The organism is Phycicoccus ginsengisoli (assembly GCF_054779295.1).
On the sequence record NZ_BAAGYN010000001.1, the window covers coordinates 1 to 56,098 of the forward strand.

General features: G+C 73.7%; 52 protein-coding genes (1 of these 52 cut by a window edge). 25 read left to right on the forward strand and 27 right to left on the reverse strand.

The annotated features are described in order from the left end of the window. Positions 1-152: 152 nt before the first annotated feature. The 3 genes from ACYVDO_RS00005 to ACYVDO_RS00015 are packed head-to-tail and all read right to left on the reverse strand — an operon-like array spanning position 153 to position 2,478. Entirely contained in the window at positions 153-590 is a 438-nt protein-coding gene (locus ACYVDO_RS00005; RefSeq protein ID WP_460931751.1) for a hypothetical protein, read from the reverse strand. Further along, on the reverse strand, positions 587-1,651 hold the full coding sequence (locus ACYVDO_RS00010; RefSeq protein WP_460932659.1) for a lysylphosphatidylglycerol synthase transmembrane domain-containing protein: 1,065 nt from the start codon (positions 1,649-1,651) through the stop codon (positions 587-589). The genes ACYVDO_RS00005 and ACYVDO_RS00010 overlap by 4 nt, the downstream gene beginning before the upstream one ends. 5 nt (positions 1,652-1,656) lie before the next feature. Next, complete coding sequence (locus ACYVDO_RS00015; RefSeq protein ID WP_460931753.1) at positions 1,657-2,478, reverse strand: PIG-L deacetylase family protein; 822 nt, start codon at positions 2,476-2,478, stop codon at positions 1,657-1,659. A gap of 34 nt (positions 2,479-2,512) precedes the next feature. On the opposite strand from ACYVDO_RS00015, the gene ACYVDO_RS00020 reads away from it, so the two are divergent. Both ACYVDO_RS00020 and ACYVDO_RS00025 read left to right on the forward strand, forming a co-directional pair. Continuing rightward, on the forward strand, positions 2,513-3,670 hold the full coding sequence (locus tag ACYVDO_RS00020; protein ID WP_460931755.1) for a glycosyltransferase: 1,158 nt from the start codon (positions 2,513-2,515) through the stop codon (positions 3,668-3,670). Further along, positions 3,667-4,362 (forward strand): NUDIX hydrolase, encoded by a 696-nt coding sequence (locus tag ACYVDO_RS00025; RefSeq protein ID WP_460931757.1) that lies wholly within the window; start codon positions 3,667-3,669, stop codon positions 4,360-4,362. The genes ACYVDO_RS00020 and ACYVDO_RS00025 overlap by 4 nt, the downstream gene beginning before the upstream one ends. A 60-nt stretch (positions 4,363-4,422) precedes the next feature. On the opposite strand, the gene ACYVDO_RS00030 is transcribed toward ACYVDO_RS00025, so the two are convergent. Next, a complete protein-coding gene (locus ACYVDO_RS00030; protein WP_460931759.1) occupies positions 4,423-5,169 on the reverse strand; it encodes a hypothetical protein in 747 nt (248 codons plus the stop codon). Between the two features lie 176 nt (positions 5,170-5,345). Here ACYVDO_RS00030 and ACYVDO_RS00035 point away from each other — a divergent pair, with 176 nt between their 5' ends. Both ACYVDO_RS00035 and ACYVDO_RS00040 read left to right on the forward strand, forming a co-directional pair. After that, positions 5,346-6,464 (forward strand): sensor histidine kinase, encoded by a 1,119-nt coding sequence (locus ACYVDO_RS00035; RefSeq protein WP_460931761.1) that lies wholly within the window; start codon positions 5,346-5,348, stop codon positions 6,462-6,464. Next, positions 6,461-7,117, forward strand: a complete 657-nt coding sequence (locus ACYVDO_RS00040) for a response regulator (RefSeq protein WP_460931763.1) — start codon at positions 6,461-6,463, stop codon at positions 7,115-7,117. The genes ACYVDO_RS00035 and ACYVDO_RS00040 overlap by 4 nt, the downstream gene beginning before the upstream one ends. Positions 7,118-7,215: 98 nt before the next feature. Here ACYVDO_RS00040 and ACYVDO_RS00045 read toward each other — a convergent pair whose 3' ends face one another. Next, a complete protein-coding gene (locus ACYVDO_RS00045) occupies positions 7,216-7,734 on the reverse strand; it encodes a hypothetical protein (RefSeq protein WP_460931764.1) in 519 nt (172 codons plus the stop codon). A gap of 5 nt (positions 7,735-7,739) precedes the next feature. Beyond that, complete coding sequence (locus ACYVDO_RS00050; RefSeq protein WP_460931766.1) at positions 7,740-9,134, reverse strand: PspC domain-containing protein; 1,395 nt, start codon at positions 9,132-9,134, stop codon at positions 7,740-7,742. A gap of 125 nt (positions 9,135-9,259) precedes the next feature. Here ACYVDO_RS00050 and ACYVDO_RS00055 point away from each other — a divergent pair, with 125 nt between their 5' ends. The 3 genes from ACYVDO_RS00055 to ACYVDO_RS00065 all read left to right on the forward strand — a co-directional run bounded on the left by ACYVDO_RS00055 (position 9,260) and on the right by ACYVDO_RS00065 (position 11,692). Beyond that, complete coding sequence (locus ACYVDO_RS00055; protein WP_460931768.1) at positions 9,260-10,600, forward strand: ATP-binding protein; 1,341 nt, start codon at positions 9,260-9,262, stop codon at positions 10,598-10,600. Then, positions 10,587-11,264, forward strand: coding sequence for a LuxR C-terminal-related transcriptional regulator (locus ACYVDO_RS00060; protein WP_460931770.1), 678 nt, complete (start codon positions 10,587-10,589; stop codon positions 11,262-11,264). The genes ACYVDO_RS00055 and ACYVDO_RS00060 overlap by 14 nt, the downstream gene beginning before the upstream one ends. Before the next feature lie 65 nt (positions 11,265-11,329). Beyond that, positions 11,330-11,692 (forward strand): hypothetical protein, encoded by a 363-nt coding sequence (locus tag ACYVDO_RS00065; RefSeq protein WP_460931772.1) that lies wholly within the window; start codon positions 11,330-11,332, stop codon positions 11,690-11,692. A gap of 70 nt (positions 11,693-11,762) precedes the next feature. Here the strand turns inward: ACYVDO_RS00065 and ACYVDO_RS00070 are convergent, their stop codons facing one another. The 3 genes from ACYVDO_RS00070 to ACYVDO_RS00080 are packed head-to-tail and all read right to left on the reverse strand — an operon-like array spanning position 11,763 to position 15,179. Then, a complete protein-coding gene (locus tag ACYVDO_RS00070; RefSeq protein WP_460931774.1) occupies positions 11,763-12,944 on the reverse strand; it encodes a DNA polymerase IV in 1,182 nt (393 codons plus the stop codon). A gap of 59 nt (positions 12,945-13,003) precedes the next feature. Next, on the reverse strand, positions 13,004-13,987 hold the full coding sequence (locus ACYVDO_RS00075) for a quinone oxidoreductase family protein (protein ID WP_460931775.1): 984 nt from the start codon (positions 13,985-13,987) through the stop codon (positions 13,004-13,006). A gap of 10 nt (positions 13,988-13,997) precedes the next feature. Then, positions 13,998-15,179, reverse strand: coding sequence for a hypothetical protein (locus ACYVDO_RS00080; RefSeq protein WP_460931777.1), 1,182 nt, complete (start codon positions 15,177-15,179; stop codon positions 13,998-14,000). 159 nt (positions 15,180-15,338) lie between these two features. Between ACYVDO_RS00080 and ACYVDO_RS00085 the strand changes: the two genes are divergently transcribed. Beyond that, positions 15,339-16,031: a response regulator transcription factor gene (locus ACYVDO_RS00085; RefSeq protein WP_460931779.1), complete on the forward strand. Its 693-nt coding sequence runs from the start codon at positions 15,339-15,341 to the stop codon at positions 16,029-16,031. Continuing rightward, entirely contained in the window at positions 16,028-17,413 is a 1,386-nt protein-coding gene (locus tag ACYVDO_RS00090) for a sensor histidine kinase (protein WP_460931781.1), read from the forward strand. Before ACYVDO_RS00085 ends, ACYVDO_RS00090 begins: the two co-directional genes overlap by 4 nt. On the opposite strand, the gene ACYVDO_RS00095 is transcribed toward ACYVDO_RS00090, so the two are convergent. Together ACYVDO_RS00095 and ACYVDO_RS00100 are read right to left on the reverse strand one after the other, a co-directional pair. Next, positions 17,389-17,958: a GNAT family N-acetyltransferase gene (locus tag ACYVDO_RS00095; protein WP_460931783.1), complete on the reverse strand. Its 570-nt coding sequence runs from the start codon at positions 17,956-17,958 to the stop codon at positions 17,389-17,391. The genes ACYVDO_RS00090 and ACYVDO_RS00095 overlap by 25 nt on opposite strands. 7 nt (positions 17,959-17,965) lie before the next feature. Beyond that, positions 17,966-18,841 carry a uracil-DNA glycosylase gene (locus ACYVDO_RS00100; protein WP_460931785.1) on the reverse strand — a complete coding sequence of 292 codons (876 nt, stop codon included), beginning with the start codon at positions 18,839-18,841 and terminating at the stop codon, positions 17,966-17,968. A gap of 72 nt (positions 18,842-18,913) precedes the next feature. Here ACYVDO_RS00100 and ACYVDO_RS00105 point away from each other — a divergent pair, with 72 nt between their 5' ends. Both ACYVDO_RS00105 and pcrA read left to right on the forward strand, forming a co-directional pair. After that, complete coding sequence (locus tag ACYVDO_RS00105) at positions 18,914-20,245, forward strand: FUSC family protein (protein ID WP_460931787.1); 1,332 nt, start codon at positions 18,914-18,916, stop codon at positions 20,243-20,245. A 113-nt stretch (positions 20,246-20,358) separates the two neighbouring features. Continuing rightward, positions 20,359-22,857 carry a DNA helicase PcrA gene (gene pcrA, locus ACYVDO_RS00110; RefSeq protein ID WP_460931789.1) on the forward strand — a complete coding sequence of 833 codons (2,499 nt, stop codon included), beginning with the start codon at positions 20,359-20,361 and terminating at the stop codon, positions 22,855-22,857. 223 nt (positions 22,858-23,080) lie between these two features. On the opposite strand, the gene ACYVDO_RS00115 is transcribed toward pcrA, so the two are convergent. Together ACYVDO_RS00115 and ACYVDO_RS00120 are read right to left on the reverse strand one after the other, a co-directional pair. Then, positions 23,081-23,770: a M23 family metallopeptidase gene (locus ACYVDO_RS00115; protein ID WP_460931791.1), complete on the reverse strand. Its 690-nt coding sequence runs from the start codon at positions 23,768-23,770 to the stop codon at positions 23,081-23,083. Between the two features lie 211 nt (positions 23,771-23,981). Then, the gene (locus ACYVDO_RS00120) at positions 23,982-24,968 is read right to left on the reverse strand and encodes a lipase family alpha/beta hydrolase (RefSeq protein WP_460931793.1); all 987 of its coding nucleotides are present in this window, start codon (positions 24,966-24,968) and stop codon (positions 23,982-23,984) included. Positions 24,969-25,118: 150 nt separating this feature from the next. Between ACYVDO_RS00120 and ACYVDO_RS00125 the strand changes: the two genes are divergently transcribed. Then, positions 25,119-25,520 carry a cobalamin B12-binding domain-containing protein gene (locus ACYVDO_RS00125; RefSeq protein ID WP_460931795.1) on the forward strand — a complete coding sequence of 134 codons (402 nt, stop codon included), beginning with the start codon at positions 25,119-25,121 and terminating at the stop codon, positions 25,518-25,520. Between the two features lie 193 nt (positions 25,521-25,713). Here the strand turns inward: ACYVDO_RS00125 and ACYVDO_RS00130 are convergent, their stop codons facing one another. Both ACYVDO_RS00130 and ACYVDO_RS00135 read right to left on the reverse strand, forming a co-directional pair. After that, complete coding sequence (locus ACYVDO_RS00130) at positions 25,714-26,295, reverse strand: hypothetical protein (protein ID WP_460931797.1); 582 nt, start codon at positions 26,293-26,295, stop codon at positions 25,714-25,716. A 158-nt stretch (positions 26,296-26,453) separates the two neighbouring features. After that, positions 26,454-28,376, reverse strand: a complete 1,923-nt coding sequence (locus tag ACYVDO_RS00135) for an alpha/beta fold hydrolase (RefSeq protein ID WP_460931799.1) — start codon at positions 28,374-28,376, stop codon at positions 26,454-26,456. 376 nt (positions 28,377-28,752) lie between these two features. Between ACYVDO_RS00135 and ACYVDO_RS00140 the strand changes: the two genes are divergently transcribed. Next, on the forward strand, positions 28,753-30,792 hold the full coding sequence (locus ACYVDO_RS00140) for a M4 family metallopeptidase (RefSeq protein ID WP_460931801.1): 2,040 nt from the start codon (positions 28,753-28,755) through the stop codon (positions 30,790-30,792). Between the two features lie 170 nt (positions 30,793-30,962). Here the strand turns inward: ACYVDO_RS00140 and ACYVDO_RS00145 are convergent, their stop codons facing one another. Continuing rightward, the gene (locus ACYVDO_RS00145; RefSeq protein WP_460931803.1) at positions 30,963-31,088 is read right to left on the reverse strand and encodes a hypothetical protein; all 126 of its coding nucleotides are present in this window, start codon (positions 31,086-31,088) and stop codon (positions 30,963-30,965) included. A 22-nt stretch (positions 31,089-31,110) separates the two neighbouring features. On the opposite strand from ACYVDO_RS00145, the gene ACYVDO_RS00150 reads away from it, so the two are divergent. The 3 genes from ACYVDO_RS00150 to sucD all read left to right on the forward strand — a co-directional run bounded on the left by ACYVDO_RS00150 (position 31,111) and on the right by sucD (position 34,194). Continuing rightward, a complete protein-coding gene (locus ACYVDO_RS00150) occupies positions 31,111-31,959 on the forward strand; it encodes a DUF3048 domain-containing protein (RefSeq protein WP_460931805.1) in 849 nt (282 codons plus the stop codon). Between the two features lie 138 nt (positions 31,960-32,097). Further along, positions 32,098-33,282, forward strand: a complete 1,185-nt coding sequence (gene sucC / locus ACYVDO_RS00155; protein ID WP_460931807.1) for an ADP-forming succinate--CoA ligase subunit beta — start codon at positions 32,098-32,100, stop codon at positions 33,280-33,282. A gap of 18 nt (positions 33,283-33,300) precedes the next feature. Further along, complete coding sequence (sucD, locus tag ACYVDO_RS00160) at positions 33,301-34,194, forward strand: succinate--CoA ligase subunit alpha (RefSeq protein ID WP_460931809.1); 894 nt, start codon at positions 33,301-33,303, stop codon at positions 34,192-34,194. Between the two features lie 132 nt (positions 34,195-34,326). Here the strand turns inward: sucD and ACYVDO_RS00165 are convergent, their stop codons facing one another. Together ACYVDO_RS00165 and ACYVDO_RS00170 are read right to left on the reverse strand one after the other, a co-directional pair. Beyond that, positions 34,327-35,751: a hypothetical protein gene (locus ACYVDO_RS00165; protein WP_460931811.1), complete on the reverse strand. Its 1,425-nt coding sequence runs from the start codon at positions 35,749-35,751 to the stop codon at positions 34,327-34,329. Then, the gene (locus ACYVDO_RS00170) at positions 35,744-36,286 is read right to left on the reverse strand and encodes an RNA polymerase sigma factor (RefSeq protein WP_460931813.1); all 543 of its coding nucleotides are present in this window, start codon (positions 36,284-36,286) and stop codon (positions 35,744-35,746) included. Before ACYVDO_RS00170 ends, ACYVDO_RS00165 begins: the two co-directional genes overlap by 8 nt. Positions 36,287-36,403: 117 nt before the next feature. Between ACYVDO_RS00170 and ACYVDO_RS00175 the strand changes: the two genes are divergently transcribed. Continuing rightward, entirely contained in the window at positions 36,404-37,636 is a 1,233-nt protein-coding gene (locus ACYVDO_RS00175; RefSeq protein WP_460931815.1) for a cell division protein PerM, read from the forward strand. Between the two features lie 45 nt (positions 37,637-37,681). On the opposite strand, the gene ACYVDO_RS00180 is transcribed toward ACYVDO_RS00175, so the two are convergent. After that, positions 37,682-38,416, reverse strand: coding sequence for a GntR family transcriptional regulator (locus ACYVDO_RS00180; protein ID WP_460931817.1), 735 nt, complete (start codon positions 38,414-38,416; stop codon positions 37,682-37,684). A 153-nt stretch (positions 38,417-38,569) separates the two neighbouring features. Between ACYVDO_RS00180 and ACYVDO_RS00185 the strand changes: the two genes are divergently transcribed. Continuing rightward, a complete protein-coding gene (locus tag ACYVDO_RS00185) occupies positions 38,570-40,930 on the forward strand; it encodes a beta-N-acetylglucosaminidase domain-containing protein (protein WP_460931819.1) in 2,361 nt (786 codons plus the stop codon). A gap of 162 nt (positions 40,931-41,092) precedes the next feature. Next, complete coding sequence (locus ACYVDO_RS00190; RefSeq protein ID WP_460931820.1) at positions 41,093-42,079, forward strand: LLM class F420-dependent oxidoreductase; 987 nt, start codon at positions 41,093-41,095, stop codon at positions 42,077-42,079. Between the two features lie 19 nt (positions 42,080-42,098). On the opposite strand, the gene ACYVDO_RS00195 is transcribed toward ACYVDO_RS00190, so the two are convergent. Further along, positions 42,099-42,581 (reverse strand): ester cyclase, encoded by a 483-nt coding sequence (locus ACYVDO_RS00195; RefSeq protein ID WP_460931822.1) that lies wholly within the window; start codon positions 42,579-42,581, stop codon positions 42,099-42,101. Positions 42,582-42,664: 83 nt separating this feature from the next. On the opposite strand from ACYVDO_RS00195, the gene ACYVDO_RS00200 reads away from it, so the two are divergent. The 3 genes from ACYVDO_RS00200 to purH are packed head-to-tail and all read left to right on the forward strand — an operon-like array spanning position 42,665 to position 45,582. Continuing rightward, positions 42,665-43,273: a TetR/AcrR family transcriptional regulator gene (locus tag ACYVDO_RS00200; protein ID WP_460931824.1), complete on the forward strand. Its 609-nt coding sequence runs from the start codon at positions 42,665-42,667 to the stop codon at positions 43,271-43,273. Between the two features lie 60 nt (positions 43,274-43,333). Then, positions 43,334-43,960: a phosphoribosylglycinamide formyltransferase gene (gene purN / locus ACYVDO_RS00205; RefSeq protein WP_460931826.1), complete on the forward strand. Its 627-nt coding sequence runs from the start codon at positions 43,334-43,336 to the stop codon at positions 43,958-43,960. Next, a complete protein-coding gene (gene purH / locus ACYVDO_RS00210; protein WP_460931827.1) occupies positions 43,957-45,582 on the forward strand; it encodes a bifunctional phosphoribosylaminoimidazolecarboxamide formyltransferase/IMP cyclohydrolase in 1,626 nt (541 codons plus the stop codon). Before purN ends, purH begins: the two co-directional genes overlap by 4 nt. Before the next feature lie 160 nt (positions 45,583-45,742). Here the strand turns inward: purH and bar are convergent, their stop codons facing one another. The 5 genes from bar to ACYVDO_RS00235 form a co-directional block, all read right to left on the reverse strand. Next, the gene (gene bar, locus ACYVDO_RS00215; protein ID WP_460931829.1) at positions 45,743-46,885 is read right to left on the reverse strand and encodes a barbiturase; all 1,143 of its coding nucleotides are present in this window, start codon (positions 46,883-46,885) and stop codon (positions 45,743-45,745) included. A 101-nt stretch (positions 46,886-46,986) separates the two neighbouring features. Then, entirely contained in the window at positions 46,987-47,949 is a 963-nt protein-coding gene (locus ACYVDO_RS00220) for a carbamate kinase (protein ID WP_460931831.1), read from the reverse strand. Positions 47,950-48,075: 126 nt separating this feature from the next. Further along, entirely contained in the window at positions 48,076-48,801 is a 726-nt protein-coding gene (locus tag ACYVDO_RS00225; protein ID WP_460931833.1) for an HAAS signaling domain-containing protein, read from the reverse strand. Further along, positions 48,791-49,141 carry a PadR family transcriptional regulator gene (locus tag ACYVDO_RS00230; RefSeq protein WP_460931835.1) on the reverse strand — a complete coding sequence of 117 codons (351 nt, stop codon included), beginning with the start codon at positions 49,139-49,141 and terminating at the stop codon, positions 48,791-48,793. Before ACYVDO_RS00230 ends, ACYVDO_RS00225 begins: the two co-directional genes overlap by 11 nt. Positions 49,142-49,248: 107 nt before the next feature. Beyond that, on the reverse strand, positions 49,249-50,460 hold the full coding sequence (locus ACYVDO_RS00235; protein ID WP_460931837.1) for a PucR family transcriptional regulator: 1,212 nt from the start codon (positions 50,458-50,460) through the stop codon (positions 49,249-49,251). 157 nt (positions 50,461-50,617) lie between these two features. Between ACYVDO_RS00235 and ACYVDO_RS00240 the strand changes: the two genes are divergently transcribed. Continuing rightward, positions 50,618-51,724, forward strand: coding sequence for a ferredoxin reductase (locus tag ACYVDO_RS00240; RefSeq protein WP_460931839.1), 1,107 nt, complete (start codon positions 50,618-50,620; stop codon positions 51,722-51,724). 105 nt (positions 51,725-51,829) lie between these two features. Beyond that, a complete protein-coding gene (locus ACYVDO_RS00245) occupies positions 51,830-53,146 on the forward strand; it encodes a fatty acid desaturase family protein (protein ID WP_460931841.1) in 1,317 nt (438 codons plus the stop codon). 82 nt (positions 53,147-53,228) lie between these two features. On the opposite strand, the gene ACYVDO_RS00250 is transcribed toward ACYVDO_RS00245, so the two are convergent. Both ACYVDO_RS00250 and ACYVDO_RS00255 read right to left on the reverse strand, forming a co-directional pair. Further along, on the reverse strand, positions 53,229-53,840 hold the full coding sequence (locus ACYVDO_RS00250; protein WP_460931842.1) for a hypothetical protein: 612 nt from the start codon (positions 53,838-53,840) through the stop codon (positions 53,229-53,231). A gap of 17 nt (positions 53,841-53,857) precedes the next feature. Continuing rightward, the gene (locus ACYVDO_RS00255) at positions 53,858-55,027 is read right to left on the reverse strand and encodes a CaiB/BaiF CoA transferase family protein (RefSeq protein ID WP_460931844.1); all 1,170 of its coding nucleotides are present in this window, start codon (positions 55,025-55,027) and stop codon (positions 53,858-53,860) included. A gap of 165 nt (positions 55,028-55,192) precedes the next feature. On the opposite strand from ACYVDO_RS00255, the gene ACYVDO_RS00260 reads away from it, so the two are divergent. Further along, positions 55,193-56,098, forward strand: partial view of a M28 family peptidase gene (locus ACYVDO_RS00260; RefSeq protein WP_460931846.1) — the 5' portion only. It continues 792 nt past the right edge of the window; the window shows 906 of its 1,698 coding nt (coding positions 1-906); the start codon lies at positions 55,193-55,195; its stop codon lies beyond the right edge, outside the window.

Below are 56,098 nucleotides of genomic sequence, written 5' to 3' on the forward strand. Positions count from 1 at the left end.
GCGAACCCGCCCGCTGGGCCGACATCGAGCTCGGCCCCGACCGCGACCTCCCCCCACCCCCGCCCACACCCCTACCGCCACCCCTACCCGCACCCCAGCCCGCCCCGGTCTGACGACGACGACCCCGAGACGAGCCGGCCGGCGCCGAGGTGTCAGGTGACGAAGTCGTCGCCCGCCTCGAGGCGCAACCGGACCAGCTCCGCCAGGGCGATCGACTCGCCGTCGCGTGCGCCCTCGCCCACCTGCAGCGGCGGGGCGCTCGGCTCCACCTCGACCCCGCGGAACCGGGCGAGGGGCTTCGGCGGCACGAGCAGCGCGTAGTAGCGGCCGTCCGCGTCCACCCCGACCGAGCGGTCGAGCCGCAGGTACCAGCCCCGGACGCCGGTCCGGTAGCGGCTGGTGCCCTTCCAGGTGCGGGCGGTCAGGTCCGTCAGGGCAAGCCCCCGCTCCCGTGCCGCGCGGGCGAACTCGTCGAGCATCGCCTGGGCCTTGGCGGACTCGCGCGCCCGCCGCTGCTCCTGCATCCGCACGTGGTAGTCCGCCCGCTCCCGTGCGTCGTTGCCGCCGCTCGCGTCGTTGCGGCTGGTCATGTGGGCTGCTCCACCGCAGCAGGGGGGTCGTCGACAGGCTCCTTCTTGGGGCTCAGCGTCCACGCGGCCCAGCCGAGGGCGCCCAGGGGGATCTCCATGAAGTGCGTGTAGGCCGAGAAGAGCACCGCCCCGGCAACCGCCGCGTCGGGCGGCGCGCCCCAGGCGACGAGGGCGGCGGCAGTGACCGACTCGGTGATGCCCAGGCCGCCAGGCGTGACGCCGACGGCGGTGGCCAGGCGGCCGATGGCATACGCCGCGAACAGCTGGCCGTAGAAGAGGTGCACGCCGGTGACGTGCATGCACACGAGGAAGATCGCGTAGTAGACGCCGAAGAAGCCCACGAGCCCGAGCGTCATCCGGACCCAGCCCGTGCGGACCACGTCGCTGATGCGGGCGCGCAGGTCGATGACGAGATCGCGCACGCTCATCGAGCGCTTGTGGAACAGGCGGCCGCCGACGCGGTCGATGCCCTGCCCGATCGCGATCGCCGCCCGCTCGGAGACGAGGACCGCCACGAACATGCCGAACAGGACCGAGCCGGTGAGGGCTGCGGCGAGCGCCGCGTCGCCGAGGGTGCGCGGCACGTCCGGGTCCGTGCCGGCGTAGAGACCCACGATCGCCAGCAACGGCAGGGCGATCCGCGCCAGGACGTTCCAGACGCCCGTGACGATCGCCGAGGTCGAGATCTCCCGTCGGGAGAATCCCCACGACCGGCAGATCGTGTACGTCGCCGCGAGCCCGACCGCGCCGCCGCCGGGCAGGAGGTTGCCGACCGAGGAGCCGGCGACGTTCACGATGAGCGCCTGCCAGTGCCTGAGGCCGTGCATCGAGCCGGTGAGGGTGAAGGTGTAGCAGTAGAGCCCGACCACGACCCCGCCCAGCAGCAGCACCGCCGTCGTCCAGTGCACCCGCGTCAGCACGTCCCACACGTGCGACCAGGAGGTCTTGCCGAAGTAGGGCAGGCCCCAGATCAGAAGGGCTGCCGCCAGCCCGAGTCCGAGCACGGCCTGGGTGAGGGTGCGCAGCCGGTTGCGCCTCCTCGCCGGCTCCGGGGCGGCCATGAGGCTCACCCGAGCCCCTCGAAGACGTCCCGGCTGACCCTCGCGCGGGGCTGTGCTGCGGGGTCGACGAACCACTCCCGCCCGAACACGACGTCGAACAGCGGTCTGGGGATCCGCAGGAAGGCTGCCAGCGTGCGGTCGGCGCCGTCGTCGGCGCTGGACTGCGAGGCGTGGGCACGCATGGACGCACGCTTCTGGCCGGCATACCTCCACACGGGGATCCGGTGGGTGATCTCCGAGCGCGCGCTGAACGCCCGCTTGAAGGAGTCGATGTCGAACTCCGGCGGGAACGGGTAGACCTTCGCGACGAGGTCGACAGCTCGCGCGATCGTGTCGCGGGGGACCGTCGCCTGCAGGACCCGTGGGGTCCCGGCCAGCTCCGCCGCGCGGGCGCCCACCTCGTGCACGCGGACGTGGTCGCGGTGGCCGTACCCGCCGTTGCGGTCGTAGGTGAGCAGCACCGACGCCCGCTCCTCGGTGAGCACCCGGGCGAGCCGCTGCGCCGCCTCCTCCAGCGGTGCGCGGACGAACCGGGTGCGGCCCGGCGGGTCGGGGTGGGTCTCGGGGCCGAGCCCGCTGTCGGCGTACCCGAGGTAGACGACCCGGGCGACCCGCAGGGCGCTCGCCGACCGGCGCAGCTCCTCGAGCCGGCGCTCGCCGAGGCGGCCGTCGGCGGCATACTCCGACGACGTCAGGCCCAGGTCGCCGTCGGTCGCGACCACGACGACCACCCGGTGCCCCTGGGCGGCGGCGCGTGCCAAGGTGCCGGACGTCAGCAGGGCTTCGTCGTCCGGGTGCGCGTGGAACGCCACCAGCGTGTGGGTCATCACGGCCATCCTGTCGCATGGCAGGCTCGGGTTCGTGAAGGTGGCCCTGCTGACCGACTGTTACCTGCCCCGGCTGGGTGGGATCGAGGTCCAGACGCACGACCTGGCCGCCCACCTGCTCGCGCGCGGCCACGAGGTCGAGGTCTTCACCGCCACCCCCGGCCCGCGCGGCGAACGGTACGGGGTCGTGCAGCCCGTGGACGGCGTCCCGGTGCACCGGATGGCGATACCGCTGCCGTTCGAGCTGCCCGTCAACCCGCTCGCCCCGCCCGAGGTCCGCCGCCGCCTGCGGTCCGGCGGCTTCGACGTCGCGCACGTGCACATGGGGGTGGTCAGCCCGTTCGCCACCGACCTGACCCGGGTGGCCCTCGGCCTCGACCTGCCGACGGCGGTCACCTGGCACTGCCTGATGGACCGCTCCGCGCCGCTGTTCCGCGTGCTCGGCCAGGCCCGGCGGTGGGGTGCCCGCGGCGCGGCGCTGTCGGCGGTGTCGAGCATCGCCGCGGCCAACGTGTCCGCGGTGGTGGGTGCGTCCGTACCGGTCCGGGTGTTCCCCAACGGCATCGACGTCGCCCACTGGCGAGCGCCCGACCCGGTGGCTCAGCTCGGAGGGCAGGGGCTCGACGAGCCGCGGCTTGTGCGGGTGGTCGCCGCCATGCGGTTCGCCTCGCGCAAGCGGCCCCTGGCAGTCCTCGAGGTGGCGCACCGCGCGCGCCGGCTGCTCCCGGCGGCCGCGCCCATGTCGCTCACCCTGTTCGGCGAGGGGCCGGAGCGTCGCCGGCTCGAGGCGTACGTCCGCCGCCACGACCTCGGCGACTGGGTGAGCCTGCCGGGTCGCGTGACGCGCGAGCAGCTGCGCGACGCGTACTGGGAGAGCGACGTCTACCTCACACCGGCGCGGCTGGAGGCCTTCGGGATCGCGGCGCTCGAGGCGCGCACGGCCGGCCTGCCCGTCGTCGCCCGCCGGGACACCGGGGTCGGCGACTTCGTGGTCGACGGTGTCAACGGCGTCCTCGGCAACGACGACGACGACCTCGCCCGGGCGCTGGCGCGGCTGGTTCGCGACGCCGACCTGCGGCGCGCGATCGCGACCACCAACCGCACGCAGCCGCCCGCACAGGCCTGGTCCGCCGTGGCGGCGCTCGCCGAACAGGAGTACGCCCGGGCGGCCACTCGGGCGGCCGCCCGGTGAGCGCGCCCCACTCCGTGCCCATCACCGTCGTCGCGGCCACGGGGCCGGGGCGCGAGGTTGACCGCTTCGTCCTGGCCCACGGGGCCGACCCCGTGCGGGAGCTCGCCCGGCGCGGCTGGGCGGTGCTCCAGGTCGAGGTGGCCGATGTCGTCGACGGGGTGATGGAGCTGGGGTATGCCGTGGCGGCCGCCACGCCGACCACGACCGGCGAGCGGACCGTGCCCACCGACCCCGGACTCGTCGTGGCGGAGGGCGAGCGGCCGGAGCCGTACCAGCGGACCGCCGCCTACGGCGTCGTGACGAGCGTGCGGGGCCTCCTGCTCACCGAGCTGTCCGCGCGCACCGCCTCCCCGGGGCGGTGGACCCTGCCCGGAGGCGGCCTCGACCCGGGCGAGTCACCGCTCGCCGCCCTGCACCGCGAGGTCTGGGAGGAGAGCGGCCAGCGCGTCGACGCCCCGGAGCTGCTCGAGGTGACCACCTCGCACTGGGTGGGCCGGGCACCGAGCGGCCGGCTCGAGGACTTCCATGCCGTCCGGGTCGTGTATGCCGCGTGGTGCCCCGAGCCGACCGACCCCGTCGTCCACGACGTGGGTGGGTCGACGGAGTCGGTCCGGTGGGTGCAGCGCGCCGAGCTGGGTGGCTTGCCCCTCACGGGGTTCGCCACCCAGCTGCACCGCTGGCTGTCGGCCTGAGCCGCCGCTGGCTGTCGGCGTGAGCCACCGCTGACCCGGCGGGCTCGGCCGTGTGCCGGGTCAGCGGGTGGACCGGAGCCAGTGCACGGCGAGCACACCGACCCACAGCTCGTAGCCGAGGGTGCTGAGCGCGAGCAGCGGGAAGAGGGCGCCGTTCACGAGCGTGGCGCTCCCGGCGAGGGCCAGGGGGACCAGCACCACCCCCGTGCGCTGCAACCAGGGCGCCGAGCCGGCTGCCTTGAGGCCGAGGACCACTGCCCCGAGGAAGAACACCCGCGGCAGCGCCGAGAAGGCGAGGCTGAACGGCGCGATCGAGTCCCAGCCGGCGAGGATGCGCAGGTCGGTCCCACTCGCGGCCGTCTCGATCGCCACGTCGTGGAACAGCCCGCCCAACGGCCAGATGAAGGCGAGCAGGGTGGCGGCTGCGCCGGCCACCGTCGCGAGCGTCCCGGTCCGGTCCGCCCGGCGCAGGTGGGTGACGACCGCGGCGACGAAGCCGAGGAGCAGGGTGCCCGCCAGCATGAAGGCGAAGTTGCCCAGGCGGTAGGCGCCCTGGGCGTCGAGCACCCGCTGCCCGCGCTCGAGCGGCGGGTCGCCGGGCGAGCCGGCGCGCGGCAGCACCAGGGTGGTCATGGCGACCATCACGGCCAGCTGGCAGACAGCGAAGGCCACCCCGAACCAGGTGCTGAGCCGCGTGAGTGGGTGGCGCGTGGGGTCGACCTCCGGACCCGGAACGCCTGCCCCCGGGCCGGGGGCGGGGACCAGCGGTTCGGCCGGCGGGGTGGTCGTGGTGGTCGTCGTGGTCATGGTGGTTCCTCCCGTGGGTCGGTGCGGGCCGGTGCGCCCTCGACGTCGACGGTAGGAACGGCCGCCCGGCGATCGCATCGACCCGGAGGCTGCACCGCGGTCGGCCCGGGGGGTGGGCCGAGAGTCATCCCGCGGGGTGATGCGTGCCGGCGGGTGCGCTGCCTACGCTTCCGCGCGTGGGTGTGGTCGAGCGGCTCCGGAGCACCAGGCTCGACGCCGCGCTCGCCCTGGGGCTCGTCGCGGCCGGCCTCGCCCAGCTGGCCGTGGTCCCGTTCGCCGACCCGGGGGTCGGCGTGCTCTACGTGCTCGGCTCGATGCTGCCCCTGCCATGGCGGCGCACCTTCCCGGTCGAGTCGGCGCTGGTGTCGTCGGCCTTCTGGCTGGTGCCGCTGGAGGGCTACCCGATCCTCGGGTTCGTCGCCGTGCTCCTGCAGTTCTTCGCTCTCGGGGACCTCGGTCGGCCACTTCGGGCGGTCGTGCTGACGACGGCGTGGGCCACCGCGACGTCGGTGGTCGGCACCCTGCTGGGCCCCGAGGTGCCGGTCGCAGCGGTCGGTGCGGTCCTCGTCGTGGTGGCGCCGGTCCTCGCCGGCCGGGTCGTCCGCCGCCTGCGGGAGCAGAACGAGTCACTGACGGCGCTGAGCCGCGAGCTGCAGGAGGAGCGACGCCGGGCCGAGGAGGCCGCCGTCGGTGGTGAACGGGCGCGCATCGCCCAGGAGCTGCACGACGTCCTGGGTCACGAGCTCACGCTCATCGCGATCCAGGCGGAGGCGGCCGGCGTCGCCCTGCACGTGGACCCGGACCGCGTGGCCGCGCCGGTCGAGACCATCCGGACGACGGCCCACCGCGCCCTGGCCGAGATCCGCGAGGTGGTCGGCGTCCTCGCGGCGACACCGGGGCCCGACCAGTCCCAGCCCACCGAGGACCTCGTCGTGCTGACCGACCGCGCTCGCGACGCGGGGGTCCCCAACACCCTGTCGGTGACCGGGACCCCGGAGCCCGCGCACTCGGCGGTGGGCCTGGCGGTCCACCGGATCGTGCGCGAGTGCCTGACGAACGCCGGTCGGCACGCGCCCGGCGAGCCGGTCACGGTGGCCGTGGACTGGGCGGAGCACGAGGTGGCCGTGGCGGCGGCCAACGCCACGGACCCGGGTGCGCCCGTCGCACCCGGGCGCGGGCTGACCGGCATACGTCACCGCGCCGAGCTGCTCGGGGGGACCTACCGGGCCGGAGCGGTCGGGTCCCGGTTCGAGGTCCGGGTCGTCATCCCACGCCCGGAGCGGGTGCCGTCGTGACGCGGGTCCTCCTCGTCGACGACCAGGACCTCGTCCGCACCGGCCTGCGGACGATCCTCGAGCTGGCCGGGGTGGAGGTGGTCGGCGAGGCGGGGGACGGGGCGAGTGCCGTCACGGCGTGCGGGGAGCTCGACCCCGACGTGGTCCTCATGGACCTCCGGATGCCGGGGACGGACGGGGTCGAGGCCACCCGCCGGATCGTGGCGTCGGGGGCGCGCGCCCGCGTGGTGGTGCTCACGACCTTCGACCTCGACCAGCACGTCCTGGACGCCCTGCGCGCGGGCGCCGTCGGGTTCCTGCTCAAGGACGTGACGGCGCAGTCACTGGTGGACGCCGTGCAGCGGGCCGCGGCGGGGGAGCCGGTCCTCGCACCCGCCGTGCTCGCCCGGGTCATGGACCACTGGGCGCGCCGGCCACCCGAACCGGTCGCCCTGCCCGCCGCGCTGGGCGAGCTGAGCGAGCGGGAGCGGGAGGTGCTCGCGCTCATCGGGGCCGGGTGGACCAATGCCGAGATCGCGCAGGAGCTGGTGATCAGCATGGCGACCGTGAAGACCCACGTCCGTCACCTCTTCGCCAAGCTGGACCTGCGCGACCGGGTCCACGCCGTGGTGCTCGCCCGGGACGCCGGGCTCCACGGGCCCGACGCTCCCTGAGGCAGCCCGGCGCCCGCTGAGGCGGCCCGACCCGGCCCGCAGACGACGGAGCCGGCCAGGGACTCTCCCCGGCCGGCTCCGCCCGCAGGTTCGCGGGCTCAGGGGCGGCTGTGGCGCCGGGAGCCGAGGAGACCGACGAGGCCGAGCACGACGAGGAGGGCGCCGATGGCCACGATGCCGAGCGGGCCGACGTTGCCCCAGTCGACCTGCACGTCGGTCACCTCCTGCCAGATCGCCAGGCCGGCGATGGCCAGGCACACGATGCCGAGCAGGACCGGCGGCAGGTGCGGCCCCGTGGGGCGCTTCGGCGCGGTGACGGTGCCCGCAGTGACGGGGTCCCCGGTGACGGGAGCCGCGGTGACCGGAGCCTCGGTGACGGGCCCGGCCGGGGTCCAGGCGGTCTGGCCCGGGGCCCAGGCGGCCTGGTCGTGGCCCTGGGTGCCGAAGACCTCGGTGTGGGCGGAGGGCTGCGCCTCGGTGGCGACAGGCTCGGTCGCCCCGCCCTCGCTCGGGAGGGCCTGCGTGGGGTGGTCGAGCTCGACCTCCCGGGTCGGGTCGTCACGGGTGCTGTCGTCGCGGTCGGGGGTGCCGGCGCTGCCGGGGGTGGGGGTGGTCACGGGAGTCACTCCTTGCCGATGAGGATCTGGCCGAGGCCGACATGGGCGTCGACGACGACGTCGGGGGTGCCGCTGCCGAAGGTCTCGGTGGTGCTGACGTTGCGACCCTCGCCGTCGGACACGCCCGACCGGTCGAACACGTCCGAGGGGTCCAGCGGTCCCAGCCCGGTGCTGGGTTGGATGTGCGAGATGTCGCCGGCTCCGACGTCGCTGCGCACCTGGACGGTCAGGTCGGCCGGGATGCGGATCCGCAGCTCCCCGACCCCGACGCGGGCCTCGATGCGTGCGGGGGTCGAGGGGTCGTTCACCGCCCGGCCCAGGTCGAGCTCGGCGGAGCCGATGCCGAGCCGGTACCGGGGGTTGGTGTCGGTCGCCGCGGGTCGCCAGACCCGGTCGCCGACCCCGCCACCGAGGTTGAGGTTGGGCACCACGGAGGCCGTCCAGGTGCTGAACGCCAACAGGATGGCGATGAGGGCGGTGAGCCCGGCCCGCAGCCCCGCGATCCCGAAGCCCACGAGCGCCACCCCGAAGACGGCGAGCGCGGCGGCGAGCGCGACGGTCTCCTCGCTGCCCGGCCAGTGGTTGGCGTCGTGCAGCCAGAGGGTGAGGCCGTACACCGCGAGGGCGACGCCCCCGACGAGCAGCGCGCCGACGAACCCGGCGCTGCGTCGCCGTGGCGGCCTCGGAGCCCGCGGCGGCCGGGGTGCGACCGGCGCCGGCGGCACCGGCCCCTGCGGCGGCCAGGCGGGGTGCTCGACGGTGGCAGTGGTGGTCGGCGGCGCGGCGTACGCCATCGGCTCCGGGCCGGCGGCGTAGCCGGGTGCTCCGGGCGCCGGTCCGTAGGCCGTCGTGCCGGGCGCCGGCGCCGACGCGGACGGACCGCCGCCGCCGGCATACCCGGTCGTGCCGTGCGCCGCTGCGCCATGGGTCCCCGCCGAGCCGCGCCCGGGCCTGCCGTCGCGGTGCCGGGTCACGAGCCAGACGACGACCGCCACCGGGATGGCGACCCACCAGAACCAGACGAACCCGTTGTCGTGGCCGATGCCGGGGCCTCCGATGAGGGAGAGCCCGATGACGACGAGCAGGACGATGCCGAGGACGTCGCCCTGTCGGATCGCACGCTCGGCCACGATCTCCTCGCGGTTGTTGGGGATGAAGGCCCACGCGATGAGGTAGATGGTGATCCCGATGCCGCCCATGAGGACGAGGAGGACCAGGGCTGCCCGGATCACGATGGGGTCGACGCCGAGGCGGGTGGCGATGCCGGAGCACACGCCGGCCAGCCACTTCTCCTCCCCGTCGCGGCGGAGGTCGATCGAGCGGAGCCAGTCGAAGAACCGGTCCAGCCCGGAGGCGGTGTCGGCGGTGGGGCCGGCGGCCGGCCCAGGGATCTGCGTCATACCGACCATGCTGTCGACAGGCAGGGGCCGCTGCCATGAGGGTCGACCCTGAGCGGACCCTGAAGCAGCCCCGGCCGACCCCTGTTCCGCTCGGTTTCGCTGCCGGGGTGCGTCAGGATGAGGACATGCCCACCCCGTACGAGCGACCTGGGAGCCTGCAGGCGACGCTCACCGCCGAACGACGCGCCGCCCGGCGCGTGTTCAGCCGTCCCGCCGAGGGCAAGGTCATCGCGGGGGTCGCCGCCGGGCTGGCCGAGCACCTCGGCTGGCCGGTGTGGTGGGTGCGCCTGGCTTTCGTCCTCACGAGCCTCCCCACCGGGGCCGGGGTCGTCGCGTACGTGTTCCTCTGGGCCCTGTCGCCGCAGTCGCGCGGCGGTGTGGTGCGCGGGGGCCGGCGCACGATCGACCCGGCGGCGGTGCCCGCGGACAGCCCGGCGGTGGACGCCACCGAGGCGCAGGTGCAGGAGGGCGAGCGCGACGCCACCCGCGTGCTCGTCGTGGGCGGCCTCGTCCTCCTCGCCGGCCTGGTCGTCGTGGCGCAGAACGCCGGCCTCAACGCCCGCCTCGGCATCCTCGTCCCCCTGCTCGTGGTCGCGGTCGGTGCCGTCATCGCCTGGTCGCAGCTCGACGAGGCCCAGCGGGGTCGGTGGCTGGGCTCGGAGGCGGGGACCCGCCGCTTCAGCGCGGCGCGCTTCGTCTTCGGTGGGGTCCTGGCGCTCGCCGGGCTCGTCATCATGGCGACCCGTGGTCGCTCCCTCTCGGCGATGTGGGACATCGGCGCCGCGGTCGTGGCCGTGCTCGCCGGTGTCGCGCTGATCGCCGCCCCCTGGGGCCTGCGGCTCTGGCAGGACCTGCGGCACGAGCAGGCGGAAGCCGCCCGCGCCACCGAGCGCGCCGACATCGCTGCCCACCTGCACGACTCGGTGCTCCAGACCCTCGCGCTGATCCAGCGCAAGGCCGACGACCCCGGTGCCGTCACCCAGCTGGCGCGCGCCCAGGAGCGCGAGCTGCGCTCGTGGCTGTATGCCGGGCCGGCCGACTCCGAGGCGACGCTGGCCGCCGCCGTGGCCGAGGCCGCGCACGAGGTCGAGGACCTGCACGGCACCCCGATCGACGTGGTGTCCACCGGCGACCGGCCGCTCGACGACGGGGGACGGGCCCTCGCGCGGGCGGTCCGGGAGGCGCTGCTCAACGCGGTGCGGCACGGGGCGCCCCCGGTGTCGCTCTACCTGGAGGTGGGCCCGGCAGGGGTCGAGGCGTTCGTCCGCGACCACGGTCCCGGCTTCGAGCTCGACGACGTGCCGGAGGACCGGCTGGGGGTCCGCGGCTCGATCCTGGGCAGGATGGAGCGCCACGGCGGCACCGCCCGGGTCCGCCGACTGGAGCAGGGCACCGAGGTGAGCTTCACGCTGCCGCCGGTGGCAGTGGCAGCAGACGTCCCGGAGGAGAGCGATGAACACGCCTGAGACCCGAGTGCCCGTCGTCCTCGTCGACGACCACCGGATGTTCCGGTCGGGGGTGCGGGCCGAGATCGGGCAGACCGTCGACATCGTCGGCGAGGCGCCCGACGTCGACACGGCCGTGGCGGTCATCCGCGACACACGTCCCGCCGTGGTCCTGCTCGACGTGCACCTGCCCGGCGGCAACGGCAACGGCGGGGTGGACGTGATCCACGGCTGCCGGGGGCTGGAGACCGCCGGAGGCCAGCCGGTGCGCTTCCTCGCGCTGTCGGTCTCCGACGCCGCCGAGGACGTCATCGCCGTGATCCGCGCCGGGGCGCGCGGCTACGTCACCAAGACCATCAACGCCACCGACCTCACCAGGGCGATCCGCCGGGTGGCCGACGGCGACGCCGTCTTCTCGCCCCGGCTCGCCGGCTTCGTCCTCGACGCCTTCGGGGCCGCGGCGGGCGAGATCGCCGAGGTCGACGAGGAGCTCGACCGGCTCAGCGCGCGCGAGCGCGAGGTGATGCGGCTCATCGCCCGCGGCTACCAGTACAAGGAGGTCGCCAAGGAGCTGTTCATCTCGGTGAAGACGGTCGAGACCCACGTCTCCTCGGTGCTGCGCAAGCTCCAGCTCTCCTCGCGCCACGAGCTGACCGCCTGGGCGATGGGTCGCCGGCTCCTCTGAGCGCCCTGTCGCCGCCCCCGCAGCCGGTGGCCGGGGCGTGGTCCAGTCCCGGCTAGGGTGACCGCATGAGCTTCGTCTACAACCTCCTCGTCGTGCTCCACCTGCTCGGCATGGCCGCCCTCGTCGGCGGCTGGGCCGCGTACGCGTGGAGGGGTCACGACACCGTGGAGCTGATGGCGTGGGGAGCCCGGGCGCAGCTCGTGACCGGCCTGGTCCTCGTGGGCCTGGCGGAGTCGGTCTCCTCGCTCGGCGTGGACCTCAACCACACCAAGATCGGGGTCAAGCTGGTCGTGGCGATCGCGGCCCTGGCCTGCATCGAGATCGCCCGCGCCCGTGGCCGTCGCGGCGGGCAGTCCAACCGCAGCCTCGTCCTGGCCGCCGGTGGCCTCGGCGTGCTCAACGTGCTCGTCGCCGCCCTCTGGAGCTGACCACGACGCCCCGCCGCTGAGGCTGCCGCAGGCGCCGGAGGGGCCGCGTCCCCTCGGCGCACCGTCGGACTCACGCCTCGGGTGCCTCCGGCACCTCGGGTGCCTCCGGCACCTCCGGTGCCACCTCGTCGGTGGCGCCGGCCGTCCCCGCCCCCCGCGCACTCGGGCCACCACGGCCGGTGCTGCGCGGGTCGGCGTACCCGCCCTCGGGCGGCACCATCTCGGCGCGCACCCCCAGCAGCCGCACCGGTCGCGCGTCGTCGAGCCCCGTGAACAGCTCGAGCGCCGTCGTGGCGATGACCTCCGGGTCGAAGGTCGGATCGCCGAGCTTGCGGAGGCGGTTGGTGGTGAAGAACGGCGCGAACCGCACCTTGAGCCCGACCCGCTGGCAGGGCCTCCCCTCGGCGCGGATGTCCTCGACGACCTGGCTCGCCAGCGCGCGGATCGCGTCCGCGATCTCCTGCGCGGCAACGAGGTTCGTCTGGTAGGTGGTCTCGCGGCCGTGGGCCCGGGCGACCCACGGCGTGTCGTCGACGGTGGCCGACGAGACGCCTCGGCCGAGCCGGCCGTAGTGCGGTCCCATCGCCGGGCCGAACTCCGCCACGAGCACCGCCTCGTCGGCGTCGGCCAGCTCCTCGACGGTGCGGTAGCCGTGCGCCGCGAGCCGGGCCGCGATCCGGCTGCCGACGCCCCACAGGGCCGTCGTCGGACGATGGCCCATGACCTCGAACCAGTTCTCCCGGGTCAGCCGGTAGACCCCCTGCGGCTTGCCGAAGTCGGTCGCGATCTTGGCGCGCACCTTGGTGTCGCCCACCCCGACCGAGCAGTGCAGGTCGGTGGCCTCGAGCACCGCGGTGCGGATCGACTCGGCGTACGCGACGGGGTCGGGCGTCGTGACACCCACGAACGCCTCGTCCCAGCCGAGCACCTCGACGACGGCACCCGGCATGCCGCGCAGCGTCTCCATCACGCGGGCGGAGGCCTCCTCGTAGGCGGGGGCGTCGACGGGCAGGAAGACCGCGTCGGGGCACCGGCGCACGGCCGTCTTGAGCGGCATGCCCGAGCGGACCCCGAAGGTCCGCGCCTCGTAGGACGCGGTGGAGACCACGGCGCGCTCGGTCGGGTCGCCGCGGCCGCCGACGACCACCGGGAGCCCGGCGAGCTCGGGGCGCCGCAGGATCTCGACCGCCGCGATGAACTGGTCGAGGTCGACGTGCAGCACCCACGGGCGGGCTGCGGGCACGGTGCTCACGCGCCCATCCTGCCGTGGGGAACCGACAGGCGCGTGGTACCCGCCTGGAGGTGCGGGCCTCAGGGGGCGAGCAGCAGCTTCCCGGTGGTGCGCCGGCCCTCGAGGTCGTCGTACGCCTGCTTGGCGTCGTCGAAGGAGTAGCGGCCGCCGATCTCGAGCTCCAGCGCGCCGGACGCGAGGTCTCCGAGCACCGACGTCCCGCGCTCGAGCAGCTCCTCGCGGGTCGCGACGTAGTGGCCGAGGGTGGGACGGGTGAGGAAGAGCGAGCCACCGGCGTTGAGCCGCTGGATGTCGAACGGCGGCACCTGCCCGCTCGCCCCGCCGAACAGCACCATCATCCCGCGGGGTCGCAGCGAGGCCAGCGAGGCGTCGAAGGTCGACCTGCCCACGCCGTCGTAGACGACGTCGACCCCCTTGCCCCCATTGGCCCTGCGCACGTCCGCGGCGAGGTCCGAGGTCTGCGTGTAGTCGATGGTGGCCGCGGCGCCGAGCCGGCCCGCGATCTCCAGCTTCTCGGCCGACCCGGCGGTCGCGATCACGGTGCCGCCCCTGGCCGTGATCATCTGCACGAGCAGCTGGCCCACCCCGCCGGCAGCAGCGTGCACCAGCGCCGTCGTGCCCTGCCGCACGGCATACGTGCTGGTGACGAGGTAGTGCGCGGTCATGCCCTGCAGCATCGCGGCGGCGGCCACGTCGAGGTCGAGCCCGGCGGGCACGGGCACGAGGGAGTCCGCGGCGCGGTTGGTGACGGTGGCGGCCGCGCCGAGGCCCTGCCCCCACGCGACGCGGTCGCCCGCCGCGAGCTCGGTGACGCCCTCGCCGAGGGCCGTCACCGTGCCCGCGCCCTCGGAGCACGAGACGAACGGCGTCTGCAGGGGGTAGACGCCCTGGCGCTGGTAGACGTCGATGAAGTTCACGCCGACCGCGGCCACCTCGACCTGCACCTCGCCCGGCCCGGGCGGGGAGACCGGCACCTCCCGGACCTCCAGGACGGAGGAGTCGCCGGTGCGGGGGACGATGAGCGCGCGGGCGGTCGTGGTCATGCCTGCGACCCTAGGCGAGCGACTTCTGGTAGGCGAGCAGGGCCTTGACCGGGGGACGGCGGGCGAACGCCTGGGCCAGCTGGTCGGAGCTGACGAACCACACGTGGGTCATCGCGCCGGACACGCGCTCGGTCGTCCCCGCGGGGCAGGAACCGTTCTCCGGCTTGGCCTTCCGGTGGCCTCCGCCGACGCAGGTGGTGTGCGTGTGCCAGCGCAGGTACGGCTGGTAGCTGGTCGGCGGTGCCTGCTTCTCGGCCGTGAACATGACCCCGACGAGCTCGAACTTCCCCTGCGGCGTGCGCGCGTAGACCAGGGTCTCGGGCCTGGTCGGGTCGAGGACCCGGCCGTCGGTGCGGTTCGCCTTGTCGGAGACGTGGATCACCATCACCCGGCCCTGCTTCGGGGTGCGCCCGGCCGCGGTCAGCTTCACCAGCACCCGCTCGTAGGCCGCCTGGACGTCGAAGCCGGCCTTGGTGGCCACCGCCGGGTCGCGGTATGCCGCGGTGGCGGCGATGGTGCGCGCGAGCAGGTCCCGCGCGGCCGCGGTCTGCTCGGGGGTCGCCGTGGAGGTGTCCGGCAGGTTGGGTCCGTCGTGGTGGTGGCCGCCCGCTGCGGCCGCGTCGCCCGGAGCGGTCGCGCCGACCGCTCCTGCGGAAGCGCCCGCGCTCGCGGCGTGGTCGTGCGCTGCCGCGAGGCCCGCCTCGAGGTGGTCGGGCGAGGGCGCGGCCAGGGCGGTGCCGCTCGCGAGCACGACGAGGGCGGCGACCCCGGCCGTGATGCCGGCGGCCCGGCGCGGTGCGGCACCGGCGAGCCGCGGCCGGCGGTCCGCGGCGGTGGCGACGAGCGCGAGCGCCACGGTCAGCAGCTCGAGCAGCCCGGAGACGACGTCGGCGGCCCCGACCGGCTCGGCGACGCCGGCCTGCGGCCCGAACGGCAGCCCGCTGGTGCGGGTCACCACCCAGAGCAGCACCAGCGCCACCGAGCCGGCAGCCCCCGCCAGGAGGATCGGGCGCGTCACCGGGCGGGTCCAGGCCCACAGGGCCCAGCCGAGCTGGGCAGCCGCCGTGACGAGGAGGAAGAGCCCTGCGGCCCACCACTGGGAGAAGTGCTCGCCGGCGACACCGACGTGGACGAGGGCCGCTCCGGCGGTGAGCAGGGCGGCGCACCGGACGAGGAGAGTGCGTGTGGTCATGGGCCCACCGTGCCCGCCGGATGTGCGAGCGGTGTGACCGGAATGTTCGAGGAGTGTTCGGGTTGGGTGGCGCCGCAGCTCCGAACGCCACCGTCGGCCGCGTGGGCGCTTGCCGTGGGTGGTGGCCGTCCGCGAGCGTTGCGCCATGAGGTCCCACGGATGACCGCGACCACGGTGCTGCTCGTCGAGGACGAGCCGGCCATCGCCGAGGTCGCCCGGCTCTACCTCGAGCGGGACGGTCACGCGGTCGACGTCGTCGGGGACGGGTCGGCAGCCCTCGAGCGGCTCGGCGCCGGCGGTGTCGACGTGGTGCTGCTCGACATCGGCCTGCCCGGCCCGGTCGACGGGATCGAGGTCTGCCGCCGGCTGCGGGCCACCGACGACTGGACGCCCGTCATCTTCGTCACGGCCCGCGACGACGAGGTCGACCGTATCCTCGGGCTCGAGCTCGGGGCCGACGACTACGTGACCAAGCCGTACTCGCCGCGCGAGCTCGCGGCCCGGGTGCACTCGCTCGTCCGGCGGCAGCAGCGGGCCCGCGACGCGGCCGCTGCGCCCGTGCAGCGGCTCGCCGTCGGGGCGGTCGTGCTCGAGCCCGACACCCGGCGGGCGACCGTCGCCGGCGCAGCGGTGCCGCTCACCACCACCGAGTTCGACCTGCTCGCCCACCTCATGTCCCGACCAGGGCGCGTCTACACCCGGGCCGAGCTGCTCTCGGCGGTGTGGGGGTACCCGGCCGACGACGCGACCCGCACCGTCGACGTCCACGTCGCCCAGCTGCGGTCCAAGCTGGGCCCGGCCAGCCCGATCCGCACCGTCCGCGGCGTGGGCTACAGCGTGGAGCGCGGGTGAGGCGCCCGGGGCCGCTGGAGCGCCGGACGATCCTGTCGATGGCGGCCGTGGTCACCGTCGCGGTCGTCGTCGCGGCGCTGGTCGCGCTCGGGCTGGTGCGCTCCGCCGCCCACTCCCAGGCGCGGAGGGCGTTGCAGAGCAAGGCCGACCTCGTCGCGGCGATCCTCGACGCGAGCCGGCCCGCGGACATCGGTCCCTCGTTGCGGGTGGTGCGCCGTCAGGACACGCCCGTCGCCTGGCGCACCACCGCGGGCCGGGTCGTGGGCGACCCGCTGGCGCGCGCGGCATACGCGCAGCTGCCCGAGGGCCAGCGGACCCAGCAGGCGTCGCGCACCCTGCGGCTGGACGGGCGCCAGGTGCTCGTCGAGGTGCGCCCGCTGGCCGCCGGCCAGGTCGTCGTGCTCGCCCAGCGCACCGACCTCGCGCTCGGTCAGACCCTGCGGGTCTTCGACCGGGTGCTGCTCGCGCTCGTCGTCGGGCTCGTCGTGGCGACCGTGGTGGCCGTGCTGTTCGCGCGCCGGTTGGCCGCGCCCCTGCGGCGGACGGCCGCAGCGGCCCACCGGCTGGCCTCGGGGGAGAGGTCGGTGCGGGTCGAGCCGGAGGGGCCCGCCGAGGTCGCGGAGGTCGGCGCCGCCCTCAACGTGCTGGCCGAGGCGCTCGAGCACAGCGAGCAGCGGCAGCGGCAGTTCCTCATGTCGGTCTCGCACGAGCTGCGGACGCCGCTGACGGCGATCAGGGGGTTCGGGGAGGCCCTGGCCGACGGCGTCGCGACCGGCGAGGCGGTGCCGGCCGCGGGGGCGACCATCGTGGCCGAGTCCGCGCGCCTCGAGCGGCTCGTGGCCGACCTGCTCGACCTGGCCCGGATCGGCGCTGACGACTTCCGCTACGACATCGTCCCCGTGGACCTGCGCCCCCTCGTCGAGGAGGCCGGCCGGGTGTGGCGGCGTCGCTGTGAGGCGGAGGCTGTGGCGTTCGCGCTGGAGCTGCCCGCGGGCCCCGTGGTCGCGCCGGCCGACGCGGCGCGGCTGCGGCAGGCGGTGGACGGGCTCGCCGAGAACGCCCTGCGGGTCACGCCCGCCGGTCGTCCCCTCGTCCTGGCGCTGCGGGTCGAGGGGGACGAGGCGGTGGTCGAGGTCCGCGACGGCGGCCCCGGGCTGACCGAGGAGGACCGGGCCGTCGCGTTCGAGCGGTCGGTCCTGCACGACCGGTACCGCGGGGTCCGGCCGGTCGGGACCGGGCTGGGCCTCGCCCTGGTGCAGGCGCTCGCGACCGGCCTGGGCGGGTCGGTCCAGGCCGACGTCGCGCCGGTCGAGGGTGGTGCCTGCTTCCGGGTGCGGCTCCCGCTCGCCGGCCAGCCTCAGCCGCCGGTGTCGATCCAGTAGCGGCGCTTGCCGAGCAGCTCTCCGTCGAAGGCGCCGCCGCACGACTCGATCACCCGCGCCGAGGCGACGTTGTCGAGGTCGCAGGTCACGAGCAGGCGCGGGATGCCGCGCTGCGCCGCGAGCGGCACCACCTGGCGCAGGGCGTCGCTGGCGAACCCGCGCCGGCGTGCGCTGGGCCGCACGCCGTACCCGACGTGGCCGCCCACCGTCGAGAGCAGCGGGTGGACGATGGTGTGCCGCAACGCGATCGAGCCGACATAGCGGTCGGGCACGTCGGGGTCCTCGAGCCACCAGTACGTGGCGGTGGTCCAGCCGGGTGGGCGCAGGCTCTCGGGGCGCTCGTCCTCGACCCGGTTGGCGACCAGCCGGGCGAACTCGGCCGGGTCCTCCAGCCCCTCTCGCGTGAACCGCACGCCCGGGAAGTCCCCCTCGGGGGGCCAGTCGACGACGCCGTCGAACTGGCCCTGCCCGGCCGCGCGGAACTCGTCCGCCGCCTCGAGGAAGGAGCGGTGGAACCGGACGTGCGGGGTGGCGAGCAGGACCACCCGGGCACTATCGCAGCCGGTCGATCGCGGCGTCGAGCATCGCCTCGGTGAGCTTGCCGGTGAAGGTGTTCTGCTGGCTCACGTGGTAGCAGCCGACGAGCCGCACCACGCGTCCGTCGGGCAGCCCCAGCGTGGTCTCGGCGGCGTGGCCGAAGCGCGGCTTGGGTCGCGGCACGACCCAGCCCAGCCGGCGGGCCGCGGCCAGCGCGTTGTCCCACGCGATCGACCCCAGCGCCATCATCGTGCGCAGCCGCGGTGCGGCCAGCTCGAGGTCGCGGTCGAGCCAGGGCGCGCAGGTCGCCTTCTCGGTGGTCGTCGGCTTGTTGGCGGGCGGTGCACAGCGCACGGTCGCCACGATGCGTATGCCGTGCAGCTCGAGCCCGTCGCCGCTCGCCACCGAGGTGGGCTGGGTGGCGTACCCCGCACGGTGCAGCGCGGCATACAGCCAGTCGCCGGACCGGTCGCCAGTGAACATGCGTCCCGTGCGGTTGGTGCCGTTGGCGGCAGGCGCCAGCCCGACGATGAGCCGCTCGGCGCCCGCCTCCCCGAACCCCGGGCCCGGGCGGCCCCAGTACGGCTGGTCGGCGAACGAGGCCCGGCGCCCAGCGGTGGCGACGGCCTCGCGCCACTGCACGAGCCGCGGGCACGCGCGGCAGACGGAGACCCGGGCGTCGAGCTCGGCGACGGTGCTCGCCTCGGCGGCGAGCCGCACCACCTGCTCCGCCGTGCCGGCCACGGGCGTGTCAGGTCGCGCGGGGTCGCCCGGCCAGCCGGTCCCGGGTGGGACCGGCGAGGGGAAGGGCTGACCGGTCAGCGGGTGCGGCGCCGTCGGGGGGTACGGGGAAGCCGCCGGTGACGGTGCCTGCTGCTCGCTGTCGGCCACCCGGCCACCGTAGACGGGGTGCCGCCGTGCTGCCGCCTGTCGCGCCGGCGCCGGCCGTGCGACCCTTCCGTCGTGGCGGACAGGAGCCGGGTGCGCGCGGGGCTGTCGGCCGCCGCGGACCGTGCGTGGCCCGGGCGGCCGACCCGCTGGCGGGACGTCCCGGCCCGGCTGCGGCCGACCGGGTCGTGGGTGCTGCGGCTGACCGCCGCGGCGGTCGTCGCCTGGCTGATCGCGCGCCAGGTGACGGGGATCTCCGTCGACCTCACGGCCCCGCTCACGGCCCTGCTCGTCGTGCAGGCGTCGGCGTTCTCGACGCTGCGCATGAGCCTGCTGCGGGTGGGGGCCGTGCTCACGGGTGTGCTCGTGGCGGTGGGGTTCTCCTCGCTGGCCGGTCTGTCGTGGTGGAGCCTCGGGGCCGTCATCGCGGCGTCGCTGGTCCTGGCGCGGGTGTTCCGGCTCGGGGAGCAGGCGCTCGAGGTGCCCATCAGCGCCATGCTCATCCTGGCGGTCGGGTCGCCCGACGTGGCCGCCGAGGCCCGGATCGCCCTGACCCTCGTGGGGGCCGCGGTCGGCGTCCTGTTCAACCTCGTGCTCCCGTCGGCGGTGCCCACGGGCCGGGCCGGGGCGGCGGTGCTGCGCGTCGCGTACGCCACGGCCGACTGCCTCGACGGCGCGTCGCGGTCCATGGCGACCGAGCGCCTGCGCCGGGCGGAGGTCGAGCGGTGGGCGGACGAGACCCGGAGGGTCGCCTCGGAGGTGGCCGAGGCGTCGACCGTCGTCACCCAGGTCAAGGAGGGACGCCGGTTCAACCCCCGGGCGCTCACCACGGCCGACGTCGAGCCCGGCCTGCGCGAGGGCCTCGACCGGCTGGAGGCGACGGTCCTGGCCATCCGGGCGCTGTTCACCGTGATCCTGGCCGAGCTGCCGCCGGACGAGGAGGACGCCGAGGAGGGGCCGGACGCGGCCTTCGACGAAGACGCGCGGCTGGCGTTCTCGGTGGTGCTCGCCGACATCGGGGACTGCCTGCGGGCCTACGGCCGCCTCGTGCACGCCGAGGCGGGCGGTGCGGAGGAGCGGGCCGAGGAGGCGCTCGCGGAGAGCCTGGAGATCCTGCGGGAGACGCGGGCCATCCTCACCGAGCTGCTGACCAGCCGGCCGGAGGGGCGCCTGGAGCTGTGGCTGCTGCGAGGCTCGGTGCTCGCGGCGGTCGAGCAGGTCCTGGTGCAGCTGGACCTCGAGCGCCGGGCCCGGCTGCGGGCTGCGTGGCAGCGCCCGGCCCCGATCGCCGCGGTGGCGCCGCTGGTCCGCGACGCCCTGCCCCGGGCGCGCGTGCTCCGCACCGGCGGCTGGTCGCAGGCGCCCGACTCCGTGTCGGCGCCGACGGGCCGCGACCACCCGCGCTGAGGCGCCGCCCCTGGGCGCGCCAGGGCGCGCCAGGGCCGCGACGCGGGTCGCCACTCCGGCGCGGTCTCGCGGCGGTCGTGGGTGTCCTCGGCGCCACGTAGGCTGGGAGGGACATGAGCACGCTGTTCGACGACCTGTTCCCTTCCGACAAGCAGGGCCCTTCTGACAAGCAGGGCTCCTCCGGCGACCCCGGCAGGCGTCCCGGCGCCGCGGCTGCGCGCGCCACGACGGTCGACGAGCGGGGCGTGCCCACCTGGGCGCAGGCCGCGGCCGAGGGGCGTGCCCACGGCATACCGGGTGGTCCCGGTGCGGGCGCCGAGGGGACGGCTGTGGGCGCTGCCGACCCCGAGGCCCTGCTCGAGGGGCTCAACCCCCAGCAGCGCGCGGCCGTCCTGCACGAGGGCAGCCCGCTGCTCATCGTCGCCGGCGCCGGGTCGGGCAAGACCCGCGTGCTCACCAACCGCATCGCCTACCTGCTCGCGGCCCGCGGGGTGCAGCCGGGCCAGGTCCTCGCGATCACGTTCACCAACAAGGCCGCCGCCGAGATGCGTGAGCGGGTGGCCGCCCTCGTGGGGCCGCGCGCCAAGGCCATGTGGGTGATGACGTTCCACAGCGCCTGTGTGCGGATACTGCGCCGCGAGGCCGGCAAGGTCGGCTTGAAGTCGACCTTCTCGATCTACGACGCGGCCGACAGCCAGCGGCTCATGGCCCTCGTCCTGCGCGACCTCGACCTCGACCCCAAGCGCTACCCGCCGCGCTCGTTCAGCCACCAGGTGAGCAACCTCAAGAACGAGCTCGTCGACGAGGAGACCTTCGCCTCGCAGGTCACCGAGGGCACGCACCAGGAGCGGATGCTCGCCGAGGCCTACACCGAGTACCAGCGGCGGCTCCGGGCGGCCAACGCGCTCGACTTCGACGACCTGATCATGACGACGGTCAACATCCTGCAGGCCTTCCCCGACGTCGCCGAGCACTACCGGCGCCGGTTCCGCCACGTCCTCGTCGACGAGTACCAGGACACCAACCACGCCCAGTACCAGCTCGTGCGCGAGCTCGTCGGCGGCTACGGCTCCGCCCCCGGCCACGCCGACGGCCCGACCGTCGAGCCGGCCGAGCTCGTGGTGGTCGGTGACGCGGACCAGTCGATCTACGCCTTCCGCGGAGCCACCATCCGCAACATCATCGAGTTCGAGGACGACTACCCGGACGCCCGGACGATCCTGCTCGAGCAGAACTACCGGTCGACCCAGACGATCCTGCAGGCCGCGAACTCGGTCATCGCGCGCAACCCCGAGCGCCGCAAGAAGAACCTCTGGACCGACAGCGGCGACGGCGACCTCATCGTCGGCTACGTCGCCGACAACGAGCACGACGAGGCCGCCTTCGTCGCCAAGACGATCGACGAGCTGTCCGACACCGCCGGGGTGAAGCCCAAGGACGTCGCGGTGTTCTACCGCACCAACGCCCAGTCCCGGGCGCTGGAGGAGGTCTTCGTCCGCGTCGGCCTCCCGTACAAGGTGGTCGGCGGCACGCGGTTCTACGAGCGCCGCGAGGTCAAGGACGCGCTGGCATACCTGCGCGTGCTCTCCAACCCCGCCGACACGGTGAACCTGCGCCGCATCCTCAACGTCCCCAAGCGCGGCATCGGCGACCGGGCCGAGGCCTGCATCGCCGCGCTCGCCGAGCGCGAGCGGATCCCGTTCGTGGCCGCGCTCGGCCGGCCCGAGGACGCCCCCGGCATCGCGACCCGCTCGGTCACGGCGATCAAGGGCTTCACCTCCCTGCTCGAGGGCCTCGGCGAGGTGCACGCCGACGACGACCGCGGCGTGGCCGAGCTGCTCGAGGCGGTGCTCGACCGGTCCGGCTACCTCGCCGAGCTGCGCGCGTCGCACGATCCGCAGGACGAGACCCGGATCGAGAACCTCGCCGAGCTCGTGGCCGTGGCGCAGGAGTTCGACGAGACGCGGGCCGAGACCGGTGAGGTCGCCAGCCTCGAGGACTTCCTCGAGCAGGTGTCGCTCGTCGCGGACGCCGACGAGATCCCCGACAACGAGGAGGCGGCCGACCAGGGCGTCGTCACGCTGATGACGCTGCACACGGCCAAGGGCCTGGAGTTCCCCGTCGTCTTCCTCACCGGCCTCGAGGACGGCACGTTCCCGCACCTGCGCGCCCTCGGTGACCCCAAGGAGCTCGAGGAGGAGCGCCGGCTGGCGTACGTCGGCATCACCCGGGCCCGTGAGCGGCTGCACCTGTCGCGGGCCGCGGTGCGGTCGGCCTGGGGGGCGCCGCAGTACAACCCGCCGAGCCGGTTCCTCGACGAGATCCCGATCCACCTGCTCGACTGGCAGCGCGCCGAGGCTGCGACGTCGACCCGCCGGCCGTCCACGCCCGCCGTGGCGACGCTCGCCGCGCGCCCCGGGGTCCGCTCGCCCGGCAACCGGCCCCTCATCGCGCTGCACGCCGGGGACAAGGTCACCCACGACTCCTACGGCCTGGGCACTGTCGTCAAGACCGAGGGGGAGGGCGACAAGACCCAGGCCCACGTCGACTTCGGCGGCGACACCGGCGTCAAGCGCTTCCTGCTCAGGTACGCCCCCCTCGAGAAGCTCTGACGCCTGACGCCTGACGCCTGACGCCTGACGCCTGACGCCTGACGCCTCCGTCTCCCGGCGCCCGGATTGCGGCCGCGGGACTCTCCACGCTCGCACTTCGGGCCACCCAGCCGCGGTCAGGGGCTGGGTATGCCGGGTCAGTGGCCCGAAGTGCGCCGGGCTCCCGCGACGAAGCCCCGCGACCAGTGCGGTTGCGGGGCTTCGTCAGGCGGGGCGGGCGCTGCTACTGCAGGCCGTGCGCGTGCAGCCAGGGCGCCGGGTCGATGGCGGCCCCGCCGTTCGGGTGGATCTCCAGGTGCAGGTGCGGCCCGGTCGAGTGGCCGGTGTTGCCCGACAGGGCGACGACGTCGCCGGGGGCGACCGAGTCGCCGACCGAGACCTTGATCGTGCTGAGGTGGCCGTAGACCGACATGGTGCCGTCCCAGTACGTGATCTCGACCTTGTTGCCGTAGCCGCCCTCCCAGCCGGCGAACGTCACGGTGCCGGTCGACATCGAGTGGACGGGCGTGCCCACGGGGGTGCCGAAGTCGTTGCCCTCGTGCATCTTGCCCCAGCGCCAGCCGAAGCCGGAGGTGAAGGCCGCGCCGGCGATGGCCGGGACCCACCTCTCACGAGCCTTGCGCGCTGCCTCCGCCTTGCGCACCGCGGCGGCGGCCGCCTGCTTCTTGGCGATGCCGCGCCGCTCGGCGTCACGGGCGATGCGCTGGGCCTGGGTCACGCGGGCCTCCGCGGCCGAGGCCTGCACCTCGCGCTGCTGCTCGGTCTCGACCCGGTTGAACTCGGCCGCGGCGGCGTTGGCCGCCTTGGCCTTGGCGGCGGAGCCGGCGAGGTCGAAGACGGCCGGGGCCGACTCGGCCACGGTAGCCCCGGTGGCGGTGACCACCAGGGCGGCGGCGGCTGCGCTCGGCAGCATGAAGCCACTCTTCAGTCCGACGGGAAGGCGTGGACCGCGACGGGGCGCACGGTGGCGACCCGGGGCGCGGTGGCGACCCTCGTAGGAGGAAGAACTCACGAAGCGATGACCTGACGTGCGGGGGGACACGGAGCCACCGAGGTTAGCGTGACCGGTTCGTTACCCAAAATCGACTCGGCGAAAACCGTCCGTTTCGTCCCCGTATTTCTTCTCAGGAGGCGTTCGGGCGGAGCTCGGTGACGCCCGGGGTCACGGTGTGGCCCTCGGTGTCGAGGTGGGCGAGCGTGGAGGAGATGCCGTGGACCACGCTGCCGAGGATCGGCAGGGACATGTGGCCGACGCCGTGCAGCGGGACGTTCCGGGCGGCGAGGTCGGGGTGGTCCAGGGCGGCGTGCCGCTGGGGGAAGACCATCTGGTCCAGGTCCGACCAGTAGACGACGAACCGGGTCCGGCAGTTCGGCACGGGCTGGTCGAGCTCGCGCATGAGCCCGCTGCCGGGCCGCAGCTGCCGGGTCAGCTGGCTGTGCCAGCCATATGCCGTGTACGTGCCCTGGTGCGGGGTGCCCAGGGTGACGAGGGTGTGGACGCGCTCGTCCCCGCCGAGGCGGGTGACGTAGTACCGGGCGATGAGGCCGCCCATCGAGTGCCCGACGACGTGGATCCGCTCGTAGCCGGTCTCGGCGACCAGCGCCTCGACCTCCTCGGCCAGCTGTGCGGCCGCCGTGCGCACGTCGGTGGTGAAGGGCGAGTAGTTCATGCTCGTCACCCGCCCGAACCCGCGGCGCCGCAGCCCCAGCCGCAGCAAGGTGAAGATCGAGCGGTTGTCGACCATGCCGTGCACGAGCAGGATCGGGGTGCCGGCGGCCTCGACGTCGGAGATGACCAGACCCCGCTGGACCGGTGGCAGGTGCCCGACGCGGTACTCCAGCGAGCTGTCCCGGCCGTGCCGCCCCAGCACCCCCCAGGGGTAGAGCGCCAGGTGCGTGGTGAGCCAGGCCGCCTCGACGGCGGCCCCCACCAGGCCCGTGGGGCTGGCCAGGGCCTTCGCGGCGCCGCCCACGACGTCACCGGCCGCCTCGGTCACGGCGACCGCCTGCCGGGCCGCGCGGACGAGGGCCGGGGCTCGGCGCGCGCTCGCGCCCGACGTGGGCCGCAGCGCTGCGGCACGTCGGCGCGGGCGGGAAGCGCTCTGCGACATGACCTGCTGAACCTAGACGGTGTCCGGCCATCGCGCAGGCCGGACGCGCCGCCGCCGGCCGGTGCGTCCCAGGGTCCGGACGGCCCGCCGTGACGTGGGCCCCCTCACGCGGTGACCGAGGAGCGCCCCTGAGTGGCTAGTCTGCGCGGTATGACTGACTCCCCCCTGCGCGTCGTCGTGGCCAAGCCCGGGCTCGACGGACACGACCGTGGCGCCAAGGTCGTCGCCCGCGCACTGCGTGACGCGGGCATGGAGGTCGTCTACACCGGCCTGCACCAGACCCCCGAGCAGATCGTCGAGGCGGCGATCCAGGAGGACGCCGACGCCGTCGGCCTCTCCGTGCTCTCCGGCGCCCACATGACCCTCTTCGCCAAGGTCATGGAGCTGCTCCGCCAGCGCGACGCCGCCGACATCGTCGTCTTCGGCGGGGGCATCATCCCCGAGGGCGACATCCCCGAGCTGCAGAAGATCGGCGTCGCCAAGGTGTTCACCCCCGGCGCGACGACGACCGAGATCGTCGAGTGGGTCCGCGGGAACGTCACCCCCCTCTGACCCGTCCGCGCCCGGGCCCAGTCCCCCTCGGCAAGACAACGGTTGCTCGAGATCCCGCGGGTTGTCGTCCCGCGGGATGTCGAGCAACCGTTGTTTCGCGGCTCCCCTCGGGGGCGGCCGCGCACGAAGAAGGGGCCGGGCGTCCGCCCCGGCCCCTCCCGGGCCGCGCCGTGAGGGCGCGGCCTGCTGCGGGTTACCGCAGCCATCCGTACCGGCGAACCAGGGACGTCCGGGCCCAGCGCTGCCCGAAGCCCCACTCGTCTCCGGCGAGGACGAGCGCCAGCGCGATCACGGTGACCGCACCGATGACGTGGTCGTCGATCACAGGGTTGTTGGCCAGCGGGAACGATGCCGCCCACATGAAGGCGTAGAGCAGCGCGCCGGTCGCTGCGGCGATGCGCATCCCGATGCCGAGGGTCAGGGCGAACCCGATCCCGGCGAGGCCGATCATGAACAGCCAGTCCGCCCAGGCCGACCCGGCCATGCCGGTGAAGAACCCGTGGAACCAGTTGCCCGGGTCGACGGACTTCAGGAAGCCCGTCGTGGGGCTGCCGCCGTGGATCCACGCGGCCGGTCCGAACCGGTCCACCGCGCCGGTGGTCTGGCTCGTGCCGGTCGCCCAGCCGAGGGCGAGCAGCTTGTCGAAGAAGGCCCACAGGAACGTGAGCCCGAAGGCGACGCGCAGCACCGCGAGCATCCTGCGGGCTGCAACATGGGTCACCACATCGTGTTCGACGAGGACGTCGAGCTTGGGGTGGCGCTGGACGGTTGTCATGGTGGTTTCCTCCTCGGTGGGCCATTGGCCCGGTTGTCTGCAACTCCATGCTTCAACCGGGCTGCTGGCCCCACGAGGGCCCTAGGTCCTGCGCCCCAACACTATTGGTGTGACCCGGCCCACGCGGGGCCGGCCGTCCGACCTGTCCAGCCGGCCGGTCAGCCCACCGTCGGGATGGACAGCGTCGCCGGCTCGGTCGGCGACGCGTGCACCGTCACCGGCTGCACGGCATACGCGTTCTTGTATGCCGCGTCGGTGCTGGCCAGGACGAGCCGCAGCCGGTGCCCGGCGTCGACGCGGTGGACGATCGCCGGCAGCTCGATGTGCACCGGCTGGGTGACGTCGGCGACGCGCACCGGGCTGATCAGCTTGTGCACCAACGTCTGGGTGCCGTCCGGGGCGACGTCGTAGAGCTTGGCGAAGACCTGCAGCTGCCCGCTGGGGCCGGCCGCCTGGGTCCCGGCGACGACTGGGGAGTCGAACCGCACGTCGAGGGTCGGAGCCCCCACGATGGTCACCGGCTTCGCCAGCGCCGTGGTGGTCCAGGCGCCGAACGTCCCGGGGGTGTCGTACGGCGTCGTGAGGCCGGGCGGCAGCGCGACCTGGCCCTCGAGGCCGGAGACCTCGGTGTACGACGCGGGCGCGCCACCACCGGGGTTGGACCACGACGTGGTGCCCGGCAGGACCGCCCGCCGGGAGTCGACGAGGTCGTCGCTCGAGGAGAGGTACCACGAGCGGCGGGTGCCCACGGGGTAGGACGGTGCGGTCGCGTAGGCCGGGGCGGCGCTGCCGGTGTACGGCACCCAGTCGCGGTAGTACGCGAAGCCCGGGCCGGTCGAGACGGTGCTGTCCTTGAGGTAGTGGTCGAACCAGTTCTTGATCCGCAGACCGAGGTAGGTGTCCTCGATGTGCTGGCCACTCAGGTCGAGCTCGCCGGGCGCCGCGCCACTGTTGCCGTTGGCGCCGCCGGAGTGGCCCCAGGACTGCCAGGCCATCGTCACCGGGACGCCGCGGGAGCGCAGCTGACGGTAGGTCGCGACCGCCTCCTGGAGGTTGAAGAGCGTGTCGTTCTCGCCCTGGATGAGGAAGGTCGGCACGGTCACCCGGTCGGCGTAGTGCCCCACGGAGACGCGGTCGGTGAGCCGGTAGGTGTCGGCCGTCGGGTACCCCAGGGTGTCGAGGGTCACCTTCGCCTGGCAGGCCTCCAGCACGAAGTTGGGGCAGCCCACGTCCCGGCTGGGGTCGATCGTGGCCCCCTGGACGCCGTCGGCGATGCCCACGCCGAAGAACAGGTTGGTCCAGCCCAGCTTCTCCGTCCCCGGTGCGGAGTTCGCGTAGGTGACCCCCCGGGTGAAGCTCGTGTTGTTGGGCGCGAGGGAGTAGCGCAGGTCGTTCCAGGTGATGAGCGGGACGAGCGTGTCGACGCGCGGATCCGTTGCGGCAGTGGCGAACTGGATCTGTCCGCCGTAGGACCCGCCGATCATCCCCACGCGCGGGTCGTGCGTGGCCGCGTCGTCCAGCTTCGTGAAGTCCACCGTGAGCGTCCCGGGACCGGTGGCCGTGCCGCCCACCTGCGCCGAGTCGTATGCCGCGCTGCCGCCACCACCGAGGAACGTCACCAGGGCGCTCGCGGCCTTGCCGTCGACGCCCGGGTCGTCCAGCGAGATCTTGCAGCCGCTGTCGGGGAAGCCGAGCCCGGTGTAGGACAGCACCGCGTAGCCGCGCTCGGCGAAGGCACGGCCGAGGCCGGCCTGGTCGGTCTTGCTGCCGCCGAAGCCGTTGGTGGTGAGGATCGCCGGCACCCGGGCCACGGGGCCCGAGGAGTGCGGGCGGTACAGGTCCGCGTCGATGGTGCACGTCTGCGGCTGCCCGAGGTCGTTGTTCCCGGCCGGGACGGTGAAGTGCAGCCCGGTGTAGACGTCGACGGTGTCGGTGGCGGCAGCGGCGGGTGCGGCAGCAGCGGGTGCGGCCGAGGCCCCGGTCGCGCTCGTCGCCAGCACCACCGCGCCGGCCAGGACGACTGCGGCCAGGGCCGAGGTCGTGCGTGCGGAGCTGGGGTGTCGTGAGGAGTGGCGCGTCATCGGGCCTCCACGGTTCGGGGGCGGGCCCGCTGGCGCCGCCGGTGTGCTGACAACGAGGGCGTGGGGGAGCGGGTTACGCGCCCACATGCTGGTCGGACGGTCCGCATGCCGGGAACCCGATCGTGGGGCCGGGCGCGCGGCTGGACGGCGCTTGGCGAAAGAGGGAGGAATTCGGGGTCCGATTTCGGCGTCCGAGAGGGGTTTCCACGCTTTTGGCAAAGTCTTCGCCAGATCCATTGACCCGTCCGCGAGACGAGGGGTTGGGTCGGCACGGCGCCCGAGCCAGCGACCACCCCGTGTCGCGCCGGAGGGACCGCGGCGTCACCCCATGCAGCGCAGGAGCACACCCCTGCGCCCGCTCAGAGAAGAGGAACCCGTGATCCGACTGTCCACCGGCGTCGCCCTCGGCGTCGCCGTCGCAGCGGCAGTGGCGACCCCACTGTCCGCAGCCGCAGCCGCACCGCAGTCCGCCACCCCGTCCCCCTCCGCCAGCGCGGCCACGGCCGACCGCGACCACGACGCACTGGGCCTGTCCAAGGACGAGAAGCTGGTCCCGCGCTCGGTCGTCACCGACCGCGACGGCACCCGGCACGTCCGCTACGACCGCACCTACAAGGGCCTGCGCGTCCTCGGCGGCGACCTGATCCTCGACAAGACCTCCAGCGGCGCCAAGCGGGCGGTCCGCTTCAACGGCACCGGCAAGGTCGCCGTCGCGTCCACCAGCCCGACGGTCAGCGAGGCGTCGGCCGAGTCCGCGGGCTCCCGCCGGGCCGGCTACGCGGCCACGAGGAAGGACGGGGAGCTGGTCGTCTGGGCCGGCACGGGCTCGCCCCGCCTCGCGTGGGACGTCGTCACCGAGGGCGTGCGCGCGGACCAGACGCCCAGCCGGCTGCACACGGTCGTCGACGCCAGGAGCGGCGCGGTCATCACCTCCTGGGACGAGGTGAAGAACGGCACGGGCAACTCGATGTACTCCGGCACCGTGACCCTGGGCACCATCTCGTCGGGGTCCTCCTGGCTGCTCAAGGACTCGGTGGGGAACTACACGACCGACCTCAACGGCGCCACCAGCGGCACGGGGACGCAGTTCACCGACGCCGACAACGTCTGGGGCAACGGCTCCACGACGTCGCGGCAGACCGCCGGTGTCGACGCCGAGTACGGCGCGGAGAAGACCTTCGCCTACTACAAGAACGTGTTGGGTCGCAACGGGATCTGGAACAACGGCACCGGTGCCCGCAGCCGGGTCCACTACGGCAACGCGTACAACAACGCGTTCTGGGACGGCACCCAGATGACGTACGGCGACGGGGCGAACAACGCCAAGCCGCTGACCGCCATCGACGTGGCCGCGCACGAGATGAGCCACGGCGTCACGGAGAACACGGCCGGACTCAACTACAGCGGTGACGCCGGCGGGCTCAACGAGGCCACCTCGGACATCTTCGGCACGGCCGTGGAGTTCTACGCCAACTCCTCCGCCGACCCGGGCGACTACCTCATCGGCGAGAAGATCAACATCAACGGCAACGGCACCCCGCTGCGGTACATGGACAAGCCCTCCAGGGACGGAGCATCCAAGGACTGCTGGTCGTCCTCCCTCGGCAGCCTCGACCCGCACTACTCCTCGGGCCCGCTGAACCACTGGTTCTACCTGGCCTCCGAGGGCTCCGGCGCCAAGACCATCAACGGCGTCTCGTACAACAGCCCCACCTGCAACGGGTCGACGGTGACCGGTGCGGGCCGCGGCAACATCGAGAAGGTCTGGTACCGCACGCTGGCCACCAAGCTCACCTCGGGCAGCACCTACCTCAACGCCCGTGAGGGCGCGATCACCTCGGCGATCGAGCTGTTCGGCGCGAGCAGCGCGACGTGCACGGCGGTCGAGAAGGCGTTCTCCGCGATCTCCGTCCCGGCGGGCAGCGCCAGCTGCAGCGGTGGCACGACGCCGCCCCCGAGCGGGAACCTGCTGCAGAACCCGGGCTTCGAGTCCGGTGCGACCGTCTGGACCGGCACGTCCGGCCCGATCACCACCAACACCGGCCGCCCGGCGCGCACCGGCTCCTGGAAGATGTGGCTCGGCGGCAACGGCAGCACCGCGACCGAGACCGAGCAGCAGAGCGTCTCGATCCCGTCCACCGTGACCGGCGCGACCCTGTCGTTCTACCTGCGCACGGACACCGCGGAGTCGGGCAGCACGGCATACGACACGATGAAGGTGCAGGTCGTCGACGGCTCGACCACGACGACGCTGGCCACGTACTCCAACCTGGGCACCAACGCGACGTACACGCTGAAGTCCTTCAACCTCACCGCGTACAAGGGCAGGACGGTGACGGTGAAGTTCCTGATGAACGAGGACTCGTCGCTGCAGACGTCCTTCGTCGTCGACGACACGTCGCTGGCCACCAGCTGACCCGTCGCCCCTGAACCGGTGGGGGCGGATCCGGGCGTCCTCCGGGCCCGGGTCCGCTCCCACCGCACCCCCATCCACCGGACCGGCTCGGGCGACCGAGCCGGTCCGGTGTGGTGCGGCCGGACCTCCAGGGTCGCGGCCTATCCTCGCCGTATGCCGCGTCGTGCCTCTCAGGTCCTGCCGTTCGCAGCGTCTCTGCTGCTGCTGTCGTCGGTGGGTGCGTGCTCGGGCGGCGCGAAGTCACCACGGCCCACCCCGTCGACGTCCAGCAGCAGTGCGACGAGCTCGCCCTCCACGACCACGAGCCCAGCCGGCCCCGTGCCGCTGGTGGGTGGCCCGGTCCTCGCGGTGAAGATCGACAACACCCCGGCGGCCCGGCCGCGGATCGGTCTCGACAAGGCCGACGTGGTCTACGTCGAGCCGGTCGAGGGTGGCCTGACCCGTCTCCTGGCCGTCTTCAGCCGGTCGATGCCCAAGGAGGTCGGTCCGGTGCGCAGCGGGCGCGAGTCGGACGTCGAGCTGCTGGCCAACTACGGCCCGGTGGCGCTCGCGTACTCCGGCTCGTCGAGCTACACCGCGGGCATCCTGGCCAAGGGGAAGCAGGTGAACCTCAGTTACGACCAGAGCACCCGCGGGTACCGGCGTGACCACTCCCGCCCGGCGCCCTACAACGTCATCGGCAACACCGCGGAGCTGCTGGCCCGGGCCAAGGGCAGTGTCAAGCCCCATGACATCGGTTTCCGCTACGGCGCCGCGACCCCGGGCGGTGAGCCCGCGACCTCGGTGACCGCCTTTTGGCCGGCCGCAAAGGTGTCGCTGGCGTGGAACGCCGCGCGCAGGCAGTACCTCGTCACCACCGACGGACGGCCCGACGTCAGCCCGTCCCGTACGCAGTACGGCGCCACCACCGTCGTCGTGCAGTACGTCCAGACCCGGCAGTCGGCCAACCGGGACGTGAACGGCCAGCCGACACCCGTCATCCAGCTCGTGGGATCGGGTCGGGCCAGCGTGCTGCGCGACGGCAAGGTCTGGGAGGCCGGCTGGTCCCGTCGGAGTGCGACCGGTCCGACCACGTTCACCTCGGCAGGGCAGGTCGTGACCTTCGCACCGAGTGGCACGGTGTGGGTGCTGCTGGTCCCCGTCGGCCGTAGCGCGACCATCCGCTGACCCCGACGGGCCTCCTCGCGCCTCTTGGCCGCTCGCGGTGAGATTGGTCCCACTCCCCGCACCCGGGAACGCCGCCCCTCCCGCACGGGACTAGTCTCGGGCGCGAACCACACCCTTCCCCAGACGAGGACGTCAGACGTGGATCTGTTCGAGTACCAGGCCCGAGACATGTTCGAGGCGCACGGTGTGCCCGTGCTCGCCGGCAAGACCGCCACCACCCCCGCCGAGGCCCGCGCGGCCGCGGAGGAGATCGGCCCGAAGTCCGGCGGCGTGACAGTCGTCAAGGCCCAGGTGAAGACCGGCGGCCGCGGCAAGGCCGGCGGCGTCAAGGTCGCCAAGACCGCCGACGAGGCCGAGCAGCACGCGCAGGCCATCCTCGGCATGGACATCAAGGGCCACACCGTCGGCACCGTGATGGTCGCCCAGGGCGCCCGGATCGCCGAGGAGTACTACTTCTCGATCCTGCTCGACCGCGCCAACCGTTCCTACCTCGCGATGTGCTGCAAGGAGGGCGGCATGGAGATCGAGCAGCTGGCGGTCGAGCGGCCCGAGGCCCTCGCGCGCGTCGAGGTCGACCCCAACACCGGGATCGACGAGGCCAAGGCCCGCGAGATCGTCGAGGCCGCCGGCTTCGACGCCGAGACCGGCGCCAAGATCGTCCCGGTCCTGCAGCGGCTGTGGGAGGTCTACCGCGACGAGGACGCGACGCTGGTCGAGGTCAACCCGCTGGTGAAGACCGAGGACGGCGACATCATCGCCCTCGACGGCAAGGTCACCCTCGACGCGAACGCCGACTTCCGCCACCCGGACCACGCGGCGCTGGAGGACAAGGCTGCGGCCGACCCGCTCGAGGCCGCTGCCAAGGAGAAGGACCTCAACTACGTCAAGCTCGACGGCTCCGTCGGCATCATCGGCAACGGCGCCGGGCTGGTCATGTCCACGCTCGACGTCGTCGCCTACGCCGGCGAGGAGTTCCCGGGCTCGCCCAAGCCGGCCAACTTCCTCGACATCGGCGGCGGCGCCTCCGCCGAGGTCATGGCCAACGGCCTGCACATCATCCTCGGCGACGAGCAGGTGAAGTCGGTGTTCGTCAACGTGTTCGGTGGCATCACCGCCTGCGACGCGGTCGCCAACGGCATCGTCGGCGCCCTGAACGCGCTCGGCGACGAGGCCACCAAGCCGCTCGTCGTGCGCCTCGACGGCAACAACGTCGAGGAGGGCCGCCGGATCCTCGCCGACGCGAACCACCCGCTCGTGAGCATCGAAGCGACCATGGACGGCGCGGCCCGCAAGGCCGCCGAGCTGGCCTCGCAGGCCAACTGAGCAAGGGACAGAAGCGAAATGGCAATCTTTCTCGACGAGAACTCCAAGGTCATCGTCCAGGGCATGACCGGCTCCGAGGGCATGAAGCACACCCAGCGCATGCTCCGCTCCGGCACCGCGATCGTCGGTGGCGTGAACCCCCGCAAGGCCGGCACGACCGTCGACTTCGAGGACGGCGTGACCGTCCCCGTGTTCGGCACCGTGGCGGAGGCGATGAAGGAGACGGGGGCCAACGTGTCGGTCATCTTCGTCCCGCCGGCCTTCGCGAAGTCGGCCGTGGTCGAGGCGATCGACGCCGAGATGCCGCTGGCCGTCGTGATCACCGAGGGCATCGCGGTCAAGGACACCGCCGAGTTCTACGCCTACTCGCGTGAGAAGGGCACGACCCGCATCGTCGGCCCGAACTGCCCCGGCCTCATCAGCCCCGGCAAGTCCAACGCCGGCATCATCCCCGCCGACATCGCAGGCCCCGGCCGCATCGGCCTGGTCTCCAAGTCGGGCACCCTGACCTACCAGATGATGTACGAGCTCAAGGAGTTCGGCTTCTCCTCCGCCGTGGGCATCGGCGGCGACCCCATCATCGGCACCACGCACATCGACTGCCTCGAGGCGTTCGAGAAGGACCCGGAGACCGACGCCATCGTCATGATCGGCGAGATCGGCGGCGACGCCGAGGAACGGGCCGCGGCCTACATCAAGGAGCACGTGACCAAGCCGGTCGTCGGCTACGTCGCGGGCTTCACCGCCCCCGAGGGCAAGACCATGGGCCACGCCGGGGCGATCGTCTCGGGTTCCGCGGGCACGGCCGCCGCCAAGCAGGAGGCCCTCGAGGCCGCCGGCGTCAAGGTCGGCAAGACGCCGTCCGCGACCGCCGAGCTGATGCGCGAGATCATGCAGGGCCTGCAGAAGTAGGGCTCCCCCGGCTTCGACGAAACGCCGGTTGCTCGACAACCCGCGCGGTGACAACCCGCGGGACGTCGAGCAACCGGCGTTTCTGCGTGGGCCTGGTTCGTGGTGGTGGCACGGGGTATGCCGGGTGGCCGGCTACTTCTGGCGGGCGAGGTTGAGCAGGCGGTCGAGCTCGGCGAAGCCCTGCTTCGGGTCGGCCATCTTCGTGATGACGACCGTCGAGACGGCGCCGGGGGTCTTCTGGGCAGTGACGCCGACCCACTCCGACAGGGTGGCGGTCCCGTCCTTGAAGACGGTGTCGAGCCGCCAGGTGCCCGCCGTCGGTCCGGGCGTCGCCTTCACGGTGGAGTTCGGGGTCGAGCAGCCCCTGGCGAAGAGCGTCTTCGCCTCCGCCAGCCGCGCGTCGACGTAGGCCTGCTGGGTGTCCGAGCCGGTGGAGTCGTCGAGCTGGACGCGTTGCCGGCCGATGTAGCCGGTGCTGCTGGTGCCGACCCGCACCGAGACGATGCCGACCCGGCCACCGATCCCGGCCTGCTGCTGGTCGGTCTCGCACGACGCGACGGCGGTGGACCCCTCGAGCGCGCCGGGCCCGGCGGCGGTCGCGGCCCCTCCGGTGAGGGCTGAGGAGCTCCACTGCGAGGCGGCGACGAAGAGCTTCGACGACGGGACCGGGCCCGGACCGACGACCTGCATCTTCTCGTCGATCGCCTTGGGCCCCGTGACGGACGGGCTGCTCGACGTGGTGGAGGATGCCGACGCGGAGCCGTACCGCTCGAGCCGCTGGGTCGCGATGTCGGCGAGCTGGGCCAGCTGAGCCTGCGTGAAGCTCGAGGCCGGGCGGTCGTTCTCGTTGACCTGGAGGACGACGACGTCCTGCGCGCCGGGTGCGACGACCCACCACCCGGAGCCGGCGTCGCCCGCGGTGTACGAGAACAGTCGTGGCCACGTGCTGGGAGCCGACCGGAGCGCGACCTTGTACGCCGGCTGCAGCTGGCAGCCCGCGATGTCCTGGGCGACGCCCTCCGCGGCGGTCTGGACGTCCTGGCCGGCGCCGATGCGGAACCGCACCTGCCCACCCTGGACGTCGGGCTCCCGGGTGAGCTCCTCCTGCTGCACCTTGGTGCCGGGCTCGCTGCTCAGGCACTCGACCGGCCCGAACGGCTTCACGGGAGTCAGCCGCACGGTCCCGGTGAGCCCGAGCGAGGAGGTCCACTCGGTCAGCAGCGGCAGCGCCCCGGGCCGGTCGAGGCTGCCGACCGCGGCAGACGTGGTGGTCGAGGTGGCAGGCGTGGTCCCGCTCCGCCCGCTGGAGGCCGGCGTCACGGGGGTGCGCGAGGAGGCCGGGCCCCACGCGGCATACCCCACCGTGCCGGCGACGACCACGGCAGCCGCGGCCGAGGCGGTCAGCGCGAGAAACCGGTGGCGCCGACGCGCCCGCCCCCTCGCCCGGACGAAGCGCACGTCGGGCAGCGGCAGCGACTCGACGTCGGTGCGCAGGGTCGCCATGGCGCGGCGCACCACGGCGTCGTCCGCCGCGGTCCACTCGTCGTGCTCAGCCATGGTCGTTCTCCTCGTGGCTCAGGGCCTGCGCCAGCAGCGCTCGGCCCCGGTGCAGGCGGGCCTTGATGGTGCCTGCGGGGGTGTTGGTCTCGTGGGCGATCTGGTCGATCGACAGGTCGCCGATGTAGTGCAGGGCCACGGCCTCGCGTACCGGGTCGGGCAGCTCGCGCATCGCGGCCACGACGGCGACCCGGTCCTCGCTCGGTGGCCCGGTCGTCTCGTGCGCGCCGTGCCGCTCGTGGGCGCGGTCCTGGCTGGTGCGCTTGCGCCAGGCCGAGATCGCGATGCGCCGGGCGACCGTGCGGACCCAGGCGAGCGGGTCGTCGTGGTTCCGCACGGTCGACCACTGCTGCCAGGCGCGGGCGTACGCCTCCTGGGTGCTGTCCTGCGCGACGGTGAGGTCCCCGGTGAACCCGTAGACGAGGTGCACGACGCGCCGCGAGGTGTCGCGGTAGAACGCGTCGAACTCGTCCTCGTCCGAGCGCGGTCCCATCGTCACCTCCCGGGCGTTGCCTCCACGGGTTCCCAGGGCCATCACACCGCAGCAGACGCAGCCCGGGGCGGACGGGTTGCGGCGCGTTCGGACAATTCTTGCCGCTCCTCGGCGTTGCTCGGCGGATCGGCGCCGCGCGTCGGCGACCATGGGGCGGACATGACTGTGATGGAGCTGCTGCGCGGGGAAACGACGGGTCGAGGGGGAGTCGACCCGGTCGGCCTGCGGCGGGCGGCGCTGGCGGGGGCTGGTGCCGCGGCGGTGAGCGCCTGCGTGTTCGTCCTCCCGGCCCTGCTCGTCTGGGTGGCGGCGGCCCAGTCGACGGTGCCGTGGACGGCCGCCCTCGGCGTGGGCGCCAGCCTGTGGCTGCTCGGCGGGGGTGCGCACCTCGACGTCGCCGGCACGAGCGTGACCGTGGTGCCGCTGCTGTTCCTCCTGCTCGCCGTGCTGGGCGCGGCCTGGTCGGCCGGGCGGGCGACCTTCGACGCGGCGCACGACCGCGAGCCCCGCCTCGTGCGGGGACTGGTGCACCGGCGCCTGCTCGCCGACCTCGGCGCCTGGACCGGCGGGTATGTCGTGTGCGCGGCCCTGTGGTGGGTGGCGGCGGCGCTCGCCGGGCCGACCCCGGTGGTCTGGACGGTGGCCCTGCCGGTCCTCGTCCTCCCGGTCGTGGCCGCCCTGCTGGCGCTGGGCCGGCACGTCCGGCGGCGGCCGGAGCTGGTCGGCGAGGCGATGCGCCGCCCCGGCTGGTTGCCGGCCGCGGTGCCGAGGGGCGTGCGCGCCGGGCTCGAGGGCGCGGGTGCCCTGCTGGGCAGCGGTGTCCTGGCCTGTGTGCTGATGTTCGTGCTCCACTTTGACCGGGTCGCCCACCTCCAGTCCGAGCTGGCGCCGGGGGTGGTCGGCGGGGTCGTGCTCGTCGTGGCGCAGCTGGCGGTGCTGCCGAACCTCGCCCTGTGGGCGGTCTCGTTCCTGGCCGGGACGGGCTTCTCCGCCGTCGAGGGGGCGTCGGCGACCTGGACCGGGAGCCGGACCTCGGTCCTGCCCATGGTCCCGGTGCTCGGTGCCCTGCCGGAGCCGGGCGCCTTCCCCGGGGCGCTGCCCCTCGTGGTGCTCGTCCCGGTGCTGGTCGGCGTGCTCGTGGGGTGGCGCGCGCTGCGCAGCGTGTCCCGCCTGTCGACCCAGGGCACCAAGCTCGCGGTCGTGGGCGTCGCGGTGGCCGTCACGGCCGGGGCAGTCGGGCTGCTCGACGTGGTGGGCGGATCCTCGCTCGGCTCGGCCCGCCTCGCGCACATCGGCGCTCCCGCCGGCGCGATGACGCTGGCGCTGCTCGTGGAGGTGGCCCTCGGGGCGGTGCTCGTCCTGGGCTGGGACCGCTGGAAGCTGCGCCGCTGAGGCTCGTCCGAGCCGCCCGGGTGGGTCGGGGGCGGTGGCCTGTCGTCAGGCCTCGCGCGGTGAGCGGACGGTCGACCGCAGCCGGTCGGCGTCGAGGGAGAACCACAGCTCGTGCCGGTCGCCGGGGAAGACCGCCCGGGCGTACTCGACCGGGATGCCCCGCACCGTGGCGCGCCGGGTGAGGCGCAGGACGGGGCGGCTCGCCGAGACCCCCAGTAGGCGGGCCTCGTCCGCATCGGGCAGGTCGGCGCTCACCGTCTCCTCACCTGCGTCCGGGAGCAGGTCGTGCGCCGCGAGGTGCGCATAGAGGCTGCCCCCGGCGGCCGCCTCGTCGAGGTCGGGCACGAGGTGCCGCGGCAGCCACGCCTCCTCGATGGCCAGCGGCAGGTCGTCACCGAGCCGCAGCCGCCGCACCAGCAGGGCCGGCAGGCCCTCGGCGCCGAGGTGCTCCACCGCCCCGGCCGGGGGGTCGGGGTCCTCGCCGAGCTCGAGCAGGCGGGTGCCGGGACGCAGCCCCTGCGCCTCCACCGCCTCGGCGAACGACCCGAGCCGCACCCGCACCGACACCGGGGGGGCGACCCGCGTGCTGCCCGACCCGTGCACGGTGCGGACGAGGCCCTCGCGGGCCAGGGTCGCCAGGGCGGTGCGCACCGTCATCCGCGCGACCCCCCACTGCTCGGCGAGGGCGCGTTCGGGAGGGAGGCGCTCGCCGGGCTGCAGGGACAGGACCTGCTCGCGCAGGCCCTCACGGAAGGACGGCTTGGCAGGCTCGGCGGACACGCGCCCATGATGCCCCAGTCCGCTGGTGCGGCATCGGGTCAGGGGCTGGTCAGGGTCTGGTCAGGAAGCGGTCGCGCGGCAGGTCGCGCTCTTGACACCTTTCGTCCAGCGCGTGAACGATGACCGGATTGGTCTAGACCATCAGGAGGAAAGATGCGGAGTCCTCGCAGGTCCCTCGCCGCGGTGGGACTGCTCGCCGTGGCCGTCACGGGAGTCGCCGGCCCCCTGCCGGCGGGGGCGGCGCCGCCCCCGACCGCGCTGCCCACCATCACGCCCACCCCGCAGTCGGTCAGCCGGGCCGGCGCCGACGTGACCGTCCCCGGCCGGGTCGAGGTCGTCGTGGACGGGGCGACGGACGCGGCGGCGCGCACGGCCCTGCGGTCGGCCCTCACCGCTCACGGCGTCGACCGGGTCGACGAGCGCTCGGCCGCCAGCGGCACCGCGCCCCTGACCATCCACCTCGGGCCGAGCTCGCGGGCCGACGTGCGGACGGCCCTCGCGGGCACCGCCGCCCCCGACCACGCCGAGGGCTACGGCCTGCGGGTGGACCGCACCCGTGGCCCATTGGGCACCGTCGCCCTGGGCGGCACGGACGCGGCGGGCCAGTTCTACGCGGTGCAGACGCTCGAGCAGCTCTTCGTCCCGAGCGACGACGGCTGGCGGCTGGCCGGCGCCTCGGTCAGCGACTACCCGGCCATGCCCCTGCGGGGCACGATCGAGGGCTTCTACGGCAACCCGTGGACCCAGGCCGAGCGCCTCGACCAGATGGACTTCTACGGTGACGTCAAGGCGAACACCTACATCTACGCCCCGAAGGACGACCCCTACCACCGCGACCGCTGGCGCGACCCGTACCCGGCGGACAAGCTGGCCGAGCTGGGCACCCTCGTCGACCGGGCCACCGCCAACCACGTGCGGTTCACCTTCGCGCTGTCGCCCGGCAACACGATCTGCTTCAGCAGCGACGCCGACTACCGGGCGCTGACCGCCAAGCTGCAGCAGATGTACGACCTCGGCGTCCGGGCCTTCAACCTGCCGTTCGACGACATCGCCTACGGCTCGTGGCACTGCGACGCCGACCGGGCGAAGTACGGCGCCCCCGGGGCAGGGGCTGCCGGACGCGCCCAGGCCGACTTCCTCGACCGGGTGCAGAAGGAGTTCATCGAGACCCACGACGGGGCCCGTCCGCTGCAGATGGTGCCCACCGAGTACTACAACACCGTCGACTCGGCCTACAAGACCGCGCTGCGCGGCATGGACGAGGACATCGTCGTCATGTGGACGGGCGAGGGTGTCGTGCCCCAGTCGGTGACGGTCGACCAGGCGAAGCAGGCCGCGAAGGTCTTGGGCGGCCCGACCTTCCTCTGGGACAACTACCCCGTCAACGACTACGGCCAGACGGCCGGCCGACTGCTCCTCGCGCCGTACGACAAGCGCGAACCCGGCCTCTCGGCATACCTCTCGGGCATCGTCTCGAACCCGATGAACGAGGCCGCGGCGAGCAAGATCGCCATCTTCGGGTTCGCCGACTTCACCTGGAACGACAAGGCGTACGACGCCTCGAGGAACTGGACCCAGGCCCTGCGGTACGTCGCCGGCGGCGACGCGGCGGCGGCCTCGGCCCTGCGCGTCTTCGCCGACCTCAACCACCTCGCGCCGAGCTTCGGCACGCCGTGGCAGCCGCAGGCGCCCGAGCTCAAGGCGCGCACGGACGCGTTCTGGGCCCAGTGGAAGGCCGGCCAGCGGGCGGAGGCGGTCGCGGCCCTGCGCCCCTATGCGCAGTCGATCGCAGCGGCCCCGGCCACGATCCGCTCCGGCCCGACCGACCGCGGGTTCCTCTCGGACGCCTCGCCGTGGCTCGACGCGACGGCCCTCTGGGGCCAGGCGATGGTCCAGCTGCTCGACGCCCTGCAGGCCAGGCTCGACGGTGACCGCGCGACGTCGGACCAGCTGGCGGCGCAGTCGGACGCGAACGCGTCGAAGGCGGCCAAGGTGGTCGTCGACCCGCCGGACAACACGTGGGGCAGGGCGCCGGTGAAGATCGCGGACGGCGTGCTCGACACGTTCCTGTTCAAGGCCGGCATGACCCTCGACCTGTGGGACGCCGGTGACGCCACGAACGTCGCACCGCAGGGCACCGCCTCCGCCTCGAGCACCGAGCAGAACCTCGCCCGGCTCGCACCCAAGTTCGTCAACGACGACGACCAGGGCACGCGGTGGGCGTCGGGCTACTCGGACTCGGAGTGGGTCCAGGTCAAGCTCGCCGAGCCGACCGTGGTGCGCGCGGTCACGGTGAGCTGGGAGTCGGCCTGCGCCAACGCGTACCGGATCGAGACGTCCACCGACGGCACCACCTGGAGGACGCTGAAGTCGGTCGACGACTCCACCTGCGCCCTCGACGTGTTCACGTTCGGCGCCGGCGACCCGGTGCAGTACGTGCGGGTGCAGGGGGTGCAGCGCAAGACCACCTGGGGCTACTCGATCTACGAGCTCGGGGTGTATGCCGGGACCTGACCGACGCTCCGCACGCACCCCCCCGGGTGGCCGGCTCCCCGCCGGTCACCCGGGCGGTCTGCGCCGAGGCGGGGTGACTGGTGTGCGGGTCCGCTCGCGGCCGGGGCGGCAGCGCCTCGCGCCTGGCGTGCGGGGCCGCACGGCGCGTGTGAGGTTGGGGTCATGACGCGATTCGGGTACACCCTCATGACCGAGCAGTCCGGTCCCCGCGAGCTCGTGGGCTACGCGACCGGGGCCGAGCAGGCCGGGTTCGACTTCGCGGTGAGCAGCGACCACTACTCGCCGTGGCTCACCGAGCAGGGTCACGCGCCGTACGCCTGGACCGTCCTCGGTGCCGTCGCCCAGGCGACCGAGCGGCTCGAGCTCATGACGTACGTGACCTGCCCGACCACGCGGTACCACCCGGCCGTCGTCGCGCAGAAGGCCGCCACCCTCCAGCTGCTGTCCGAGGGGCGCTTCACCCTCGGCCTGGGCAGCGGCGAGAACCTCAACGAGCACGTGGTGGGGGAGGGCTGGCCCGCGGTCGGCGTGCGGCAGGACATGCTCGAGGAGGCGATCCACATCATCCGCGAGCTGCACACCGGCGAGCTCGTGACGTGGGAGGGCGAGTACTTCCGGGTCGACTCCGCGCGCGTGTGGGACTGCCCGGACGGCGGCGTCCCCATCGGCGTGGCCGTGTCGGGGGAGAAGTCGTACGGGCGGTTCGGGCCGCTGGCCGACCACGTCATCGCCGTGCAGCCGGAGAAGGAGCTCATCGAGGGCTTCCTCGCCTCTCGTCCCGACTCCGCCTCGACGCCGCGGGCCATCGGCCAGATCCCGATCTCGTGGGACCCCGACCGTGACACGGCGGTCAAGCGCGCGCACGAGCAGTTCCGGTGGTTCGGCGGCGGCTGGTCGGTCAACGCGGACCTGCCGACGCCGGCCGGCTTCTCCGCCGCCTCGCAGTTCGTCCGGCCCGAGGACGTGGCCGAGTCCATCCCGTGCGGGCCCGACCTCGACGGCATCGTCGAGGCGGTCAGTGCCTACTGGGAGGCCGGCTTCACCGACATCGCGCTGGTCCAGGTCGGCGACGAGGGCCAGCAGCGGTTCCTCGACGAAGCGGCCGAGCCGCTGCTCGAGCAGCTGCGCGACGCCGCCCCGACCGCCTGAGGCCGCGCGCAGGCTGCCCTCAGCCGAGGCAGTCCAGGACGCCGGTCTGGGCGAGCAGGGCGAACCGGTCGGGCACACCCCAGTGCTCCACGATCCGGCCGTCGACGACGCGCACGACGTCGATCACCGTGATCTCGACCGGCCTGCCGCTCGGTGGCCCGAAGAACGGGCCGGTCGCGGTGCCGCGGCCGGTGACCCGCGCCCACAGCGTCTCCCCCGACTGCACCGCGTCCTCGATGGTGAAGGTGATGTCCGGGATGCTCGCGTGGACCTGGGTCATCGCTTCACGGACGTGGTCGAGGGCTGGGGTCCCGCGGCCCGCCATGCCGAACTGGTGCTCGACCAGGTCGGGGGAGCAGAGCTCGTCGACGACTGCCGTGTCGCCGGTGGCGAACCCCTCGTCGAACATGCGCCGCAGGACCGCCAGCGCGGTGACGTCCGCTCTGGCGGCAACCGAGGCCGTCCTGGTGGAGGCGGGAGCTGTGTTCGTCGTGGTGGTCATGGTGGGTCCTCTCGAGCTGTCGTGCAGTGCTGATGTATTGAGTGCAGTAATACTGCATCGAGTGCACTGCTACTGTCCTCGTCGTGGTTGACGACGTCAAGAGGTCGCCGTCCCTCCGCGAGGAGCAGGCGTCCGCGACCAGGCTCCGCATCGCCGACGCCGCCCGCCGGCTCTTTGCCGAACAGGGGTACTCCACGACGTCCCTCGCCGAGGTGGCGCGGGCGGCCGGTGTCGCCCCGCGGACCGTCTACACGGTGTTCGGGACGAAGCGCGAGATCCTCTCCGCGATCTGCGAGGCCTGGCTCGAGGACGCCCGGGCGAGGGAGCGGGCCCAGGAGGTGCTCGCCCTGGCCGAGCCCCGCGACCGCGTGCACGGCGCCGGCGCCTGGCTCGCCGCCCTGTATGCCGCGGGCTTCGACGTCGTGCAGGTCCTCGACTCCGCGGTCGACGAGGACGGCCAGACCCGGCGCCTCCTTCGGGCCAAGCTGGCCGGCCGCAACCGGGTGATGGACGCGATGATGGCCTCGGTGCAGGAGCTGCTGCGAGTGCCCCTGGCCGAAGCGCAGGCGCTGTTCCGGGCCATGGCCGCGCCCGGGGTGTACCAGTCCCTGGTGGTCGAGGCGGGCTGGTCGCCGGAGCGGTTCGGGACGTGGTTGGGGGACCTGCTCGTCCGCGAGCTGCTCGCTGCCTGACCGTCCGGCGCCCGGACACGACGGCGGGGCCGGGTCGCCGGGTCGGTATCGTTCGTCCACGTGACGACGCCCGAGCGCAGCACCGCTGAGCCGACCGGCATCGTCGTCCTCGTCTCCGGGTCGGGGACCAACCTCCAGGCACTGATCGACGCGGCGGCCGACCCGGCATACGGCGTCCGCATCCTCGCCGTCGGCGCCGACCGTGCCGGCATCACCGGGCTGCACCGGGCCGCCGCCGCCGGCATCCCGACCTTCGTCTGCCGGGTGCAGGACCACGACGACCGGGCCGCGTGGGACGCCGAGCTGGCCCGCCTCATCGGCGACCACGGCCCCGCTTTCGTCGTCTCCGCCGGCTTCATGAAGCTGCTGGGCCCGCAGGTCCTGTCGCGCTGGGTCGTCCTCAACACGCACCCGGCGCTGCTGCCGCTGCACCCGGGCGCGCACGCCGTGCGCGACGCGCTCGCGGCCGGCGCCACCGAGACCGGCTGCACCGTGCACGTCGTCGACTCCGGCGTCGACACCGGTCCGGTCCTCGCGCAGGCGACCGTCCCGGTGCTGGAGGGGGACACCGAGGAGGCGCTGCACGAGCGCATCAAGGCTGTCGAGCACCCGCTGCTCGTCGAGTACGTGGGCCGCGCGGCCCGCGAGGGAATCACCGTCACCGATGGGAAGGCCAGCATTCCGTGAGCACCGTGAGCACCCCCGGGCCTAGCGAGGACGTCCGTCAGGTCCGTCGCGCCCTCGTCTCCGTCTACGACAAGACCGGGCTCGAGGAGCTCGCCCAGGGCCTGCACGCCGCCGGGGTCGAGATCGTGTCGACCGGCGGCTCGGCGTCGCTGATCGCCGGGCTCGGGATCCCGGTCATCGAGGTGGCCGACCTGACCGGCTTCCCCGAGTGCCTCGAGGGGCGGGTCAAGACGCTGCACCCGGTGGTGCATGCCGGGATCCTCGCCGACACCCGCAAGCCCGACCACGTCGAGCAGCTCACCGACCTGGGCGTCGCGCCGTTCGAGCTGGTCGTCGTGAACCTCTACCCGTTCCGCGAGACCGTGGCCTCGGGCGCGACCCCTGACGAGTGCGTCGAGCAGATCGACATCGGTGGCCCGACCATGGTGCGGGCCGCGGCGAAGAACCACCCGAGCGTCGCGATCGTCACCGACCCCGCGGCATACCCGGCGGTGCTCGAGGCGATCGCGGGCGGTGGCTTCACGCTGGCGCAGCGGCAGGCGCTCGCGGCGCAGGCGTTCGCGCACACGGCGTCCTACGACGTGGCGGTCGCGTCCTGGTTCGCCACCACGCTGGCGCCGAGCGAGGACCACTGGCCGGCGTTCACCGGTGCGACGTGGGAGAAGAAGGCGGTCCTGCGGTACGGCGAGAACCCGCACCAGGGCGCCGCGCTCTACACCCACTGGCGGCCGGGCCTGGCGCAGGCGGAGCAGCTGCACGGCAAGGAGATGTCTTACAACAACTACGTCGACGCGGACGCCGCGGTGCGCGCCGCGCACGACCACGGCGAGCAGCCGACCGTCGCGATCATCAAGCACGCCAACCCCTGCGGGATCGCCGTGGGCGCGACCATCGAGGAGGCGTATGCCGCGGCGCACGCGTGCGACCCCGTCTCGGCGTACGGCGGCATCATCGCGACGAACCGCCCGGTGACCGCGGCCATGGCAGCCGCGGCGAACGAGACCTTCAGCGAGGTCATCGTCGCGCCGGAGTTCGACGAGGACGCTCTCGAGCTGTTGCGGCAGAAGAAGAACCGTCGTCTCCTGCGCCTGCCCGCGGACATGGCGCGGTATGCCGACCCCGTCGAGTTCCGTGCGATCAGCGGCGGCATCCTCGCGCAGACGGTCGACCGGGTCGACGCGGTGGTCGAGGGTGACGTGCCCGGCGGCGACGACGCGGAGCGCTGGCGGCTGGTGTGTGGCGAGGCGGCTGACGAGGCGACGCTGGCGGACCTGCAGTTCGCGTGGCGGGCGGTGCGCGCGGTGAAGTCCAACGCGATCCTGCTGGCGCGCGAGGGGGCGTCGGTCGGCATCGGCATGGGCCAGGTCAACCGGGTCGACTCCTGCCACCTCGCCGTGTCGCGCGCGAACGGTGGCGACGACGGCGTCGAGCGGGCGCGGGGCGCGGTGGCTGCCTCGGACGCGTTCTTCCCGTTCGCCGACGGCCTGCAGGTGCTGCTCGACGCGGGGGTGCGCGCGGTCGTCGCGCCCGGCGGGTCGGTCCGCGACGAGGAGGTCGTCGCCGCGGCCGAGGCAGCCGGCGTGACCATGTACTTCACCGGCACCCGCCACTTCGCCCACTGAGGTCCAGCGCCCACTGACCTCCAGCACCGACTGACTGACCCGAGACCTGCCCCAGCAAAACAACGGTTGCTCGACAAACCACTGGACGACAACCCGCGGTAAATCGAGCAACCGTTGTTTTGCGAAGGGGGGCGGTCGCCCTGCGCCGGTGACGGAGGGGTCAGGCGGGGGTGGGGGTGCGGTAGCCGGTGGGCTCGCCTGAGCCGAGGTCGACGATCGCGGCGACCGGGCCACCGCCGTCAGGCCCTTGGTGCGCCGCCGACACCGACACGAACACGGCCGGGTCGCCGGTCACCGCGGCCGTCACGCCACCGACCGCGGCCTTGATCTGCCGGTGCCAGTGCACGTCGGAGTCGTCGAGCATCGCGTTGCGGCGACCCCGGACCTGCCCGTCCTGGCTGACCTCGCACTTGAGGAACACGTTGACCAGCCGGCCGCCGAGGTCGGAGGAGTGCGGCCGCTCGGGCAGCTCGAGCCCGGCGTCCCTGATCGCCGACCACACGCCGTCGGCGTCGAGCGCGTCGCGCATGACGGAGTGGCCGATGCGGTACCGCCCGCCGACCCCTCGGGCGTTGCCCACCACGACGACCTGCGCGCGGTCGAGCTCGACACCCGACGAGCACGACGCCACCGACGAGTAGAGCGACCGGTCGCGCAGCACGTCCTCGTCGCTCGGCATCTCGATCTCGCCCAGCGCGACCGCGATCCCCAGCGCCGTCCCGCCGTTCGACACGTCCATCGACGCGAGGGTGTCCTCGGTGAAGACGTCGTGCCCGCGGCTCTTGGCGTCGCGGATCGTGTCGATGGTCAGCAGCGGCGTCTTGGTCTGCACGTAGTGCACGTCGGCGGTGTCGGTGATCCCCGCCCGCTCCATCGCGACCTTCACCGCGTCGGCAACCTTGGTCACCATCGCGGTCCGCCCGATGTCCTCCGGCAGCAGCACCTCGCTCATCGCGAACCCGACGGTCAGCCGCGGCTCCTCGCTCGGCTCGGCCTGGTCGGCAGGCACCGTCGCGAAGATCGTCGCGTGCGGGCTGATCACCCCGTCGGTGCCGCCGGACCACACGATCGGCACCTCCTTGACGCGCTCGGCGTCTGCCCCTTTGGCCACCAGTGCCTCGCGGAACGCCCGGTCGGCCAGGATGCGCGTGTAGTCGTTGACGCCGCCGTTGCCCTCCGTCTTGCCGATGATGGCGATGACCCGGTCGGCCTCGAGCACGCCGTCGTCGATGAGCTTCGTCAGCTCGGACGCGTCGGAGACGCTGTGGATCGGGACCTTGCGCACCTCGATGGGCTCCGGCATGGGGTGTCACCTTCCGTCTCGTGGGGATTGCCTTGCAGCAGTGGGATTTCCGGTATGCCGGGTGCTCGCCCTCGGCGCGACACCTGCCGGGGTCGAGCCGCTCACGGTGGCGCCCACCGCGCCGGGGTCGAGCCGGTCACCGTGGTGCCGACCGAGCCGGGGTCGGACACGGCCTCGGCGATCCGCTCGAGCGACGTGATCACCGAGGTGCCCCCGGCGCGCGCGAACCGCAGCGCCGCCTCGACCTTCGGCCCCATCGACCCCGACGCGAACTCGCCGCTCGCGGCATACCCCTCGAGCTCGGCGACCGAGACCACGCCGAGCGGCCGCTCGTCGGAGCTGCCGTAGCCGACGAGGGCGTGGTCGACGTCGGTCGCGATGACGAGCACGTCGCACGCGACCGACCGGGCGAGCAGGGCGGCCGTGAGGTCCTTGTCGATGACGGCCTCGACGCCGTGCACCGAGCCGTCGGGTGCCCGCACCACGGGGATGCCGCCACCGCCGGCCGCGACCACGACGTACCCGTCGACGAGCAGGGTCAGCAGGGCGGGGGTCTCGAGTACCTCGACCGGCTCGGGGGAGGCGACGACGCGCCGCCAGCCCCTCGAACCGCGGTCCTCCCAGGTCTGGCCGTGGTCGATGAGCACCTGCGCCTGCTCGCGCGGCAGGTACCGCCCGATCGGCTTCGTGGGCCGCCGGAAGCCGGGGTCGTCCGCGTCGACCAGCGTGCGGCTGACGAGGGCCGCGACCCGGCGCTGCACGCCGTGCCGGGCGAGGGCGGCCTCGAGCGTGTCGAGGACGGTGAAGCCGATGGTCCCCTGCGTCTGGGCCCCACACCAGTCCAGCGGCACCGGTGGCACGACCGTGGCGGCGAGTTCGTTCTTGACCAGCAGGTTGCCCACCTGGGGGCCGTTGCCGTGGGTGAGGACGACCTCGTGCCCGGCCGCGACCACCTCGGCCACGTGCTCCATGGCCCCGGCGATGGCATGTCGCTGGGCCTGCGGGGTCGCGCTGCCGTCGGGGCCGGTCATGGCGTTGCCGCCCAGCGCGATGAGTACGCGCATGCCACCTCCCCGCCGTCGGCCGACCTGTGCGGCGAGCCTAGGCAGCGGCGGCGCGACCTGACGTCGTCAGGACCTGCCCAACGGCGGGGCGGTCGTTGGCAGATGTGGGCGGCCGAGACGGGTCGCTCAGGCCAGCTCGCGAGCCCTTCGGGCACCGGCGCGCAGGTCGTGCCAGAAGACCCAGGTCGCCAGCGCCAGGCCTGCGCCGACAGCAGTCCAGACGCCAACTTCCACGCCGGTCGTCGACCCGGTGAGTCGCCACACCACCCACGGCGCAGCGCCGAGGAGCACCGCCACCGCGGGGACGGTCAGGGCGAGGCGGAGCTTCTCGTCCCGGCGCCAGAGCGGCGACAGCCCGGTGAGGACCACGGCCGGGATCCAGAGCCAGGGAGAGCCCAGAAGCGTCAGGACCAGGAGCTCGACCGGGTGCAGGATGAGGGCCGCGGTGTCCGGCTCTGGTGCCTCGGCCGCCATGGCGGGCAGCGACGCGCCGACGAACAACGTCCAGACGAGGCACAACCCTTGGAGCACGCCCACCACGACCGGCACCCAGGTCCCCGAGAGCGCGGGTCGCCGCGGCGGCACGAGTCCGGGCGCAGCAGCGGGAGGGGTGAGGACCACCGGACCCGGCCGGCCGGCATACGCCTCGTCGGCGATGGCCTGCGGCGGACCCAGCTCGGCCAGCGCCGCCCGCACGTCGTCGTCCGTGGCGCCGGGGCCGGTAACCGCGTCGAGGTGCTCGCGCACCCCGGCGAGCACCTCGGCCCGCTCGCCGGCGTCGATGCCGTGGAGCAGCAGCTCGAGGTCACGCAGGTAGGCGGCGGCGAGCGGGTGGGTCGTGTCAGCGGTCATGCGGTCCCCCGGAGAGTGTCGTGTCGACGGCGTCGCGGAACGGCTTCCACGTGCGCCGGAAGGAGGCGAGCGACTCGCGCCCCTCGGCCGTCAGGGCGTAGTAGCGGCGCGGCGGCCCCTCGCTCGACTCCTGCCAGCTGGTCTCGACGAGGCCCGCCTTGCGCAGCCGCGCGAGCAGCGGGTAGAGCGTCCCCTCGCTCGCCAGCAGGACGCCCCCGGCGGTCAGCCGGCGCGCCAGGTCGAGGCCGTAGAGCTCGCGCCCCTCGAGCAGGGCGAGCACGCAGTACTCCAACGCACCACGACGCAGCTGCGTCAGGATGGTGTCGTCGCCGGGTACCATGCGACGCAAGATACCCGCTCCGTCGCCACCCCGGCAAGGGCATTGCCCCCGCCGGCACCCGCCGGGCTCAGCCCGGCGTCACCGGGCTCGACCCGCCCTCGACGGGCTCAGCTCGCGGGCACCGGGCCGAGCGCGACGAGCAGGTCACCGACCGCGCGCGGGTCGTCGAGCGCGTCGCCGAACAGCTCGCGCAGCTGCCCCACGCGGTAGCGCACCGTCTGCGGGTGCACGAACAGCGCCTCCGCCACCGGGTCCCGCCGCCCGCGCAGCAGCAGCCACAGCCGCAGCGTCTCCTCGAGCTTCTCGCGCGCGGCCGGGGTGAGGTCGTCCAGCGGCGCGAGCGCCTTGGCGCGCAGGTCGGCCCGGGCCTGCGGGTCGGCCGCCAGCACGATCTCGGCCAGGTGCGCGTCGGTGTCGTATACCGTGTGCTCGCTCCCGCGGGCCACGCGCCCCCGCAGCGCGCGGCCGTGCGACGCGGCGGCCTCGCGCCACGGGACCGTCGGTCCCACCACGGCGTCATGGCCCCCGAGCCCGCGCACCAACCGGCGCCGGGTGGTCGGCGTGAGGCCCGGGACCACGAGGGCGACGACGTCCTCCGAGGGATCGACGCCCGGCACGTCCTCGGCGAGCACCAGCGTGCGGCCGTCCACGAGCGAGCGCACGTGGTGGGTCTCCGTGTCGGGGACGAGCAGCACGGTGACGGTCCGCGGCAGGTCCCACCCGGCGCGCTCGGCGCGGCGCGTGACCACCTCCTCGGTGGTGCCGCGGAGCAGGTCGAGCGCGAGCCGCTCGAGCGTGCGCTGCTGGAGCCGCTCGGCCGACGCGAGCTGGTCGGCGTGGCCGCTGACGCTCGCGGCCGACAGCTCGTCGATGTACGCGAACACGAGCTCGGCGAACCGGGCCAGCGCTTCGGCGCTCATCCCCGCCCGCACCGCCTCCTCGCTGAGGCCGCGCCACGAGACCCGGGCCCCGATCCGGTACGCCGACAGCAGCGCGTCCATGCTCCGGCCGCTGCGCGCCTCGCCCCGGCCGAGGTCGTACGACGCCACGAGGGCCGGCCCGAGCGGGGTGCTCGGGTCGGAGGAGCGGGCCGCGATCGACAGGAACGTGCCCAGGGCCACCTGCACGGCGGCCTCGATGTTGCCGACCAGGTACTCCCGGGCGCTGGCGTAGCTCGGGACCTCCTCGATGATGGCCTCGACGGCGTGGGTGGCCACGCCGGGCAGGGCGCCCTTGAGGCGCGCGAGGATGTCCGGTGGCAGGGTCAGGCCGGCAGCCCGCTCGGTGGTCGACCCCGTACCGGCAGGCAGGGGCGGCACTGCTGGGGCGGGCGGGTCCAGCGGGGGAGGTGCTCCTGGGGCGGGCGGGTCAAGCGGGGGAGGTGTGGGCATTTTTGTCCTTTGCGAACAACAATCTGCGCAGAACTCACGCGGTGCGGTCAGGAAACTAGCCTACCCGGGCAGCCATCATGGAACCATGACCGCAGTTCTCCCACTTCGCACCGCGTCGACGGCGCCCACGAGGCGTCCCCTGCGCACTGCCCTGTGGCGGGTCGCCGAGGCCGTCGTGCACCCCCTGCTCCCCTCCGACTACCTCGACCTCGTCGCGCCCCTGCGCGCGGGTGCCGACCTGCGCGCCCGGGTCGTCTCGGTCACCCCCGAGACCCGCGACGCCGCCACGGTCGTCCTGCGCCCCGGCCGCGCCTGGCGCGGGCACGTCCCCGGCCAGTACATCCGGATCGGCGTCGACGTCGACGGCGTCCGCAACTGGCGCGCGTACTCGCTCACCAGTCCGGTCGACACCCACGACGGTCTGTTGTCCATCACCGTCAAGGCGATCCCCGACGGCAAGGTCAGCAACCACGTCGTCCGCGCCCTCCAGCCCGGCACCCTCGTGCACCTCGACCAGGCGACCGGTGACTTCACCCTCGGCCCGCAGGCGCCGGCCCGGGCCCTGTTCGTCACCGCAGGCTCCGGCATCACCCCCGTGATGGGCATGCTGCGCAACCACCTGCACGAGCTGCAGGACGTCGTGCTCGTCCACTCCGCCCCCACCCGCGACGACGTCGTCTTCGGCGCCGAGCTGCGCGGCTGGGCCGCCGAGGGCCGCCTGACGCTCGTCGAGCGGCACACCGAGACCGACGGCATCCTCACCCCGGCCGACCTCGACGAGGTCGTGCCCGACTGGCGCTGCCGCGAGGCGTGGGCCTGCGGGCCCACCGGCCTGCTCGACGCCTTCGAGGAGGCGTATGCCGAGGCCGGCCTCGCCGAGCGCCTGCACACCGAGCGCTTCCGCCCGGTCGTCATCGCCGAGGGCGAGGGCGGCACCGTGACCTTTGGCCGGCAGGGGACCGTGGTGGAGGCCGACGGCGCCACCCCGATCCTGGACGCGGGCGAGGAGGCCGGCGTGCTCATGCCCTCCGGGTGCCGCATGGGCATCTGCTTCGGCTGCGTCGTGCCGCTGAAGCAGGGCGCGGTGCGCGACCTGCGCAACGGCGAGCTGACCATCGCCAGCGAGGGCGACGGCGTCCGCATCCAGACCTGCATCTCCGCCGCCGCCGGCGAGTGCGAGATCGACCTCTGACCACCGGGCCGGCAAGGACGCCGCGCCCCACCGACCTCGGCGTCGCGACAGCGACCCACCCGACCCAGCTCTGAGACCCCCCACAGAACGGGAGCAGCCCCACTCATGACCGCCACCGCCCGCAAGACCACCACCGACGACTTCGACCTGAGCATCGACGGCGCGGCCGCCGGCACGCCCCGCGCGCCGCGGAGCACGACCTCGGTCAACAGCCGCCTGTCGACCGTGACCACCGAGCGCCGGCACGTGTCCAAGCCGTCGGGCAAGCCCGACCCGGCCGGCCACCTGACCGCCGAGGAGATCGAGGCGCTCGGCGCCGAGCTCGACGCCCTGCGCCAGGAGGTCCTCGACTCGCGCGGTGCGAGCGACGCGGCATACATCCGCAAGGTCCTGAAGTGGCAGCGCGGCCTGGAGATGGGCTCGCGCGCGGTGCTGCTGTTCTCGCTCTTCCCGCCGGCGTGGTTCGTCGGGACGGCCGGCCTCTCGGTCGCCAAGATCCTCGAGAACATGGAGCTCGGGCACAACATCATGCACGGGCAGTGGGACTGGATGCGCGACCCGCGGATCCACAGCCAGGAGTGGGAGTGGGACAACGCGTCCCCGTCGGAGTTCTGGAAGCACTCGCACAACGAGCTGCACCACACGTTCACCAACGTGATCGGGCGCGACAACGACCTCGGCTACGGCATCATGCGCGTCGACGAGGACCAGCGCTGGACCCCGTCGTACCTCGGCCAGCCGGTCTACAACTTCGTCAACATGCTCTTCTTCGAGTACGGCATCGCGGCCTACGACCTCGAGGTCGGCGCCTACGTCAAGGGCCGTGGCAAGGACAAGGAGACGTTCCGCCGCGACGCCGGCAAGGTGCTGCGCAAGATCGGCCGCCAGGCGCGCAAGGACTACCTGCTGCACCCGCTGCTGTCCGGGCCGTCGTTCTTCCACACCATGGGCGCGAACTTCGTCGCCAACACGGTGCGCAACGTGTGGACCCACTCGGTCATCATGTGCGGGCACTTCCCCGAGGGCGTCGAGACGTTCGCCAAGTCCTCCATCGAGGGCGAGACGCGCGGCGAGTGGTACCTGCGGCAGATGGTCGGCTCGGCCAACATCAGCGGCAGCAAGGCCATGCACCTCATGACCGGCAACCTGTCGCACCAGATCGAGCACCACCTGTTCCCGGACCTGCCGAGCAACCGGTACGGCGAGATCGCCCCGCGCATCCAGGAGATCTGCCAGCGCTACGGCCTGTCCTACACGACCGGCCCGCTGCCCAAGCAGGTCGCCTCGGCGTGGAAGCAGGTCGTCACCCTCGCGCTGCCCAACCCGCAGCCGGGCCGCACCCGCGTCGGCATCGCCGCCGAGGCCGTCGGCAAGCGGATGCGTCGCAAGCTGCGCGGGAGCGGCAAGGCCCGCACGGCCTGACGCAGCGCGCTCTGTGCGTTCGAGGTGTTCGCCTACCGGGAAGCGGTAGGCGAACACCTCGAACCATGGGCAGGGGGACCAGTCAGCCTGGATCGCAGTCGGCGCCGCGCGGCGTGCAGACGCGCAGGTCGACCTGCACCACCATGCGGTGCCGGATGCCGGCGGACCGGTAGACGACCTCGTAGCCGCGGTAGTGCCAGGTCCCCGGCTGGGCGACCCTGAGCCGGACCAGCACCTCTGCCGTGCCGGCGTGGCCCAGCGTCCGCGGCGGGTCGATGGCGTATCCCCTGGCGGCCCTGCGGGTGTCGGGTCCGACGGTGTCGTAGCCGGGGCCGTCCGCCATGCCCACCATCGTCGGCCGGATCGGTGCGAGCTCGACCGCGGTGACGGGTGCGCCGGCGGCAGCGTCGCCGACGGGCAGCGGGCGGATGCTCTCGATGCGCGCGGCGAACCAGCCGTCGTTGACGAGCACCGTGGCGCCCTCGGTGACCTCGTCGCCGACGTCGCGCGAGATGCCGGCGCCGTAGCCCGGCGGTGGCCCGAGCGGCCCGTCGCCGGTGCCCCAGCCGGTGGCCGCCATGACGAACCCGACGACCACGAGCGCGGCCAGCGCCGCGGCGACCCGCGGCCCCCACCGCCGTCGCGGGCGAGGCGTCGCGGCCGCCTCCACCGTGGTGCTTCCCCCTACCCCCATGACGGGAGTGTGCCGCCTCAGTCCACCTCGTCGAGCCACTTCCGGACCGACTCGTCGTGCTGGCCCAGCGTCGGTGGGGCGAGGTGCTCGGCCCGCCCCCCGGCATACCCGTTGTCGTCGAAGCGGATCGGCGGCCCGGGGAGCTCGACCGTCCCGAGGGTGGGGTGGTCGACCTCGATGACCAGGCCCTGCGAGCGGGTCTGGTCCCAGTCGTAGACGCGGTCGATGGTACGGACCTCCCCGGCGGGGATGCCGAGCTCGGCAAGGCGGGGGAGCAGCTCGGACAGCGGGTGGTCGGCGAAGGCGGCGTTGAGGGTGGCGGTGACGCGGTCGCGGTTGACGGTGCGCTCGCGGTTGGTGGCCATGCCGGGTGCGGCGGGGTCGATGCCGAAGGCGTTGGCCAGTCGCACCCACAGGGACTCGCTGCCGCAGGCGACCTGGATGTCGCCGTCCTGGCAGTGGAACAGGCCGTAGGGGGAGAGGCTGGGGTGGTGGTTGCCCTGGGCGCGTCCGACGTGGCCGGCGACGGTGTAGGCGGTGCCCTGGAAGGCGTGCGCGCCGACGATGGCGGCGAGCAGGCTCGTCCGCACGACGCGGCCGTGGCCGGTGCGGGACCGCTCGTGGAGGGCGGCGACGACGCCGTACGCGCCATACATGCCGGCGAGCAGGTCGCCGATCGGCACGCCGACGCGCTGCGGGGTGTCGGGGTCGGGGCCGGTGACGGACATCAGGCCCGCCTCGCCCTGGGCGATCTGGTCGTAGCCGGGTCGGCCGCCCTGGGGTCCGTCGTGGCCGAACCCGCTGATGGACAGGACGACGAGGCGGGGGTTGAGCTCGTGCAGCCGCTCGACGGGGAAGCCGAGCCGGTCCAGGACGCCGGGGCGGAAGTTCTCGACGAGGACGTCGGCGTTCCGGACGAGGCGGGTGAGCAGGGCGCGGCCCTCGTCGGACTTCAGGTCGAGGGTGATCGACTCCTTGTTGCGGTTCGCGCTGAGGTAGTAGGTCGAGACCGGGTCGTCCTCGGGTCCGACGAACGGCGGACCCCACCCGCGGGTGTCGTCGCCGGTGCCGGGCGACTCGACCTTGATGACGCGGGCTCCCATGTCTCCCAGCATCATCGCGGCGTGCGGCCCCGCGAGGGCGCGGGACAGGTCGACGACGGTGATGTCCTCCAGCGGTGCGCTCACGGGCTCATCCTGTCAGCGCGGCCGCTCCCCCGGGGAGGGATCGGGGCCGGCACGGGCGTGTCCGGGTCGTGACGTGGAAGGGGTGTCGCATTCGCTGCGGACGGCGGAGCATGAGGGTGGGTCCGCGGCGGCCGGCCGGGCCCGCGAGCGCCGAAGGGGGATGCCATGGCCCTGCGACTCGGCCGCTCGCGTCGGGCCCTGCTCGTGCTGGTCGCGGTCGCGGTGCTCGCGGCGGGGATCACGGCCTGGGTCTCGTGGGCGCACCGGACCGGGCCTGTCGCGGCAACGGCGGTGGACGCGACCGGCGCGCCCGACGCCGACCTGGCCACCTGCGCCCACCGGGTCAACGACACCCCGCAGAAGCTCGTCGACTGCGTCACCCGGGCCAGTCTGTGGGCGCACATGGTCCGGTTCCAGCAGATCGCCGACGCCCACCCCGGTGCCGACGGCCACCCGTCGCGCAGCACCGGTGAGCCCGGGTACAAGGCGTCGGTCGACTACGTCGCCGACGTGATGCGGGCCGCCGGGTACGACGTGCGGCTGCAGGAGTACACGTTCCACTACTTCAGCTGGGTGGGGACGCCGGTGCTGCGCAGGGTGTCGCCGAGCCCGCACGCGTTCCGTCTCGGTGCGGACTTCAACCCCGGGACCGTGGCGGGGACGGTGACGGCCAGGGTCCAGCCGGCCGGGGGCATGGTCGTGCCGCCGACGGCCACCCCGAGCTCGGCCAGCGGGTGCCGCCCCTCGGACTTCAGCCGCTTCGTCCGGGGCAGCATCGCGCTGATCCAGCGGGGGACCTGCGACTTCACCCTCAAGGTCGCGAACGCCACAGCGGCCGGCGCGTCGGCAGCCGTGATCTTCAACGAGGGCAACCGCGGACGCACCGGCCTCTTCGCCGGGACCCCGTCCGACGCCGAGCGCATCCCGGTGCTCTTCACCTCGTATGCCGTGGGCGAGCAGCTCCTGGCGCAGTACGTCCCGGGCGCGGCTCCCGTCCTGACCGTCGAGGTGAAGACCGTCGACGACCCGAAGCGGACGGACTGGAACGTCATCGCCGACTCCAGGGGCGGG

Coding starts and splice junctions, on each gene's coding strand:
- ACYVDO_RS00005 (WP_460931751.1), bottom strand. CDS start 590: ATGACCAGCCGCAACGACGCGAGCGGCGGCAACGACGCACGGGAGCGG.
- ACYVDO_RS00185 (WP_460931819.1), top strand. CDS start 38,570: ATGCGGAGTCCTCGCAGGTCCCTCGCCGCGGTGGGACTGCTCGCCGTG.
- ACYVDO_RS00055 (WP_460931768.1), top strand. CDS start 9,260: ATGCCCACCCCGTACGAGCGACCTGGGAGCCTGCAGGCGACGCTCACC.
- ACYVDO_RS00080 (WP_460931777.1), bottom strand. CDS start 15,179: ATGACCACACGCACTCTCCTCGTCCGGTGCGCCGCCCTGCTCACCGCC.
- ACYVDO_RS00075 (WP_460931775.1), bottom strand. CDS start 13,987: ATGACCACGACCGCCCGCGCGCTCATCGTCCCCCGCACCGGCGACTCC.
- ACYVDO_RS00240 (WP_460931839.1), top strand. CDS start 50,618: ATGACCGCAGTTCTCCCACTTCGCACCGCGTCGACGGCGCCCACGAGG.
- ACYVDO_RS00050 (WP_460931766.1), bottom strand. CDS start 9,134: ATGACGCAGATCCCTGGGCCGGCCGCCGGCCCCACCGCCGACACCGCC.
- ACYVDO_RS00030 (WP_460931759.1), bottom strand. CDS start 5,169: ATGACCACGACGACCACCACGACCACCCCGCCGGCCGAACCGCTGGTC.
- ACYVDO_RS00115 (WP_460931791.1), bottom strand. CDS start 23,770: ATGCTGCCGAGCGCAGCCGCCGCCGCCCTGGTGGTCACCGCCACCGGG.
- ACYVDO_RS00135 (WP_460931799.1), bottom strand. CDS start 28,376: ATGACGCGCCACTCCTCACGACACCCCAGCTCCGCACGCACGACCTCG.
- ACYVDO_RS00120 (WP_460931793.1), bottom strand. CDS start 24,968: ATGTCGCAGAGCGCTTCCCGCCCGCGCCGACGTGCCGCAGCGCTGCGG.
- ACYVDO_RS00230 (WP_460931835.1), bottom strand. CDS start 49,141: ATGGTACCCGGCGACGACACCATCCTGACGCAGCTGCGTCGTGGTGCG.
- ACYVDO_RS00170 (WP_460931813.1), bottom strand. CDS start 36,286: ATGGCCCTGGGAACCCGTGGAGGCAACGCCCGGGAGGTGACGATGGGA.
- ACYVDO_RS00225 (WP_460931833.1), bottom strand. CDS start 48,801: ATGACCGCTGACACGACCCACCCGCTCGCCGCCGCCTACCTGCGTGAC.
- ACYVDO_RS00175 (WP_460931815.1), top strand. CDS start 36,404: ATGACTGTGATGGAGCTGCTGCGCGGGGAAACGACGGGTCGAGGGGGA.
- ACYVDO_RS00245 (WP_460931841.1), top strand. CDS start 51,830: ATGACCGCCACCGCCCGCAAGACCACCACCGACGACTTCGACCTGAGC.
- ACYVDO_RS00085 (WP_460931779.1), top strand. CDS start 15,339: ATGACCGCGACCACGGTGCTGCTCGTCGAGGACGAGCCGGCCATCGCC.
- pcrA (WP_460931789.1), top strand. CDS start 20,359: ATGAGCACGCTGTTCGACGACCTGTTCCCTTCCGACAAGCAGGGCCCT.
- ACYVDO_RS00220 (WP_460931831.1), bottom strand. CDS start 47,949: ATGCGCGTACTCATCGCGCTGGGCGGCAACGCCATGACCGGCCCCGAC.
- bar (WP_460931829.1), bottom strand. CDS start 46,885: ATGCCGGAGCCCATCGAGGTGCGCAAGGTCCCGATCCACAGCGTCTCC.
- ACYVDO_RS00165 (WP_460931811.1), bottom strand. CDS start 35,751: ATGGCTGAGCACGACGAGTGGACCGCGGCGGACGACGCCGTGGTGCGC.
- ACYVDO_RS00195 (WP_460931822.1), bottom strand. CDS start 42,581: ATGACCACCACGACGAACACAGCTCCCGCCTCCACCAGGACGGCCTCG.
- ACYVDO_RS00190 (WP_460931820.1), top strand. CDS start 41,093: ATGACGCGATTCGGGTACACCCTCATGACCGAGCAGTCCGGTCCCCGC.
- ACYVDO_RS00065 (WP_460931772.1), top strand. CDS start 11,330: ATGAGCTTCGTCTACAACCTCCTCGTCGTGCTCCACCTGCTCGGCATG.
- ACYVDO_RS00010 (WP_460932659.1), bottom strand. CDS start 1,651: ATGGCCGCCCCGGAGCCGGCGAGGAGGCGCAACCGGCTGCGCACCCTC.
- ACYVDO_RS00130 (WP_460931797.1), bottom strand. CDS start 26,295: ATGACAACCGTCCAGCGCCACCCCAAGCTCGACGTCCTCGTCGAACAC.
- ACYVDO_RS00015 (WP_460931753.1), bottom strand. CDS start 2,478: ATGACCCACACGCTGGTGGCGTTCCACGCGCACCCGGACGACGAAGCC.
- ACYVDO_RS00125 (WP_460931795.1), top strand. CDS start 25,119: ATGACTGACTCCCCCCTGCGCGTCGTCGTGGCCAAGCCCGGGCTCGAC.
- ACYVDO_RS00060 (WP_460931770.1), top strand. CDS start 10,587: ATGAACACGCCTGAGACCCGAGTGCCCGTCGTCCTCGTCGACGACCAC.
- ACYVDO_RS00250 (WP_460931842.1), bottom strand. CDS start 53,840: ATGGGGGTAGGGGGAAGCACCACGGTGGAGGCGGCCGCGACGCCTCGC.
- sucD (WP_460931809.1), top strand. CDS start 33,301: ATGGCAATCTTTCTCGACGAGAACTCCAAGGTCATCGTCCAGGGCATG.